This is a genomic window from Streptomyces sp. SAI-135, assembly GCF_029893805.1.
Taxonomy (GTDB): domain Bacteria; phylum Actinomycetota; class Actinomycetes; order Streptomycetales; family Streptomycetaceae; genus Streptomyces.
The window spans coordinates 7,083,987-7,141,202 of sequence record NZ_JARXYP010000002.1 but is presented as its reverse complement, the minus strand read 5'-3'; the positions used below and the strand labels follow the sequence as shown (position 1 = coordinate 7,141,202).

The 57,216-nt window shown below is 72.3% G+C and carries 51 protein-coding genes and 1 pseudogene (2 of these 52 running past the window's edge); 40 read left to right on the top strand and 12 right to left on the bottom strand.

All coding sequences use genetic code 11. The features are described 5' to 3' along the window. Positions 1-961: the 3' portion of a rhamnogalacturonan lyase B N-terminal domain-containing protein gene (locus tag M2163_RS36705; protein WP_280896130.1), read on the top strand. It extends 722 nt beyond the left edge of the window; only the last 961 of its 1,683 coding nucleotides appear in the window; the start codon falls outside the window, past its left edge; it ends in the stop codon at positions 959-961. Between the two features lie 2 nt (positions 962-963). On the opposite strand, the gene M2163_RS36700 is transcribed toward M2163_RS36705, so the two are convergent. Together M2163_RS36700 and M2163_RS36695 are read right to left on the bottom strand one after the other, a co-directional pair. Next, positions 964-2,376, bottom strand: a complete 1,413-nt coding sequence (locus tag M2163_RS36700) for an RICIN domain-containing protein (RefSeq protein WP_280896129.1) — start codon at positions 2,374-2,376, stop codon at positions 964-966. Further along, a complete protein-coding gene (locus M2163_RS36695; protein WP_280896128.1) occupies positions 2,373-3,449 on the bottom strand; it encodes a glycoside hydrolase family 43 protein in 1,077 nt (358 codons plus the stop codon). Before M2163_RS36695 ends, M2163_RS36700 begins: the two co-directional genes overlap by 4 nt. Before the next feature lie 407 nt (positions 3,450-3,856). On the opposite strand from M2163_RS36695, the gene mmuM reads away from it, so the two are divergent. After that, on the top strand, positions 3,857-4,798 hold the full coding sequence (gene mmuM / locus M2163_RS36690) for a homocysteine S-methyltransferase (RefSeq protein ID WP_280848614.1): 942 nt from the start codon (positions 3,857-3,859) through the stop codon (positions 4,796-4,798). 579 nt (positions 4,799-5,377) lie between these two features. On the opposite strand, the gene M2163_RS36685 is transcribed toward mmuM, so the two are convergent. After that, entirely contained in the window at positions 5,378-6,964 is a 1,587-nt protein-coding gene (locus M2163_RS36685; RefSeq protein ID WP_280896127.1) for a carboxylesterase family protein, read from the bottom strand. Between the two features lie 515 nt (positions 6,965-7,479). Here M2163_RS36685 and M2163_RS36680 point away from each other — a divergent pair. Beyond that, complete coding sequence (locus tag M2163_RS36680) at positions 7,480-8,523, top strand: substrate-binding domain-containing protein (RefSeq protein ID WP_280896126.1); 1,044 nt, start codon at positions 7,480-7,482, stop codon at positions 8,521-8,523. 158 nt (positions 8,524-8,681) lie between these two features. Beyond that, positions 8,682-9,107, top strand: coding sequence for a helix-turn-helix transcriptional regulator (locus tag M2163_RS36675; protein WP_280848617.1), 426 nt, complete (start codon positions 8,682-8,684; stop codon positions 9,105-9,107). 33 nt (positions 9,108-9,140) lie between these two features. Here the strand turns inward: M2163_RS36675 and M2163_RS36670 are convergent, their stop codons facing one another. Together M2163_RS36670 and M2163_RS36665 are read right to left on the bottom strand one after the other, a co-directional pair. Next, positions 9,141-9,680 carry a peptidoglycan-binding domain-containing protein gene (locus M2163_RS36670; protein WP_280848618.1) on the bottom strand — a complete coding sequence of 180 codons (540 nt, stop codon included), beginning with the start codon at positions 9,678-9,680 and terminating at the stop codon, positions 9,141-9,143. Between the two features lie 215 nt (positions 9,681-9,895). Further along, complete coding sequence (locus M2163_RS36665; protein WP_280896125.1) at positions 9,896-10,555, bottom strand: ThuA domain-containing protein; 660 nt, start codon at positions 10,553-10,555, stop codon at positions 9,896-9,898. Between the two features lie 72 nt (positions 10,556-10,627). Here M2163_RS36665 and M2163_RS36660 point away from each other — a divergent pair, with 72 nt between their 5' ends. Together M2163_RS36660 and M2163_RS36655 are read left to right on the top strand one after the other, a co-directional pair. Further along, the gene (locus M2163_RS36660; protein ID WP_280896124.1) at positions 10,628-11,260 is read left to right on the top strand and encodes a VOC family protein; all 633 of its coding nucleotides are present in this window, start codon (positions 10,628-10,630) and stop codon (positions 11,258-11,260) included. Between the two features lie 52 nt (positions 11,261-11,312). Then, positions 11,313-11,714, top strand: coding sequence for a VOC family protein (locus tag M2163_RS36655; protein ID WP_280848621.1), 402 nt, complete (start codon positions 11,313-11,315; stop codon positions 11,712-11,714). Here the strand turns inward: M2163_RS36655 and M2163_RS36650 are convergent. Together M2163_RS36650 and M2163_RS36645 are read right to left on the bottom strand one after the other, a co-directional pair. After that, on the bottom strand, positions 11,697-12,362 hold the full coding sequence (locus M2163_RS36650; RefSeq protein ID WP_280848622.1) for a helix-turn-helix domain-containing protein: 666 nt from the start codon (positions 12,360-12,362) through the stop codon (positions 11,697-11,699). The two genes, M2163_RS36655 and M2163_RS36650, sit on opposite strands and share 18 nt — an antisense overlap. 9 nt (positions 12,363-12,371) lie before the next feature. Continuing rightward, on the bottom strand, positions 12,372-13,313 hold the full coding sequence (locus M2163_RS36645; RefSeq protein ID WP_280896123.1) for an AraC family transcriptional regulator: 942 nt from the start codon (positions 13,311-13,313) through the stop codon (positions 12,372-12,374). Positions 13,314-13,394: 81 nt separating this feature from the next. Here M2163_RS36645 and M2163_RS36640 point away from each other — a divergent pair, with 81 nt between their 5' ends. Further along, complete coding sequence (locus tag M2163_RS36640; protein ID WP_280848624.1) at positions 13,395-14,231, top strand: NAD(P)H-binding protein; 837 nt, start codon at positions 13,395-13,397, stop codon at positions 14,229-14,231. Positions 14,232-14,327: 96 nt separating this feature from the next. On the opposite strand, the gene M2163_RS36635 is transcribed toward M2163_RS36640, so the two are convergent. Beyond that, on the bottom strand, positions 14,328-15,470 hold the full coding sequence (locus M2163_RS36635; RefSeq protein WP_280848625.1) for a YihY/virulence factor BrkB family protein: 1,143 nt from the start codon (positions 15,468-15,470) through the stop codon (positions 14,328-14,330). A 585-nt stretch (positions 15,471-16,055) separates the two neighbouring features. Between M2163_RS36635 and M2163_RS36630 the strand changes: the two genes are divergently transcribed. The 21 genes and pseudogenes from M2163_RS36630 (at position 16,056) to M2163_RS36530 (ending at position 41,130) form a co-directional block, all read left to right on the top strand. Further along, a complete protein-coding gene (locus M2163_RS36630) occupies positions 16,056-17,264 on the top strand; it encodes a heparan-alpha-glucosaminide N-acetyltransferase domain-containing protein (protein ID WP_280848626.1) in 1,209 nt (402 codons plus the stop codon). A 35-nt stretch (positions 17,265-17,299) separates the two neighbouring features. Continuing rightward, positions 17,300-19,762, top strand: a complete 2,463-nt coding sequence (locus M2163_RS36625; protein WP_280896122.1) for a Pls/PosA family non-ribosomal peptide synthetase — start codon at positions 17,300-17,302, stop codon at positions 19,760-19,762. A 56-nt stretch (positions 19,763-19,818) separates the two neighbouring features. Continuing rightward, a complete protein-coding gene (locus M2163_RS36620) occupies positions 19,819-21,906 on the top strand; it encodes a non-ribosomal peptide synthetase (RefSeq protein WP_280896121.1) in 2,088 nt (695 codons plus the stop codon). Positions 21,907-21,919: 13 nt separating this feature from the next. Continuing rightward, complete coding sequence (locus M2163_RS36615) at positions 21,920-22,906, top strand: TauD/TfdA family dioxygenase (RefSeq protein ID WP_280896120.1); 987 nt, start codon at positions 21,920-21,922, stop codon at positions 22,904-22,906. Then, the gene (sbnB, locus tag M2163_RS36610) at positions 22,903-23,934 is read left to right on the top strand and encodes a 2,3-diaminopropionate biosynthesis protein SbnB (RefSeq protein ID WP_280896119.1); all 1,032 of its coding nucleotides are present in this window, start codon (positions 22,903-22,905) and stop codon (positions 23,932-23,934) included. The genes M2163_RS36615 and sbnB overlap by 4 nt, the downstream gene beginning before the upstream one ends. 29 nt (positions 23,935-23,963) lie before the next feature. After that, positions 23,964-24,947, top strand: a complete 984-nt coding sequence (gene sbnA / locus M2163_RS36605) for a 2,3-diaminopropionate biosynthesis protein SbnA (RefSeq protein ID WP_280848631.1) — start codon at positions 23,964-23,966, stop codon at positions 24,945-24,947. 766 nt (positions 24,948-25,713) lie between these two features. Further along, positions 25,714-27,348 (top strand): acyl-CoA dehydrogenase family protein, encoded by a 1,635-nt coding sequence (locus M2163_RS36600; RefSeq protein ID WP_280896118.1) that lies wholly within the window; start codon positions 25,714-25,716, stop codon positions 27,346-27,348. A 285-nt stretch (positions 27,349-27,633) separates the two neighbouring features. Next, entirely contained in the window at positions 27,634-28,884 is a 1,251-nt protein-coding gene (locus M2163_RS36595; RefSeq protein ID WP_280896117.1) for a GAF domain-containing protein, read from the top strand. 154 nt (positions 28,885-29,038) lie between these two features. Beyond that, on the top strand, positions 29,039-30,334 hold the full coding sequence (locus M2163_RS36590; protein ID WP_280848634.1) for a hypothetical protein: 1,296 nt from the start codon (positions 29,039-29,041) through the stop codon (positions 30,332-30,334). Positions 30,335-30,351: 17 nt separating this feature from the next. Then, the gene (locus tag M2163_RS36585; RefSeq protein ID WP_280848635.1) at positions 30,352-30,924 is read left to right on the top strand and encodes a GNAT family N-acetyltransferase; all 573 of its coding nucleotides are present in this window, start codon (positions 30,352-30,354) and stop codon (positions 30,922-30,924) included. Between the two features lie 336 nt (positions 30,925-31,260). Further along, positions 31,261-32,958, top strand: a complete 1,698-nt coding sequence (locus M2163_RS36580) for a nitrite/sulfite reductase (protein WP_280848636.1) — start codon at positions 31,261-31,263, stop codon at positions 32,956-32,958. Further along, the gene (locus M2163_RS36575) at positions 32,955-33,134 is read left to right on the top strand and encodes a hypothetical protein (RefSeq protein WP_053853126.1); all 180 of its coding nucleotides are present in this window, start codon (positions 32,955-32,957) and stop codon (positions 33,132-33,134) included. Before M2163_RS36580 ends, M2163_RS36575 begins: the two co-directional genes overlap by 4 nt. Beyond that, positions 33,131-33,841 (top strand): phosphoadenylyl-sulfate reductase, encoded by a 711-nt coding sequence (locus M2163_RS36570; protein ID WP_280896116.1) that lies wholly within the window; start codon positions 33,131-33,133, stop codon positions 33,839-33,841. The genes M2163_RS36575 and M2163_RS36570 overlap by 4 nt, the downstream gene beginning before the upstream one ends. Further along, positions 33,838-34,359, top strand: a pseudogene (gene cysC / locus M2163_RS36565) (adenylyl-sulfate kinase); the annotation flags it as partial. The gene M2163_RS36570 and the pseudogene cysC, both read left to right, overlap by 4 nt. A 39-nt stretch (positions 34,360-34,398) precedes the next feature. Further along, positions 34,399-35,337 carry a sulfate adenylyltransferase subunit CysD gene (gene cysD, locus M2163_RS36560; RefSeq protein ID WP_280897370.1) on the top strand — a complete coding sequence of 313 codons (939 nt, stop codon included), beginning with the start codon at positions 34,399-34,401 and terminating at the stop codon, positions 35,335-35,337. 2 nt (positions 35,338-35,339) lie between these two features. Continuing rightward, on the top strand, positions 35,340-36,668 hold the full coding sequence (locus M2163_RS36555; protein ID WP_280896115.1) for a GTP-binding protein: 1,329 nt from the start codon (positions 35,340-35,342) through the stop codon (positions 36,666-36,668). A gap of 222 nt (positions 36,669-36,890) precedes the next feature. Next, entirely contained in the window at positions 36,891-37,994 is a 1,104-nt protein-coding gene (locus M2163_RS36550; protein WP_280896114.1) for an aliphatic sulfonate ABC transporter substrate-binding protein, read from the top strand. Positions 37,995-38,027: 33 nt separating this feature from the next. Next, the gene (locus M2163_RS36545; protein ID WP_280896113.1) at positions 38,028-38,813 is read left to right on the top strand and encodes an ABC transporter ATP-binding protein; all 786 of its coding nucleotides are present in this window, start codon (positions 38,028-38,030) and stop codon (positions 38,811-38,813) included. Beyond that, a complete protein-coding gene (locus M2163_RS36540; RefSeq protein WP_280848642.1) occupies positions 38,800-39,678 on the top strand; it encodes an ABC transporter permease in 879 nt (292 codons plus the stop codon). The genes M2163_RS36545 and M2163_RS36540 overlap by 14 nt, the downstream gene beginning before the upstream one ends. A 5-nt stretch (positions 39,679-39,683) precedes the next feature. After that, on the top strand, positions 39,684-40,418 hold the full coding sequence (locus tag M2163_RS36535; RefSeq protein ID WP_280848643.1) for a sirohydrochlorin chelatase: 735 nt from the start codon (positions 39,684-39,686) through the stop codon (positions 40,416-40,418). Between the two features lie 226 nt (positions 40,419-40,644). Then, complete coding sequence (locus M2163_RS36530; RefSeq protein ID WP_280848644.1) at positions 40,645-41,130, top strand: hypothetical protein; 486 nt, start codon at positions 40,645-40,647, stop codon at positions 41,128-41,130. Positions 41,131-41,157: 27 nt separating this feature from the next. On the opposite strand, the gene M2163_RS36525 is transcribed toward M2163_RS36530, so the two are convergent. Both M2163_RS36525 and M2163_RS36520 read right to left on the bottom strand, forming a co-directional pair. Continuing rightward, positions 41,158-42,069, bottom strand: a complete 912-nt coding sequence (locus tag M2163_RS36525; RefSeq protein WP_280896112.1) for an NADP-dependent oxidoreductase — start codon at positions 42,067-42,069, stop codon at positions 41,158-41,160. Continuing rightward, entirely contained in the window at positions 42,066-42,530 is a 465-nt protein-coding gene (locus tag M2163_RS36520) for a hypothetical protein (RefSeq protein WP_280848646.1), read from the bottom strand. Before M2163_RS36520 ends, M2163_RS36525 begins: the two co-directional genes overlap by 4 nt. 241 nt (positions 42,531-42,771) lie before the next feature. On the opposite strand from M2163_RS36520, the gene M2163_RS36515 reads away from it, so the two are divergent. The 12 genes from M2163_RS36515 to M2163_RS36460 all read left to right on the top strand — a co-directional run bounded on the left by M2163_RS36515 (position 42,772) and on the right by M2163_RS36460 (position 55,384). Next, complete coding sequence (locus M2163_RS36515; protein WP_280848647.1) at positions 42,772-44,007, top strand: sedoheptulose 7-phosphate cyclase; 1,236 nt, start codon at positions 42,772-42,774, stop codon at positions 44,005-44,007. Beyond that, positions 44,004-44,771 (top strand): SDR family oxidoreductase, encoded by a 768-nt coding sequence (locus M2163_RS36510; RefSeq protein ID WP_280848648.1) that lies wholly within the window; start codon positions 44,004-44,006, stop codon positions 44,769-44,771. Before M2163_RS36515 ends, M2163_RS36510 begins: the two co-directional genes overlap by 4 nt. A gap of 31 nt (positions 44,772-44,802) precedes the next feature. Next, positions 44,803-45,486 (top strand): HAD-IA family hydrolase, encoded by a 684-nt coding sequence (locus M2163_RS36505; RefSeq protein ID WP_280848649.1) that lies wholly within the window; start codon positions 44,803-44,805, stop codon positions 45,484-45,486. After that, the gene (locus M2163_RS36500; protein WP_280896111.1) at positions 45,483-46,544 is read left to right on the top strand and encodes an ROK family protein; all 1,062 of its coding nucleotides are present in this window, start codon (positions 45,483-45,485) and stop codon (positions 46,542-46,544) included. Before M2163_RS36505 ends, M2163_RS36500 begins: the two co-directional genes overlap by 4 nt. Continuing rightward, positions 46,541-47,629, top strand: coding sequence for an alcohol dehydrogenase catalytic domain-containing protein (locus tag M2163_RS36495; RefSeq protein WP_280896110.1), 1,089 nt, complete (start codon positions 46,541-46,543; stop codon positions 47,627-47,629). Before M2163_RS36500 ends, M2163_RS36495 begins: the two co-directional genes overlap by 4 nt. Beyond that, on the top strand, positions 47,626-48,477 hold the full coding sequence (locus M2163_RS36490; RefSeq protein WP_280896109.1) for a TIM barrel protein: 852 nt from the start codon (positions 47,626-47,628) through the stop codon (positions 48,475-48,477). Before M2163_RS36495 ends, M2163_RS36490 begins: the two co-directional genes overlap by 4 nt. Next, on the top strand, positions 48,474-49,511 hold the full coding sequence (locus M2163_RS36485) for an alcohol dehydrogenase catalytic domain-containing protein (RefSeq protein ID WP_280896108.1): 1,038 nt from the start codon (positions 48,474-48,476) through the stop codon (positions 49,509-49,511). The genes M2163_RS36490 and M2163_RS36485 overlap by 4 nt, the downstream gene beginning before the upstream one ends. Further along, on the top strand, positions 49,508-50,788 hold the full coding sequence (locus M2163_RS36480) for an MFS transporter (protein WP_280896107.1): 1,281 nt from the start codon (positions 49,508-49,510) through the stop codon (positions 50,786-50,788). Before M2163_RS36485 ends, M2163_RS36480 begins: the two co-directional genes overlap by 4 nt. A gap of 88 nt (positions 50,789-50,876) precedes the next feature. Further along, entirely contained in the window at positions 50,877-51,653 is a 777-nt protein-coding gene (locus M2163_RS36475; RefSeq protein WP_280896106.1) for an alpha/beta hydrolase, read from the top strand. Positions 51,654-51,688: 35 nt separating this feature from the next. After that, complete coding sequence (locus tag M2163_RS36470) at positions 51,689-52,933, top strand: acyltransferase (RefSeq protein ID WP_280896105.1); 1,245 nt, start codon at positions 51,689-51,691, stop codon at positions 52,931-52,933. 57 nt (positions 52,934-52,990) lie between these two features. Then, entirely contained in the window at positions 52,991-54,172 is a 1,182-nt protein-coding gene (locus M2163_RS36465) for an MFS transporter (RefSeq protein WP_280896104.1), read from the top strand. 3 nt (positions 54,173-54,175) lie between these two features. Next, entirely contained in the window at positions 54,176-55,384 is a 1,209-nt protein-coding gene (locus tag M2163_RS36460) for an acyltransferase (RefSeq protein WP_280896103.1), read from the top strand. On the opposite strand, the gene M2163_RS36455 is transcribed toward M2163_RS36460, so the two are convergent. Together M2163_RS36455 and M2163_RS36450 are read right to left on the bottom strand one after the other, a co-directional pair. Further along, positions 55,296-56,585 carry an MAB_1171c family putative transporter gene (locus tag M2163_RS36455; RefSeq protein WP_280896102.1) on the bottom strand — a complete coding sequence of 430 codons (1,290 nt, stop codon included), beginning with the start codon at positions 56,583-56,585 and terminating at the stop codon, positions 55,296-55,298. The two genes, M2163_RS36460 and M2163_RS36455, sit on opposite strands and share 89 nt — an antisense overlap. 167 nt (positions 56,586-56,752) lie before the next feature. Then, positions 56,753-57,216: the 3' portion of a DUF1697 domain-containing protein gene (locus M2163_RS36450; protein ID WP_280896101.1), read on the bottom strand. The gene runs 91 nt beyond the window's last position; the window shows 464 of its 555 coding nt (coding positions 92-555); its start codon lies beyond the right edge, outside the window; the stop codon is at positions 56,753-56,755.

Genomic DNA, 57,216 nt, shown 5'->3' with positions numbered 1-57,216 from the left:
GCACTACGCCCAGAACCAGACCGAGGACGAGCGCTTCGGCCTCCAGGGCCCGTACGTCATCGCCCTCACGGACGGCGGCGCGCCCTCCTCCTCGCTGTTCCCGGGCACCCTCACCACCTCCTGGGCGGACTCGCTCGGCATCTCCGGCTACGTCGCCCCGGGCGGCCGGGGCCGCGTCGCGGGCGTGGGCATCACGGGCCGGAACACGGCGTACCCGTACACCGTCGGACTCGCCAACCCGGCCGCCCAGTACTGGGGTCCGGCCCGCTCCTCGGACGGTTACTTCTCCATCGGCGGGGTCCTGCCGGGGACGTACACCCTGACCGTCTACAAGAGCGAACTCGCCGTGTACACCACCTCCGTGACGGTGACCGCCGGCGGGACGACCACCCTGAACTCCCTCGCGATCCCGTCCACCAACGACCCGAGCAACGCGGGCGCTATCTGGCGGATCAACGACTGGACGGGCACCCCGAGCGGCTTCAAGAACGCCGACCTGATGACGTACGCCCATCCCTCGGACGTCCGGGCCGCCTCCTGGACCGGCAATGTCGTCGTCGGCAGCGGTACCGAGACCTCCGCCTTCCCCTGCTACCTCTGGAAGGACGTCAACAGCGGTCTGCTGGTGTACTTCAAGCTGACCGCCGCTCAGGCCGCCGCCGCGCACACCCTGCGGATCGGGGTGACGACGGCCTACGCCAACGGGCGGCCGCAGGTCGTCGTCAACGACACCTGGACGTCGGCGATCCCCTCCCCGCCCACACAGCCGAGCACCCGGTCCCTGACGAACGGGTCCTACCGGGGCAACAACCACACGTTCACCTACAGCGTTCCGGCCAGTGCCTGGCGCACGGACACCGGCCAGTACAACACGCTGAAGATCAACATCGTGAGCGGTTCGGGGTCGACGGCCTATCTCAGCGCGGGCACGTCGATCGACGCGATCGACCTGCTGACCTGACGTCAGGTACCGCGCGTCCACTGCTGGTTGGTCGCTCCGTTGCACGTGTACGTGATGATCGGGGCGGAGTTGGCGGTGGACGCGCCGTTCACGTCGAGGCACTCACCGCTGGTGCGGGCCTTGATGTTGACGTAGGAGCCCGAGGTGACGACCGACCACTGCTGGGTGGTGGCGCTCGACGAGCAGTTCTCCTGGGTCACGTCGGTGGCGTTCTCCTGGAGGCACAGCGAGCTGCCGCGGCCGACGAGCTGGTAGTAGCCGGTGCCGAGGTTCTTGAACCACCACTTCTGGTTGCCGCCGCCGTTGCAGGTGTACTGGCTGATCGCGACGCCCTGCCACAGCGACTGGTCGGGCACGTCCGCGCACTTGCCGCTGTTGCGCGCGACCAGCGTGTTGTACGTGGCAGCGGTGCCGGAGACGGTCCCGGCCGCCGCGTCGATCGTGACCTCGGGGTACCAGGACATGGACATTGTGGTGGAGCTCGGGAAGGTCAACGGCAGCCAGACGTACCGCGAGTCGTTGACGGTCCCGCCGAAGGAGTTGCCCCAGCGGTCGCCCATGTAGAGGTACGAGGTGCCCGAGGTGCCCTGCACCGGAAGGACGTAGGCGGTCTGCGAGTTGTAGGTCGTGGAGTCCCCGACGTTCGCCATCGAGGTCCACGGGCCGGCGAGGGAGGTCGCGGTGGCGTACTGCTGCTGATTGGCGCTCCAGCCGGTCGCGCCCGAGGTCAGCATGAAGTAGACGCCGCCCCGCTTGAACAGGGCCGGGGCCTCGCGGTGGCCGCCCGGCCAGGGGTTGGCGACGAGACCGGCGATGCCGGTGTAGTCGGCGGTGAGCCGGTAGATGTGCAGGTCGTAGTTCTCGTTGGCGGCCGAGACCATGTAGCCGGTGCCGTCGGTGTCGACGAACGTGGTGATGTCACGGGACATGTACTGGCCGAGCGGGCGGAAGCTGCCCTGGTAGGCGTAGTTCCCGTCGACGGTGTCGGACACGGCGACGGCCGCGCGGGCCTCGCTGTAGTCGGTGCCGTTCTCCTTGTGCATCCACATCACGAACTTGCCGGTGGTCGCGTTGTAGACGACCTTGGGCCGCTCTATGTATGCCTTGGACAGCTCGGAGGCGGAGGACTGGGTCAGGACGTGGTTCCTGAACTCCCAGTTCTTCAGGTCGGTGGAGCGGTAGGCGTCCACGTACCGGAAGGTGTTGTCGGCGTTGCGGTCCTCGCCGAACCAGTAGTAGTAGGAGCCGACCTTGACGACCCCGCCGCCGTGGGCGTGCAGGGCGCCTCCCGAAGTGTCCGTGAACCGGACGCCGTTCGGGACGGTCAGCGGGGCGGCCTGGGCCGGTCCGGCGGTCACCAGGGCGCCGGCCAGGGCCAGGCAGAGGGCGATCAGTACCGCGTACACACGTCTCAAGACGCGACCTCCGTGTCCATGGCGGTGTCCGCCACCGGTACGCCGAAGTCAGGCGTGCCGTCCGCGTGCCAGCCGAGCTTCTGCACGCGGGTGTGGCGGTTGGGGTCGTTCAGCGGGTCGCCGACGATCTCCTTGTACGGGCGGGCGTGGTAGACGAGGACGTCACTGCGGCCGTCCTCGGCGACGGTGAAGCAGTTGTGGCCGGGGCCGTACTGCCTGGTGGTGTCGTTGCTGGTGAACACGGGGGTGGGTGACTTGGACCAGCTCGCCGGGTTCATGAGGTCGGCGTCCGCGTCGGCCGTGAGCAGGCCCATGCAGTAGTGCCGGTCGGTGGCGCTGGCCGAGTAGGACATGAACAGGCGGCCGTTGCGGGCGATGACCGAGGGCCCCTCGTTGACCTTGTAGCCGACGCACTCCCAGTCGTACTGCGGTGTGGAGAGCCTGATCTGAGGCCCCGTCAGCGTCCAGGGATTCGCCATCCTCGACAGGAAGAGACCGGTGTTGTTGTCCAGGCCGGGCTCGTGCTGGGCCCAGGCGAGGTAGCGGGTGCCGCGGTGGGTGAAGGTGGTGGCGTCCAGGGAGAAGGTCTCCCAGGCAGTCCGGATCTGGCCCCTCTCCACCCAAGTGCCCTTGAAGGGGTTGGGGTTGGCGTTCTCCAGGACCCAGATGCGGATGTCCCACACGCTCTCGGCGGGCGCGGAGGCGAAGTAGATGTACCACTTGCCGCCGATGCGATGGAGCTCCGGTGCCCAGATGTGGGCGCCCATGACACCGGTCGGATGCTTGGTCCAGACGACGGACTCGTCCGCGGTCGCGAGGCCGTTGATGGTGCGGGAGCGGCGCAGGACGATGCGGTCGTACTCGGGGGCGGTGGCGGTGAAGTAGTAGTGGCCGTCGGTGTGACGGTGGATGTGAGGGTCGGCGCGGTTGCGGACGAGCGGGTTCACGAAGGGTGCGGCCTTCTTCGGGCGCGGGGCGGCTTCGGCGGCGGTGGGGGTCGCGGCCAGGGCGCCCGCGGCCAGGGCACCTTTCAGCAGCAGTCGCCGGTGGGGGACGTCGGGGGCGCGGCTCATACGGACTGCCTCTCGGGTGGGGGTGTCCTGAGAGCGATGTTCGATATTGAGAACATCTGTTGTGATTGCGAACAGCCGAAAGGTACGGCTGGGGAACCAGGAGGTCAACGGGTCGGACGCGATCGGGAGAACGCGCTTTCTGCCGACGGTTGATTCCGCGGCGCCCCGCGCCACGGGTGAGGTGGCCGGAGGGCTGGACTGGTGGCCGTACGTCCTCGTGCTGGGCCTGCCGGGCGGCCTGGTGGACGCGCCGACGGTCAGGGGACGGGGCGGGCAGCGCCGAGCCGGCCGCCACGCGACACACTGAACGACCGGGCCCCGAGGGCCTGGGTGCCCACATACCGGTCCCGGTGTTCGCGGACCGGACAGGCGGGGCCGGCCGACGTGCCTTCGGTTAGCGTCGGGGCATGACCCGCGACACCCCGGAAGTCCCCGCCGCCCTCGCCCGCCCCTTCGCCGAAGCCCTCGCGGCCGGCCCGGTCGTGCTCGACGGCGGAATGTCCAACCAGCTGGAGTCCGCCGGACACGACCTGAGCGACGAGCTGTGGTCGGCGCGGCTGCTCGCGGAGCGGCCCGAGGCGATCACCGAAGCGCATCTCGCGTACTACGAGGCGGGCGCCGACGTGGCGATCACCTCCAGCTACCAGGCCACCTTCGAGGGGTTCGGCAAGCGCGGGATCGGGCGCGAGCGGGCGGCCGAGCTGCTCGCCCTGAGCGTCGGGCTGGCGCGGGAGGCGACCCGCCGGGCGAAGGCGAACGGAGTACGGCGGCCGCTGTACGTGGCCGCCTCGGTCGGACCGTACGGCGCGATGCTCGCGGACGGCTCGGAGTACCGGGGCCGCTACGGGCTGAGCGTGGCCGAGCTGGAGGCGTTCCACCGGCCCCGGCTCGAGGTGCTGGCGGCGGCCGTGCCCGACGTCCTGGCGCTGGAGACGATCCCGGACGCCGACGAGGCCGAGGCGCTGCTCCGGGCGGTCCGCGGTCTCGGTGTCCCGGCCTGGCTCTCCTACTCCGTCGCGGGCGGCCGCACCCGTGCGGGGCAGCCGCTGGAGGAGGCGTTCGCCCTGGCCGCCGACGCGGACGAGGTCGTCGCGGTCGGCGTCAACTGCTGTGTCCCCGGGGACGTGGACAGCGCGATCGGGATCGCCGCGCGGGTCACCGGCAAGCCGGTCGTCGTCTATCCCAACAGCGGGGAGACCTGGGACGCGGGGGCGCGGCGCTGGGAGGGCAGCTCCACGTTCACCCCGGAGGAGGTCTCGGGGTGGCGGCAGGCGGGAGCGCGGCTGATCGGGGGGTGCTGCCGGGTGGGGCCCGAGGCGATCTCCGGTATCGCGGGGGCGGTGCGGTAGCGGGGGCCGGTACGCCCGCTCGCCGAGGGGATCCGGTCGTCCTGCGGCTGCGGCCGTCGCCGTGGCCGCTCGCTCGCACAGTCCCCCGCGCCTCCGTCCCAGGGGCCGACCGCGGTCGCCGTCAGTGACGCCGGGCCAGGCCCGAGCGCCTCAGCCGTCGTACGACCGACCGCAGCTCCGCGGTCCGCGCGGGCCAGCCCTCAGCCGGTTCCGACACGGGCGCCGTCCGCCCGGTGGTCGGGTCCGCCGTCCACACCACGAAGCGGCTACGGCCGTCGTCATGGCCGCCCGCACACTTCCCCGCGCCCCCGAAGGGACGCCACCGTCCCGGGGGCCGAGCGCGGTCGCCGTCAGTGACGCCGGGCCAGGCCCGAGCGCCTCAGCCGTCGCACGACCGACCGCAGCTCCGCGGTCCGCGCGGGCCAGCCCTCAGCCGGTTCCGACACGGGCGCCGTCCGCCCGGTGGTCGGGTCCGCCGTCCACACCGCGAAGCGGCTACAGCCGTCGTCATGGCCGCCCGCACACTTCCCCGCGCCCCCGAAGGGACGCCACCGTCCCAGGGGCCGACCGCGGTCGCCGTCAGTGACGCCGGGCCAGGCCCGAGCGCCTCAGCCGTCGTACGACCGACCGCAGCTCCGCGGTCCGCGCGGGCCAGCCCTCAGCCGGTTCCGACACGGGCGCCGTCCGCTCGGTGGTCGGGTCCGCCGTCCACACCGCGAAATCGCCGTCCCGAGGGCCGGACGCGAGGTGGGGGTCGCCCTTGCCGAAGATCTGCACGGGGTGGGTGGCGTCCCAGGGCTGCCAGCCGGGGTCGCCGTCGGCGACGAAGCGCACCCAGGCCCCGTGCATGGCGTCGGCGAGCTCGGTCGGGGCGCCCTCGCCCGCGAGCTTGGCCGACTCGGGGGTGTTCCCGGTGTCGAAGACGAAGCCCAGCTCGAGGGCGTGGCAGGCGCCGAGTTGCGGCAGGTTCGAGGGCCAGGCGAACTCGTAGAGGTAAGACGAGCCGGGGCGGGCCTCGGCGAGGCGGTGCAGGGGGATGCGGAGCAGGTGGTCGGTGACCATCTGGCCGACGATCTCGGCGGTACCGGCTCCGGGGTGCAGGGCGCGGTAGCCGCGGACCACCTCGGAGCCGCAGTGGCAGCGGGCCATGGCACCGGCGAGGGCGACCGGGCCGAGCCGGTCGACCCGCTCCAGCAGACCTCCCGGGACGAGCCAGAGGCGGTACTCCTCGCTGGTCCAGCCCAGCATGAGGTCGACGTCCTTCGCGAGGCCGGCGCCGGGCTCGGTGAGCGCCTCCAGGGGGTCGCGCGGCACGAGGTCGCCGTCGACCACGATCCCGAACGCCGGTCCGCCGAGGACCGGGCTGCTGAGCCGGCCCACCTCGGCCTGGGTGCGCAGCAGCAGGTCACGGTCGACCTCGGCGAAGGCCGCGGCGGTGGCGGGGACCTTCAGCCGGGTGGCCATGCGGCGCACCATCCGCCGTACCTTGTCGCGGTCGCCCGCCTCGGGCGGCCCGCTCTGCAGGACCGCCCGCCGGAACAGTCCCTGGGCCTGCGGGGAGGCCAGCAGGGCGCCGGCGCTGATGGCGCCGGCCGACTGCCCGGCCAGCGTGACGCGCGCCGGGTCGCCGCCGAAGGCCCCGATCGCCTCGTGGACCCACTGCAGCGCGGCGAGCTGGTCGCGCAGACCCGGGTTGGCGGGGGTGTCCGGGAAGAGGCCGTAGCCCTCGACGCCGAGCCGGTAGTTCACCGAGACGAACACGATGCCGTCCCGGGCGAAGGCGTGCCCGTCGTACACCGGCACCGCGGAGGACCCCCTGGTCAGTGCGCCGCCGTGCAGCCACACCAGGACCGGCAGCCGGGCCCCCGGTCCGGGCTCGGGCGTCCACACGTTGAGGTTGAGGCAGTCGTCGCCGGGCACGAAGGGGTCGGAGAGGTACTGCGCGAAGGCCTCGGAGTACGGCGGTTTCGGCGCCGTCGGCCCGAAGGCGACCGTGTCGCGCACCCCGTCCCAGCGCTCGGGCGGCTCCGGCGGCCGGAACCGGCGGGGGCCGAAGGGCGGGGCCGCGTAGGGGATGCCCCGGAACACCGCGACCTGGTTCTCGTACCGGCCGCGTACCCGCCCGTACGGCGTGCCGACCACGGGGTCCGCCTGGACTGCTGTCATCCGCCGGCCTCCTCACGCGCTACTGCACCGTGAACAACAGAGCACCACATGTCGGCTCCGTATTCCGGTGCAGAGCGTGGTGCGGGGGCTGCTTGGCGTACGGCGTGGGACGAGGCGGACGCAGAAAGCGCCTTCACGCCGGGAGCCCCAGCGAGGGGCGGGTGGCTCGTTTCCGACACCCGGGCGCGGACGGCACATGGACGCCCGTCGGCCCGGAGCTGGACTCACCCGCCTCTCCGACGACGACGGGTTCAGGCTCCGGTTCGCGGGAGCGATGGCCGGAATCCACGCCGTGGATCTGGTCGACGCGACCTTCACAGCCACCTTCACCGGGTCCCGTCCGAGCCGCGGGCGGCGTTCAGCGTTCGACGTTTCGAAAGTCCGGGGACCCGCGGACCCGCCAAGCCCGACCTCTTCCCGACTCCAGCGGGCGAACCTAGGGTAGGAAGCGCTTACTGTTTCCACGCTGGTCGAAACTTTCATGGCCCTCGGGCGGGCCGGAGAGGTGGTTCCCGATGGTCCGCACGGGGAGTGCGAGCGTGGCGGCCGGTCCCACGCTGGCGGTCGTGGCCCGGGAGGCGGGCGTGTCCGTGCCGACCGCCTCCAAGGTGGTCAACGGCCGCGAGGACGTGGCCCCCGAGACCCGCCGCCGGGTCACCGAGGCACTGGACCGGCTGGGCTATGTGCGCAGACCGAGGTTCGACGCGGCGAAGTCGTCCGGGCTCGTCGACCTGGTCGTGCACTCGCTGGAGACCTCCTGGTCGGGAGCGGTGCTGCACGGCGTCGAGGCGGCCGCCCACGACGCGGGCCTGGAGGTGGTGGTCTCGGCCGGGCTGCCCCGGATCCGGGCGGGACGCCCGGACCGCGGCTGGATGGACAAGCTCACCGCACGCGGCTCCTCCGGAGTGCTGTTCAACCTGGCCGAACTGTCGCCCCCGCAGTACGGCTGGCTGGACCAGCACCGCATCCCCTACGTCCTCATCGACCCGCTCCTGGAGCCGCCGGCGGGCGTGGTCTCGGTGGGGGCGGCGAACTGGCAGGGCGGGGTGACGGCGACCGAGCACCTGCTCGCCCTGGGCCACGAGCGCATCGCGGTCGTGGCCGGTCACCAGCGCAGGATGTGCAGCAGCGCGCGCGTGGCGGGCTACCGTTCCGCGCTCGCCTCGGCGGGCATACGGCAGCGTCCCGAGTACGTCCGGCACGCCGGCCCCGACGAGAGCGCGGCCCGCCGCCGCACGCTGGAGCTCCTCGATCTGCCCGAACCGCCCACCGCCGTCTTCGTCTGCTCCGACCACATGGCGCTCGGCGTCTACGAGGCCGTGGCCGAACGGGGTCTGCGGGTGCCCGAGGACATCAGCGTCGTGGGCTTCGACGACCTCCCCGAGGCCCGCTGGACCACTCCGGCCCTCACCACGGTCCGGCAGCCCCTGTCGGAGATGGCGGCGACGGCCCTGCGTCTGCTGGTCCGCATGATGGACGGCGACCGACCGGAGAGCACCCGTACCGAGCTGTCGACGCGGCTGGTGGAGCGGGCGAGCACGGCCCCGCCGCGCGACTGACCGGCGACCGCTGCACGGGCCACCCACCGCCGGATTCGATCAGCTTCGGTCATCCGTGGGCGAGGGGAACTGGCCGGGGCGGGCGGGCGTCGAACGTTGCGGCGGGGAGGGGGGCCGCCGTCCCGGTCAGGGCGGCGGCGAGCACTTGGGGGACGACCATGACGCGCTGGCGACCGCTGCCGGACTCGCTTCCGAGGGAGGCACGGCACCTCGTCGAGCAACTGCGGCACCTCAAGGACCGCACCGATCTGAGCCTCGCCGAGCTGGCCCGGCGCACCGCCTACAGCAAGTCGTCCTGGCAGCGGTATCTCAGCGGGGCCAAGCAGCCGCCCCGGGGAGCGGTGCAGGCACTGTGCCGGGTGGCGGGCGCGGACCAGGCGCGGCTGCTGGCGCTGTGGGACCTGGCCGACCCGGTCTGGCCGTACGGCCCGAAGGTGTCCGAGGTGGCGGTGCCTCAGGTGGCGGTGCCGGTCCCGGCTCCTGTCGAGTACCGGCGGTGGCGTACGGCGGCGCTCGTCGCGTTCGCGGTCATCGTGCTGCTGGTGGCGGGGGTGCTGTGGGCGTGGCCGTCGGGGAGCGGGTGACCGTGCGGCCGCCCGCTGCCCCGTCGGCGAGGGTCAGCCGCGCTGGTCGTAGTAGGCGATCCGCCAGGGGCCGGTGCCCTTGAGCTTCACCCGGTACTTGCCGCTGACCCGCTTGAAGTCGACGTCCCGCCGGTCGCCGTCGTAGCGCACGCCGCCGCCCGAACCGGGGCCGTGCAGCCACTGCTGGGCGAACTCCCAGCTCTGGTCGGTGACCACGCCGTCGTTCTCCTGAAGGCCGTAGCGCTCCTGCCACCACTGGGTGGCCGACTCGGTCTGCGGGCCGAACGAGCCGTCGATCTGGCTCTTGCCGAAGTTGTGCCAGTCGCCGTCCTCGTCCTGCCACTTGGCGCCGTCCGCGTACAGGACGGACTGCCACAGGGCCGTGGCGTTGCTGTCGGCGTAGTCGTCGACGCTCAGGTTCTCCTCGTCCTGCCAGTCGTCGCTGACGACGCCGTTGCCGTCGATGCCGTGGTACGAGGCCGCGTCCGCCGCCGGCGCCACGGCGAGGCCGAGCGTCCCGGCCCCCAGCAACGCGGCCGTCGTCATCGCGACGGCCCGCTTGCGCATGCTCATGGATGTCTCCCTTTCCGAACCGCCGTGGTTCCCCCCGTGGTTCCCCCTGGGGCGGCTCGCTTGGCTTGGCAGGGCACAGCCTCACAGGGCTGAGGTGCGCACGGCGAGAGCTGCTCGCGTCCCCGGGCCGGCCGGGGACGGTCCGGTCCGCGTACGGCGGTGTGGTCCGGGAGCGCGGGCCGTGCGGGGACCTGCCGGGACGGAACGGGACGGGGTCAGCCGGTGCCCGCCTCCAGCCGTGCCGCCCAGGTGATCCCGCCCAGCAGATGGGCCCGGAAGCCGGGGTCCGCCCAGGCCTCGGCCGCGTGCCCGAGCGCGGTGTAGAAGACGCGGCCCGCGCCCTGCTCCCGGCACCACACCAGCGGGTGGTCGGCGCCCATGCCGCCGCCTTCGTACGACGACTCGTCGGCACACGCCAACACCCTGACGGAGCCTCGGGGGTTGGTCCGGAAGTCGTACCACTCGTCGGTGAACTCCCATACGGCGGGCAGATGTCGGGTGGCCGGGTGGTCGCGGTCCTCGACGCGGATCCTGCCCGGCTGGTACGCGGGGTGCCTGTCGAAGCGGGCGCCCAGCATTTCGCCGTAGTGGGGCCAGGTGTACTCGGTGCAGGCGGCCGCGTGCACCCCGACGAACCCGCCGCCCGACTCCACGTGGGCGGCCAGCCGCTCGCGCCCGGCCGGGGTGAGGATCTCACCGCTGGTGGAGAGGAAGACGACGGCGGCGTACCGGTCGAGGGGCCGCTCCAGGGCCGCCGGGTCCTCGCTCGCGTCCACCTCGAAGTCGCCGAGGGCGCGGACGGCGTCGACGGCGGCCGGGATGGAGTCGTGGCGGTAGGCGGTGGTGCGGGTGTGGACGAGGAGTCGGGGAGCCATGACCCGAGCCTAGGAGGTGTGTCGCCGTACAGGTGTTCCACCGTGCGGTGCGCGGGCCGTAGCCTCGGCGCGGTGACCGCGATTCCCGCACGCCTTGACCATCTCGTCCTCGCGACCCCCGACCTGGCGGCGACGGTCGACGACTTCACCCGGCGCACCGGGGTGGCCCCCGTCCCGGGCGGGGTGCACGTCGGTCTGGGCACCCGCAACCATCTCGTGTCGCTGGGCGGCACCTCCTATCTGGAGATCATCGGGCCCGACCCGGAACAGCCGGAGCCGTCGGGCGCGCGCCCCTTCGACGTCGACTCGCTCGGCGCCGCCCGCACGGTCGCCTGGGCGATCAGCCCGCCCGACCTGGACGCGGCGGTGGCCACGGCCCGGTCCCGCGGGTACGACCCCGGGGAGATCCGCCCGATGAGCCGCCGCCGTCCCGACGGCACCCTGCTGGAGTGGCGTCTGACGGACGGCGACACCCAGCACCCCTCCGGTCTGGTCCCCTTCCTCATCGACTGGGGCGCCGCCCCGCACCCCACCGCCTCGGGCCTGCCCACCACGCCCCTGCTGTCCCTGACCGCGACCGCCCCGGCCCCCGAGGAGATCAGGCCCCTCCTCGCCGCCCTCGACACCCGTCTCCCCCTCGCCGAGGGCCCGCTGGGGCTCTCCTTCACGGTGGACACCCCGCGGGGGCCGGTGGCCTTCGGCTGACACGTCCGATTCCTTCAAGACCGGGTGCCGGGACGCTGTCTACGGTGGCGGCATGACTCCACGATTCGACGCCATCGCTCTGGTGGCCTCCGACATGGCCGCCTCCGTCGCCTTCTACCGGCGGCTCGGGTTCCCGTTCCCCGAGGGCGCCGAGTCGCAGCCGCACGCGGAGGCCGGACTCCCGGGCGGCGTGCGGCTGATGCTGGACACCGAGGACACGGTCCGCTCCTTCCACCCCGGGTGGCGGGCGCCGTCCGGGGGCAGCCGCACGGCGCTCGCGCTGCGGTGCGAAAGCCCGGCCGAGGTCGACGCGGTGTACGAGGAGCTGGTGGGCGAGGGTTTCCACGGTGAGCTCAAGCCGTGGAACGCCGACTGGGGCCAGCGGTACGCGTCCCTGCACGACCCCGACGGCAACGGCGTCGACCTCTACGCCCCGCTAGCCGGCGGCGAGTAGGCGCCCGAGCGGTACGCCCGCCAACTCCCGTACGTCCCGTGCGAGGTGGGCCTGGTCGGCGAAGCCGCACCGCGCCGCCGTCTGGGCGAACGGCACCCCGGCCCCGGCCAGTGCGAGGGCCCGGCGCAGCCGCAGGATCCGGGCCAGGGTCTTCGGCCCGTACCCGAACGCCACCAGCGATCTGCGGTGCAACTGCCGTGCTCCGAGGCCGATCTCGTCGGCGGTGGCGGCGACGGGACGGCCCGCGTCGAGTGCGGCGACCAGGGCCCGAAGAACGGGGTCGTCAGGGGCTCCGCGCTCCAGGGCGATGTCCTCGAGCGCGGTCGCGGGGTCGGCCGCCCCCGCGACCCGGCTGCGCAGCCGCCGTACCTCCGGCAGCGGCCACAGATCGGTCAACTCCACGCGCCGGTCCCGTAGTTCATGGGCGGGTACACCGAGGAAGGCGGGCGCGGAGCCGGGCGGGAAGCGCAGCCCTGACCAGGTACCGGAGGTGCCCGTGGGGACGTAGGCACGAGTGTCGGGCCCGGCGACGAGCAGCCGCTCCTCGTTCCAGAGCAGGTCCATGCACCCGTCGGGCAGGACGCGTCCGGAACCGTCCCCGGTCCAGACGAAGGCGCCGGGGAGCCGGGACGGCCGCTGCGTGTACACGCCCCCAGGCTACGGCGGGCCGGCCCGCAGCCGGAACTCCTGCGGACTGACCCCGTACCCCCTCTTGAACGCGCTGGACAGCGCGAACGCGCTCCCGTACCCCACCTGGCGGGCGATCGCGTCCAGCGTGGCGGACCCCTCCCGCAGCCGGTCCGCCGCCAACGCCAGCCGCCACCCGGTCAGATACGTCATCACCGGCTCCCCCACCAGCTCGGTGAACCGCCGGGCGAGTGCCGCGCGGGACACGCCCGCCTTGGCGGCCAGGGCGGACACCGTCCAGGCGTGCGCGGGATCGTCCTGCATGAGCCGCAGCACCCGCCCCACCACGGGGTCCGCCAGCGCCGCGTACCAGGCCGGCGCCTCCGCCTCGGGCCGGGAGAACCAGGCCCGCAGCGCCGCGATGACCAGCAGGTCCAGCATCCGGTCCAGGACGACCTCCTGGCCCGGCTCGTCGCGCACGATCTCCTCCATGAGCAGGGGCGTCAGCGGGCACTCCCACACGTCGGTGGTCAGCGACAGCAGCGGCGGGAGGGCGTCCAGGAGCCGGTTGCTGATCTCGCCGTCCATGAGGTACGTCCCGATGAGGACCACCGTCTCGCCGTCGAGCCGGTCGCCCCAGGTGCGGACCCCGAGGTCCATCGAGCCGTTCAGGGACCGTCCGTCGGGGTAGCTGCACTCGCCGCCGGGCAGGATCAGCGCCTGGGGGGCCGTGCCGGGGTCGTCGGCACAGGTGTAGGCGTCGGGGCCGCGGGCGACGGCGAGGTCGCCGGGGCGCAGGCGGACCGGCTCGCCCGCATCGGGCAGGATCACCGCTTCCCCGCGGACCATCACCATGACCGTCAGCGGCGCCCGGTCCTCCACCCGCACCGCCCAGGGCGGGTCGAAACACGCACGGATCATGAAGGCGCCGCGCGCCCGCGGTCCTTCCAGCAGACCTGCGAGAGCGTCCATGCGGCCAGCGTAGACGCGCACGCATGGGAACGAGCCGTTCGGCCATGGTCCCTTGCGGAGGCCGAGAGTTGACTCGACGGCATGACACAGAACACGGGGAAGACGACGGTGGTGGTGACCGGTGCCTCGGGCCGGACGGGCAGCCGGGTGGCGCGGTCCGCTCGGGCCGCGGGGCTGACGGTCCGGGCGGCCTCGCGGGCGCAGGGGTTCGACTGGGCGGACCGGTCGACGTGGGCGGACGTCCTGCGGGGCGCGGACGCGGCGTACGTCGTGTACCCCTCGGACATCGGCGCCCCGGGGGCCGCGGAGGCGGTCGGGGCGCTCTCCCGGCAGGCGGTGGCGGCCGGCGTACGACGGCTTGTGCTGCTGTCGTCGCGGGGGCAGGACCGGGCGCGGGACGCGGAGGAGGCGCTGCACGCGTCGGGGGCGGACTGGACGGTCGTACGGGCCGCGTGGTTCGCGCAGAACTTCAGTGAGGGGCCGCTGGTGGAGGAGCTGCGGCTGAGCGGGGAGCTGGTGTTCCCGGCGGGCGAGGTGCGGGAGCCGTTCGTGGATGTGCGGGACATCGGGGACGTGGTGGCGGCCGTGCTGGCGCCGGGCGACCGGTACGTGGGACAGACGGTCACGGTGTCGGGGCCCCGCCTGCTGACCTTCGGCGAGGCGGTGGCGGAGATCGCGCGGGCGACGGGGCGGGAGCTGACGTACCGGGCGGTGTCGGCGAAGGAGTACGGCGAGCGGCTTGCGGGGTTCGGGGTGCCGGAGGCGGAGGTCGGAGCGCTGGTCGAGGCGTTCGAGCAGCTGCTGGACGGGCGCAACGCGTATCTGTCGGACGGCGTCCGGCAGGTGCTCGGCCGTGCGCCGCGGGACTTCACGGAGTTCGCGAGAAAGGCGGCGGCCGCGGGAACGTGGAAGTCCTGACTCCGGCGGGTGCTCCACCCCAGGGGCGCGGGGAACCAGGGGCGCGGGGAACTGCGCGAGAGGTCCCACCGGCCCGCCGCCGACATCACACCCCTCTCAGGACCCCTCCGGCTTGTGCGGAGGGTGCGCCGACTTCGCGTGCGTCCGCAGCCGTGACGTCACGTCCTCCGGCGGCAGGAAGCGCGACCACCTCTCCGGGAACTCCGAGGGCATGTCGGGGTCGTCGGGATCGACCGCGGTGTCGTGGAGCGCGGCCGCGCGGGCCACGTACTCCGCGACCTGCGCCTCCCGCACCCGCTCGTTCGCCGCGCGCGCCGCCGCCGTGGCCGCGGCCGGCCAGACCCGGTCGATCGCCGCGTTGACCGCCGCGCCCACCAGGACCGCGAAGGCCGAGACGCCGATCCACAGGAGCACGGCGACCGCGGCGGCGAGCGAGCCGTAGATCGTGGCGCCCTCGATGGTGCTCTGGAGGTAGATCCGGAGCAGGAAGCTCCCCAGCACCCACATCGCCAGGGCCACCAGTGCGCCCGGGACGTCCTCGATCCACGGTGAGCGCACCGGTACCGACACGTGGTACAGCGTCGTCAGGAAGGCGATGGACAGGATGATCACCACGGGCCAGTACAGGACCTGGACGACCGTCGTCGACCACGGCACGATCCGCACCACCGCGTCCGGCCCCGCCACCATCAGCGGCAGCGCCACCGAGCCGATCAGCAGGGCCGCGATGAACAGGGCGAACGCCACGAGCCGGGTCTTGACGATGCCGCGCACGCCGTCGAGGCCGTACATGACGGTGATGGTGTCGATGAAGACGTTCACCGCGCGCGAGCCGGACCACAGGGCGAACAGGAAGCCGACGGAGATGACGTCGGGACGGCCGCCCTTCATCACGTCGTCGAGGATCGGCTGCGCGATCTGCCGTACCCCCTTGTCGGACAGGACCGTGCGCGCGGCGTCCAGGAGGTTGGCCTCCAGGCTGCTGATGCTGTCGGTGCCGGTCCAGTCGTCGACGTAGCCGAGCAGGCCGATGAGGCTGAGCAGCAGGGGCGGGACGGACAGCAGCGAGAAGAAGGCGGCCTCGGCGGCGAGCCCCAGGATGCGGTACTCGATGCACGAGTTGACGGTGTCCTTGAGCAGCAGCCAGGCGGTCCTGCGCTTCGACACGTTCCGGTAGAGGGCACGGGCCCGGTGGAGCCGGCCGGCGGGTTGTTGAGGGGATTCGCTTGCTGCCTGCACGTCCTAAAGGTATCCGCCAGGGGAGCGTGCACTCATCCCCCGGTCCCGGTCCTGGGCACGCCCGTGCGGGGAACGCCCGCTCGTGTTCGGTTCCGTCATGGCGCGGAAAACGCCGGGCAACCCCGCGGAAATCGCGAGGGAAATCGAACCACTTTTCTGTCATGAACCCGCTGGCCAGTTTTCGCGGACCCGGGAACCGGAATGCAGGACGACATGTGCACCGTCCATAAAGTGAGTTCCCCGGTGGCGCCGCCTTGCGACCTGAATGATTCCCGGCACCGACACATGGCCGACCAGCAAGAAAGCGCCATTGACTGAAACGTGCTTGACCCGTTCATGAGCCCCTCGAAACAATTCGGATTGCATTCTCAGGGCCCTGACCAAGGCCCGAGCCGGCCACCCCGTCCCCGTCTCGTGGTCACTCAAGGCGCACACCGAACCGCTCCTTCTCTTATCCCATTCCGTGTCCCAAGACACTTCTTTTCCTTCCGGAACACCGGAAACACGGGGGTACTTCTCCATGATTTTCCGCTGCGCGCTGAACAGCGGTCACTATTCCGCCGTATCCCAGTCTGGAGAATTCGCATGCCTGTTCCGCACGCTCCGAAGCACGCCGGGCCGCGCATCGTGGGGGTCGATGTGGCTCGGGGCCTCGCGCTGCTCGGAATGTTCTCCGTTCACGTGTTCGGCGCGTTCGACGAGGCCGGATCGACCACGCCCGCCTGGATGTTCGCGGGCGGCCGTTCCTCGGCGACGTTCGCCGTGACGGCCGGGATCGGACTGGCCTTCACGACCGGCGGTCGCCGGCCGGCGACCGGCCGCCCCGCGGCCGTCGCGGTGGCGGCGCGGGCCGGTGTCATCGCGCTGATCGGACTGCTGCTCGGTTATGCCTCGCGCGCGGCCGACCTGGACGTGGACGTGATCCTGGCGTTCTACGCCCTGCTGTTCCTGATCGCGATCCCCCTGCTGGGCCTCGGCCCGCGCGTCCTGGCGGCCCTGGCACTGACGCTGGCCGTGGGGGCGCCCTTCGCCGTGCACGCGCTGCGGGGTGTCCTGCCCGAGCCGACCTTCGACGGCGATCCCACTCTCCAGGACGTGGTCACCGATCCGCTCGGTCTGGTCTCGGACCTGCTCGTGCACGGCGACTACCCGGTGCTCGCCTGGACCGCCTATCTGTGCGCCGGACTCGCCCTCGGCCGGCTCGACCTGACGTCACGCGGGCTCGCGCCCCGGCTCCTCGGGGCCGGCCTCGCCCTCGTGGCGGGCGTCTGGCTGGTGTCGTCCCTGGTCCTGTTCCGGTACGACGGACTGCGCCACCTGTGGCGCGCGGAGTTCCCCGGCGCCTCCCGCGCCGAGGCCCTGTGGGACAGCCCGGACGGCGCGACCTGGTGGGCGCTGCTCTCCCGGGCGCCGCACTCCACCACACCCTTCGACATGCTGCTCACCCTGGGCTCGGCGGCGGCGATCCTCGGCGGCGCCCTGCTGCTGACCAGGAGCGCCCTGCTCACCCGGGCGCTCACGCCGCTCGCGGCGGCGGGCAGCATGCCGCTGACCCTGTACGCCGCCCATGTGCTCCTTCTCGCCACCGGTGCACTCTCCGGCTCCCCCGAGCTCCTCTACGCCGTCATGACCACCGGAGCGCTCCTGTTCGCCCTCTCGTGGCGGCGCGTGGGGCGTGGCCCGCTGGAAACGGTCGTCGCGGACACGGCCCGGCGGTGTCGCGAGGCCGTAACACCACCGCGGCCCCCGGAACCGGTGGAGGACCCGGCCCGACTTAGCAGGCACACCGAATAGTCCATAAGGCCACATGTAATGATCTAGGAGCTCAAGTGGTGGTAAATCCTGGCGAGGTCACGACAGTCGCCCCGGTGGACGGCACCGCCCAGGTCCTCGCCGAGGTGCTGGCCGGGGTCGTGAAGACGGATCAAGTCCCTCTCGACAGCCACTTCTTCGCCGACCTGGGTGCCAATTCCCTGGTCATGGCGCAGTTCTGCGCCCGGGTGCGCAAACGGGACGACCTGCCGCAGGTGTCGATGAGGGACGTCTACGGCCACCCGACGATCCGCTCGCTGGCGACCGCCCTCGCCGCGGCCCCGGCCACCGGACCGGCCCCCGCGCGGCCGGCCGAGCCACCTCCGCCGGCGGGCAGCACCGCCCGCTATGTGCTGTGCGGGGTGCTGCAGTTCCTCGTCTTCGCCGTGTACTGCTGCGCTGCCGGTGTCGCCACCGCCGAGGGGTACGCCTGGCTGTCCGGCGGCGAGGGACTGCTCTCCGTCTATCTGCGCTCGCTGGTCTTCGGGGGCGCCCTGTTCCTCGCCCTGTGCACGCTGCCCGTCGTGGCGAAGTGGGTGCTGGTGGGCCGGTGGAAGGAGACGGAGTTCCCGGTGTGGGGTCTCGCCTACGTCCGCTTCTGGCTGGTCAAGGCGCTGCTGCACGCCAACCCGATGGTCCTGTTCGCGGGCAACCCGCTGTACGTCCTCTACCTGCGGGCCCTCGGCGCCCGGATCGGCCCGGGCGTCACGATCCTGTCCCACTCGGTGCCGGTCTGCACGGACCTGCTGACCGTGGGCGCCGGCACGGTCATCCGCAAGGACGCCCTGTTCCCCGGCTACCGGGCGCACGCGGGCCGGATCCGCACCGGCCCGGTCACCCTCGGCCGGGACGTCTTCGTGGGCGAGAAGACCGTCCTCGACATCGGCACGTCCATCGGCGACGGCGGCCAGCTGGGCCACTCCTCCGCGCTGTACGACGGCGCCGCGATACCGGCCGGTGAGCGCTGGCACGGTTCCCCGGCCCGCCCCACCGACGTCGACCACATCCGCGTCCCGGCGGCCCGCTGCACCACCGCCCGCCGGGCCGGCTACGGCCTCGCGGCGCTGCTCCAGACGCTGCTGGTCCACGTCCCGCTCGGCATCGGCGGCACCTTCCTGGTGCTGGACCTGGTCCCGGCATTGGACCCGCTGCTGGAACCGGAGGCGAAGGAACTGGCGACGGCCGTCTTCTACGCCCAGGCGCTGGTCCTGTCCCTCGCGCTGTTCGCCGGTTCGATCGTCGCGGGCCTCGTCGTCGTCACCCTGCTGCCCCGGCTGCTCAACCTGGCCCTGCGCCCGGACCGGGTGTATCCGCTGTACGGCTTCCACTACTCGGTGCAGCGCGCGATCGCCCGGACGACCAACATCAAGTTCTTCAAGTGGCTGTGCGGGGACAGCTCGTACATCGTCCCCTACCTGCGGTCCATCGGCTACGACCTCTCCCGGGTCGAGCAGACCGGCTCGAACTTCGGCACCGAGGTGTCGCACGAGACGCCGTACCTGGCCACCGTCGGCAGCGGCACGATGGTCGCCGACGGGCTGTCGATCCTCAACGCCGAGTTCTCCAGCACGTCGTTCCGCGTCTCACGGGTCGCGATCGGCGGGCACAACTTCCTCGGCAACCACATCGCCTACCCGGTCGGCGGCCGTACCGGCGACAACTGCCTGCTCGCCACCAAGGTGCTGGTCCCGCTCGACGGCGAACTCCGCGAGGACGTGGGCCTGCTGGGATCCCCGCCCTTCGAGATCCCGCGCACCGTGGAGCGCGACACCCGCTTCGACCACCTGCGCGAGGGCGACGAGCTGCGCCGCCGCCTGCACGCCAAGAACCGCTTCAACGCCCGCTCGATGGCCCTGTTCCTGTTCCTGCGGTGGCTGCACCTGTTCGGGCTGACGCTCCTCGGTTTCGCGGTGGTCGACCTCTTCGGCGGCCGGGGCGCCCTCGGCGGGCTGCTGGTCGGCGGCTACCTGATGGCCTCTCTCGCGCTCACCGTCGGCTACTACGTGCTGGTGGAGCGGCTGATCACCCGGTTCCGGCCGTTGCGGCCGCGGTTGTGCTCCATCTACGAGCCGTACTTCTGGTGGCACGAGCGCCTGTGGAAGGTGCCCGACGGGCAGCTCAAGGTGTTCAACGGCACGCCGTTCAAGAACGTCGTCTGGCGGCTCATGGGCGTCCGGATCGGCCGCCGGGTCTTCGACGACGGGGTCGCCATCACCGAGCGGACGCTGACCGCCATCGGCGACGACTGCACGCTCGGCGCCCACTCCAAGGTGCAGGCGCACTCCCAGGAGGACGGCACCTTCAAGTCCGACCACATCGTCATCGGCGACGGCTGCACCGTGGGAGCGGGCGCGCTGGTCCACTACGGCGTCTCGATGGGCCCCGGTGCCGTGCTCGCCACCGACGCCTTCCTGATGAAGGGCGAGGAGATGCCGGCGGGGGCGCACTGGGGCGGGAATCCGGCGGTGGCGCGGGCCTGAGACGCCCGAGGCCGCCCGCACTGCCCGACCGAAGCACACACAGGGGGAAGAACGTCATGGAAACAGTTCCGCACCAGCCGCCCGGGCCGATACCGGAGGTCACCGAGTACACGGTCCCGCTGCCCGACGGCACACCGACCGATCCCGCCGCGCTGCTCGCGGCCCGCGCCAGGGTCCTCGCCGCCCTCTCGGGCGGGACGGAGGACGCCGTGGGCGACGATCTGCGGGTCGCGCTCACCGACGGCGCCCTGCGACTGCGGTACCGCACCGGCACGCTCGGCGCCGGAGCGGCCGCCAGGATCGCCGGCTACCACCTCACCGCTCTCGCCCACCCCGACCGCCGCAGTCTGCTGTCCGAGGACGAACTCCGCTTCCAGCTCGAGGAGTTGGCGGGCCCGGTCCGTGAACTGCCTGACCGGCGGGTGCACGAGCTGGTCGAGGAGCGGGCCGCCAAGCACCCGGACGCCGTGGCCGCCGTGCAGGACGGGCGGCGGTGGACGTACGCCGAGCTCAACTCCCGCGCCAACCAGGTCGGTCGGGCGCTGCTGGCCCGCGGTCTCACGGCCGAGGACGTGGTCGCCGTGGTCATGGAACGGAACCTGGACTGGATGGCGGCCGTGCTCGGCGTCCTCAAGGCGGGCGGGGTGTATCTGCCGGTCGAGCCGCACTTCCCGGCCGAGCGGGTCGCGAGGACCCTGTTCCGGGCGGGCTGCGCGTTCGTCGTCACCGAGGAGGGCAGCACCGGCTCACTGTCCGGTACGGCCGCCGAGACGCTGTTCGTGGACGCCGTGTACGCCGAGGGTCACGCCGGCGACGACCTCGGGATCCCGGTCGCGGCGGATCAACTGGCCTACATCTACTTCACGTCCGGCTCCACCGGGGAGCCCAAGGGCGCGATGTGCGAGCACGCCGGTTTCCTCAACCACGTGCTCGCCAAGATCGAGGACCTGGGCATCGGCGAGGACGACGTGGTCGCGCAGACCGCCCCGCAGTGCTTCGACATCTCGCTGTGGCAGCTCCTCGCCGGGCCGGTCGCCGGCGGGCGGACGCTGATCGTCGGGCAGGACACCGTCCTGGACGTGCCGCGGTTCGTGGACACGGTGGTGCGGGGGCGGGTCACTGTGCTCCAGGTCGTGCCGTCGTACCTGGAGGCCGTGCTCGCCGAACTGGGGCAGCGGCCGCGCGAACTGGCCGGCCTGCGCTGTGTGTCGGTGACCGGCGAGGCGGTGAAGCGGGAGCTGGTGCAGCGCTGGTTCGCCACCGCGCCCGGGATCCGGCTGGCCAACGCCTACGGCCTGACCGAGACCTCGGACGACACCAACCACGAGGTCATGGACCGGGCACCGGACGGCGACCGGGTCCCGCTCGGACGGCCGGTGCGCAATGTCCGGGTCTACGTCGTCGACGAGGACCTGGTCCCGGTGCCGCTGGGCGCGCCCGGCGAGATCGTGTTCTCGGGGGTGTGCGTGGGCCGCGGGTACGTCAACGACCCCGAGCGCACCGCGGCCGCGTTCACCGAGGACCCGTACCGGCCCGGCGAGCGGCTGTACCGCAGCGGTGACGTGGGGCGCTGGCGGGCCGACGGCAAACTGGAGTTCCTCGGGCGCCGGGACACCCAGGTCAAGATCCGCGGGTTCCGCGTGGAGATCGGCGAGATCGAGAACGCGCTGCTGCGGGTGGACGGGGTGCGCGACGGGGCCGTGGTGGTGGTCCGGGGCACCCAGCTCGCCGCGTTCTGCGCCGGACCGGAGCCGGTGGCCGCGGACACGGTACGGGAGCGGCTGGCGGCCTCGCTGCCGTCGTACATGGTCCCCGCCGTCGTGCACTGGCGTCGGCGGCTGCCGCTGACCGCCAACGGCAAGACCGACCGCCGGACCCTCACCGCGCTCGCCGAGGACCTCGACTCCGGTGCGGCGGGCGGGCTGCTGACGGCGAGCGAGCGGCGGCTGGCGGACGCCTGGGCCGAGGTGCTCGGTGTGCCCGCCGACCGGATCGGCCGCCTCGACCACTTCTTCGACCGCGGCGGCAGCTCACTGTCCGCCGTGCGACTCGCGATCGCCCTGGACCGGGCGGTCACCCTCCAGGACGTCGTCCGTCACCCGGTCCTCGCGGACCTGGCGGACCTGCTCGACCGGCAAGGCTGAAAGGAACCACGAGATGTCATCCACGAGTCTGCTCCCGTACCTGGACCCGGCCCCGGGCGCCCCTCCGGTCCTGCACGCCAAGTCCGATGGTGATGCGGCGAGTTGGGCCGCGGAGCACCGCGAGCCGCTGCGCGCCCTCGTCCACGACCACGGCTGCGTCCTGGTGCGCGGCCTCGGCCTCGCCGAGCCCGGGGAGAGCGAGGCGGTCTTCCGGCGGCTGACCGACGGCCTGATGCCCGACCGTGAGCCCTTCGCGCCCCGGCGCCGCTACGCGGACGGCGTCTACTCGTCCACCAAGTGGCCGCCGAACCAGCAGATGTGCATGCACCACGAGGTCAGCTACGGCCTTCGGTTCCCGGGCCTGCTGCTGTTCGCCTGTCTGGAGGCGCCCGGCACCGGGGGCGCGACCGCGCTCGCCGACGCCTCGGCGGTGCTGCGGGCCCTGCCCGGCGACCTGGTCGCCCGCTTCGAACGGGAGGGCTGGCTGCTGACCCGGGCGTACCACGACGAGATCGGCGCGTCCGTCGAGGAGGCCTTCGGCACGGACGACCGCACGGCCGTCGAACGCTACTGCCGCCGGCACGCCATCGAGTTCGCCTGGCAGGACGACGGCTCCCTGCACACCCGGCAGCGGCGCGGCGCGGTCCTGCGGCACCCGTCCTCCGGGCTGCCCTGCTGGTTCAACCAGATCGCGTTCCTCAACGAGTGGACCATGGAGCCCGAGGTGCACGAGTACCTGGTGGACATGTACGGCGCCGACGGGCTGCCCTTCAACACCCGCTTCGGCGACGGCGATCCGATCGGCGCGGACGTCGTGCGCACCATCAACGAGGTGTACGACGCCCACACCGTGCGCGAGCCGTGGCAGGACGGCGACCTCCTGCTCGTCGACAACATCCGTACCGCGCACAGCCGTGAGCCCTTCGAGGGGCCGCGCGAGGTGCTGGCCGCGCTCGGCGACCCGGTGCTGCGCGCCGACGGCGAGGTGAGCGGCGCATGAGCAGCGTCGACGCCCCGTCCTTCGCGCTGGTCACCGGCGCACAGGTGCAACGGGCCCTGCACGGGAGGGAACGGGAGATCGCGGACCTCGTCGAGGCCGTGTACCGGCTGCACGGCGCGGGTGACTCGGTGAACCCGCCGTCGTACTTCCTGAGGTTCCCGGACCGTCCGTCGTCCCGGATCATCGCGCTGCCCGCCTCACTGGGCGGACCGCTGCGGGTGGACGGCCTGAAGTGGATCTCCAGCTTCCCGGAGAACACCAGGTCCGGGCTGCCGCGCGCTTCGGCGGTGCTGATCCTCAACGACCCGGACACCGGCTATCCGTTCGCGTGCCTGGAGAGTTCCGTCATCAGCGCCACACGCACCGCGTCGTCGGCGGCGCTGGCGGCCGGGAGGCTCAGCGCGGGCCGGACCCGCCCGGCCCGGGTGGGCTTCATCGGCACCGGTCTGATCGCCCGCTACATCCACACCCATCTCACGGCCACCGGCTGGGAGTTCGAGGAGACCGGCGTGCACGATCTGTCCGCCGAGAGCGCCGCCGGGTTCCGCGGCTATCTGGAGCGGTCCGGGGCGTCCGGGAAGGTGGCCGTGCACGACTCGGCCGAATCCCTGATCCGCTCCAGCGACCTGGTCGTCTTCGCCACGGTCGCCGGCACACCGCACGTCCACGATCCGTCGTGGTTCGGCCATCACCCCCTGGTCCTGCATGTGTCCCTGCGCGATCTCGCCCCGGAGATCCTGCTCGCGTCGGCCAACTTCGTCGACGACGTCGAGCACTGCCTCAAGGCCGAGACCTCCCCGCACCTGGCCGAACGGCTCACGGGGAGCCGGGACTTCATCGACGGCACGCTCGACGACGTGCTGACCGGACGGGTGACCGTCCCGACGGACCGGACGGTGGTGTTCTCCCCCTTCGGCCTGGGGGTGCTCGACCTCGCCGTCGGCCGGTACGTCCACGACGAACTGGCCCGGCGCGGCGAACTGCACGTCGTCGACGGGTTCTTCAACGAGCTGCGCCGGTACGGCTGACGATCTGTGCGCATGAGGAGGGGGGCGTCATGCCCGTCATATCCGATCCTTCGGAGTTCAACGAGTCAGACCTCTACGTCGACCTGCGGGCGGCGCTGGAGCTTCCGCTGTTCCTGAAGTGCGAGGGCTTCAACTTCGCCGGGTCCATCAAGCTGAAGGCCGCCCGGGAGATGGTGGACGCCGCCGAGCGCGACGGCACCCTGCGGCCCGGGTCGGTCCTGGTCGAGTCGTCGTCGGGGAACCTCGGGGTGGCCCTGAGCATGATCGCCGCGAGCCGGGGCTACCGGTTCCTGTGCGTGACCGACTCACGGTGCAACCTGGCGACGATCCGCCTGATGGAGTCGCTCGGCACCCGGGTGCACGTGGTCAGGGAGCCGGACCTGCACGACGGCTACCTGGGCGCCCGGCTCGCGTACGTGCGGGCGCTGTGCGCCTCGGACGAGCGGTACGTGTGGCTCAACCAGTACAGCAACCAGGGCAACTGGCGGGCGCACTACCGCACCACGGCGCCGGAGATCGCGCGGCGCTTCCCGGACCTGGACGTGCTGTTCGTCGGGGCCGGCACCACCGGCACGCTGATGGGCTGCGCCCGCTGGTTCTGGCAGTGGCGGCGGCCGGTGCGGATCGTCGCCGTCGACAGCGTCGGCTCGGTCACCTTCGGCGGCCCGCCCGGAGTCCGTCTGATCCCGGGTCTCGGCACGAGCGTGCCGCCGCAGCTGCTCGACAGGTCGTACATCGACGACGTGGTCCTCGTCGAGGAACCGGACACCCTCCAGGTCTGCCGCCGGCTGGCGGCCCGGGGCTTCCTGTTCGGCGGCTCCACCGGCACGGTCGTCGGCGGCGCCCACCAGTGGCTGTCCGCCCACGCTCGCCGCGGCCTCACCGCGGTCGCGATCGCCCCGGACCTCGGCGAGCGCTACCTCGACACGGTGTACCGCCCCGGCTGGCCGCACGCCCTGCCCGAGCCGGACCCGGCCCACCGCACGCCGGAGGCGATGGCCCACCTGGCCTGAGCCCACACCCTGCGCCCCCCGACGGGCGCAGGGAGACCGCGGGAGCCCGCCCCCCCCACACACGGGAGCCCCCCACTCCACCGACCGAGACGGGCGACGGCCCAACTGACCCGAACCCACACCCCCTGCGCCCACCGACAGGCGCAGGAAGGCCGCGGGAGCCCGCCCCCCACTCCACCGACCGAGACGGGCAACGGTCCAACTGGCCCGAACCCACCAACCCGGCGGACACCGAGCCCCTGCGGCACCACGGTCGCACTCACCCCGCCCCCCGAACCCACCCACTCCACCAGCCCACGCAGACGATGCCTACCTGCCCTGAGCCCACCCACCCCGCAGTCGCCATGCCCCAGCGGCGCCACAGCCTCACCGCCGCTGCACTCGCTCCCGACAACGGCAAGCACTGCCTCGACACCGTGTACCGACCGGGCCGCCCTCACAGCCGCCCCGCAAACGCAGGCGACGGCCCACCGGCCCGAGCCCGCGCCCCGCGCACGGAGGCAGGAGCCCCCGTCCGTGCAGAACCGGCCCGCACGCCCGGGGCAACCGGCGCCCGGGGCGACCGGCGACCAGGGCGACCGTGGGCCGGGCCGATGCGCCCCCGAGCCCGCCCGTCCGCAAGCGTCCGACGCGGTGGTCCGCGGATGCCGGTCGGCCCCGCCCCGCACCAGGTCACCGCGCCCACGAGCCGCCGGTACCCGCCCCCGGTGACCCGCCCCGTGTCCGTGAGGTGACCGGCCCCCCGCCCCGGGGTACTTTCGCAGGCATGGCAGGCACCACGCACACCGTGACCAACCAGCCCCCACCTCTGATCGGCTACGACGTCTACGGCGCCGACCGCGCCCTGAAGGAGGCCGTCGAGCGGCACCTCGACCCGGATCTGCTCGACGAGGTCCACGGCGAGCTGGGCGCGCTCGGCCGGGCCTGTGGCTCGGCGCAGGTGCAGGAGTGGGGCCTCCAGGCCAACGAGAACCCGCCCCGGCTGCGCACCCACGACCGATACGGCCACCGTGTCGACGAGGTCGAGTTCCATCCGGCCTGGCACCGGGTGCTCGGCAAGGGCGTCTCCGCGGGACTGAGCGCCGCCTGGGCCCGCCCCGGCGGACACGTCCGGCGAGCGGCGGCCTTCCTGCTGTGGACGCAGGTCGACGCGGGCAACTGCTGCCCCCTGTCGATGACCCACGCCGCCGTCCCCGTACTGCGCACCGACCCGGACCTGGCCGGCGAGTGGGAGCCGCGGCTGACGTCCATGGTCTACGACCGCGAGCTGCGGCCCGCCCACCTGAAGGCGGGGGCGCTGTTCGGGATGGGGATGACGGAGAAGCAGGGCGGCAGCGACGTCCGGGCGAACACGACGTCCGCCCGGGCCCTGCCCGACGGGGAGACCTTCGAGCTCACCGGTCACAAGTGGTTCTGCTCGGCCCCCATGTCGGACGGCTTCCTCGTCCTCGCCCAGGCCCCGGGCGGGCTCACCTGCTTCCTCGTGCCGCGCGTCCTGGAGGACGGCACCCGCAACACGTTCCTCCTCCAGCGCCTCAAGGACAAGCTCGGCAACCGCTCCAACGCCTCGGCCGAGGTCGAGTTCGACCGCACCTGGGCCCGCCGCGTCGGCGACGAGGGCCGTGGGGTCAGCACCATCATCGAGATGGTCGCGGCGACCCGGCTGGACTGCGTCCTCGGCTCGGCGGGCCTGATGCGCCAGGCCGTCGCCCAGGCCGTCCACCACTGCACGCACCGCGAGGCCTTCGGCGGCAGGCTCGTCGACAAGCCGCTGATGCGCAACGTCCTCGCCGACCTCGCCGTCGAGTCCGAGGCCGCGACCACCCTCGCCCTGCGCCTGGCGGCCGCCTACGACTCCGGTGACGAGCAGGAGCGGGCCCTGCTCAGGATCGCGGTGCCGGCGGCCAAGTACTGGGTCACCAAGCGCTGCACCCCCCTCACCGTGGAGGCCGCCGAGTGCCTGGGCGGCAACGGCTACGTGGAGGAGTCGGGCCTGCCCCGCCTGGTCCGCGAGTCGCCGCTCAACTCGGTCTGGGAGGGCGCGGGCAACATCCAGGCACTGGACGTCCTGCGGGTTCTCCGGCGGGAGCCCCAGGCCCTGAACGCCTACCTCCTGGAGATCGGCGAGACCCGGGGCGCCGACCACCGCCTGGACGCCGCGACCAAGGACCTCCTGACCGAACTGGCCGATCTGGAGGGCATCGAGGGCCGGGCCCGCCGCCTGACGGAACGACTCGCGCTCGTCCTGCAGGGCTCCCTGCTCGTCCGGTACGCCCCCGCGGAGGTCGCCGACGCGTTCTGCGCGTCCCGCCTGGGCGGCGACGGCGGTGCGGCCTTCGGCACGCTGCCCACGACCCTGGACCTGGCCTCGGTGGTGGAGCGGGCCCGTCCCGTGGAGTGAGCCCGGGGAGATGAGAACGGGGGTGGTGCTGCGCCGACACGGCACCACCCCCGTTACGGCCCTCAGAGGCCGGAACACGCCGCTGCGAGACGGCGTTCGCCCAAGTTTCAAACAAGCGGGGACCGCACCACCAGGGTTGCAGGGGGTTGCAACTTCCTGGCGTCTGTGGCTGGACTGTGTGCCGCCCCGAGCCGCGACCGGCACTATGAGACGGTCAGTCAACGGACCCGGGACCGGGGAGGACCAGTGCCGCTCTCGCCGACGCATGCGACCCACCTAGCCACCATGGACACGGCACGTGCGGCCCGGGTTCTGAACGACATCCGCTCCGCCACCCTGTCCGGCCGGCGCGCACCGCTCGCCCCGCGTCCGGTGATCAAGGAGTCGTGGAGCCGGATGCTGCGCGGCGGCGTCGACCCCGACCACGACTTCCGGTCGGGTCTGCTGCCCGTGGAGGAGGTGCAGCGGCGCCGGGAGAGCACTCAGCTCAGGCACGTACTGCCGGTGCTCAGGGAGGGGCTGCTGTCGGTCGCGGACACCGCCCACCACATCATGGTGGTGGCCGACGAGGACGGCCGCGTGCTGTGGCGGGAGGGCAGCCCGGCCGTGCTGCGCAAGGCCGACGGCACCGGCTTCGAACTCGGCGCCGACTGGCGGGAGAACGTCGTCGGCACGAACGGCATCGGCACCCCGGTGGTGGTGCGCCGTCCCGTCCAGGTCTTCGCCTCCGAGCACTTCGTGCGCTCCCAGACCTCCTGGACCTGCACCGGCGCCCCCGTCAAGGACCCGCGCGACGGCCGGCTGATCGGCGTGGTCGACGTCAGCGGCCCCCTGGACACGATGCACCCGGCGACGCTCGCCTGGGTCGACTCGGTGGCCAAGCTCGCCGAGTCACGGCTGCGTGAGCTGCACCACGCCTCCCTGGAGCAGCTGCGGGCGGTGGCCGCGCCGGTGCTGGCCCGGCTCGCCGGCCGGGCCGTGGTGGTGGACCGGGACGGCTGGACGGCGGCGGTGACCGGAATGCCGTACCTGAACCGGATCGCGCTGCCCAAGTCGCCCTCGCCGGGCCGCCGGTGGCTGCCGGCGCTCGGCCTGTGCACCCTGGAACCGCTGGCGGGCGGCTGGTTGGTCCGCGCCACGGAGGAGCCGGAGCCGCGGGGCGCCACCCGGATCCTGCTGGACCTCGGCCACCCGCGCCGCTGGACGGTGACGGTGTCCGGCGGGGCGGGCACGTGGAGTCACGAACTCAGTCCCCGGCACGCGGAGTTGCTGTACCTGCTGGCACTGCACCGCGCGGGCCGCAGTGCGGCGGGGCTGGCCGAGGACATGTTCGGCGATCCGGGCCGCACGGTGACCGTGCGGGCGGAGATGTCCCGGGTCCGGCGGTATCTCGGGGCGTTCCTGGAACACCGGCCGTATCGTTTCTGCGAGGACGCCGAAGTGGAGGTGCTGCTGCCGGGCGACCCCGTCGACCTGCTGCCGCACTCGACGGCCCCGGCCGTGCTCGCGGCCCGCACCGCCACCGAGACCGGGTGAAAACCCTCGCTCATGGTGCATCTTCCGCATAATTGCAGCATCTTCGTCCCCAGCCGCGCCGTACTGCCGTAGCATCCCTCTACGGGCCACCCCACCTGCTCCTCGGTCAACGTACGGATCATCAGGCGCAGTTGGCCCGCCTCGGGAGGACGGTATGAAGCAACGTGGCAGACACCGCAGGCGCAAGCGGGGCCAAGCGCTGCGCGCCTTCCTGGCCGGGACCGCCCTCGCGCTGACCGCCGCCGCCACCATGATCAGCGCCTCACAGGCCACGGTCGCCGCCAATCCCGGGACACTGAAGCCGCTCACCTCGAAAGCCGAGACCGCGCCGCTGCGCCTGAAGGAATCCCTGGTCCCGCAGCGCGCCCTCGACCGGCTCTCCGCCGCGATGGGGCGTCCGGTCGGGGTCTCCGCCGTCCTCGACACCGCCGACCGGCCGCTGCGCGACGCGATCGACTGCACGGCCGGCGAGCGCGCGGCCCTGCCCGTGGAGCCGTCGGCCACCGCCGCCTACTGCTGGGACGCCGCCGACACCCGCGACTGGCGGGCCGGGGCGGTCACCACCTCCGGGGACGCCGACGACGACGGCCTGTGGGGCGCCAACCGCGTGATCCTCTCCGCGTGGAGCCGCACCGGCACCCCGGCGGACGGCGGGGGCCTGGCCCGGGTCGCCTTCGTCGACGCCAACGACCTGAACCGGCTCACCTACTCCTGGGTCCTCCTCGCCGTCCCGGTCGACGACGGACGCGACTTCCGCGGACTCGTCTCCCAGGTCTCGGGGATGGTCTGGTACCAGAACAAGCTGCTGGTCACCGCGAGCGGCGAGGACGGCGACGCGCTCTACGTCTACGACATGAACCGCGTGCAGCGGGCCACCGTCGACAGCGGCGCGGTGGGCAGGGTCCGCGGCGGCTGGTCGGCGCACGGCGCCCAGTGGGTCCTGCCGGCCGTCGGCTCGTACCGCCTGGCCGACGATCGGGGCACCACCCGCCCCGACTACCTCTCCCTGGACCGCAGCACCGCACCGGACAGCCTGGTGGCGAGCGAGTGGATCTCCGGCGAGGACGACACGGGCGCCCGCCTGTGGCGCTACGACTTCAGCGGCGCCCCCGGCCGCTCCGGTCTCCTGGCCACCGACAGCGGCGGCCACGCGCGCGTGGCCGAGGCCTATGCCACGAAGGCCGCCGGGTCCGGCCCCGTCCTGTCGTACGACTCCCAGTGGTACCTGGGCCGGGCGGCCGGCACGGACGGCGACCACGGCACCCTGTGGCGCCAGAACACCTCCGGCCCCGCGAAGGCCACCCGGTGCGGCACCGACGAGACCCGCAGCTGCTGGAGCGGGGAGTCGGAGTCCCTGTCGTACTGGGAGCAGACGGGTCAGGTGTGGTCCCAGTCGGGCCGGGCGCTGTTCGCGCTGCCGCTGGCCTCGATCGACAGATCTCTGGGATAGATGATTCCCTGACCGGCATGCCGAACATCCCCGTGACCACCTGGTCCCTGGAACAGACCGCCCCCACCGACCTCCTCCCGGCCGAACCCCCGGAGGGTGACGTCCGCATCCACCGGGCGGAGATCCCCTCCCCCGAGTTCAGCCGTTTCCTCTACGCGTCCGTGGGCGGCGACATCCGCTGGACCGACCGGCTCTCCTGGACGTACGCACGGTGGCGGGAGCACCTGGAGCGGCCGGGCGTGGAGACCTGGGTGGCCTACGACCACGGCACGCCCGCCGGTTACGTCGAGCTGGAGCCCCAGGACGACGGGGTCGTGGAGATCGTCTACTTCGGTCTGATCCCGGCCTTCCGCGGCCGGCGGATCGGCGGCCACCTCCTCTCCTACGGCACCGCCCGCGCCTGGGACCTCGCCGACCGCTGGCCGGGGCTGACGGACACCAAGCGGGTCTGGCTGCACACCTGCTCCAAGGACGGCGAGCACGCGATGGCCAACTACCAGCGGCGCGGCTTCCAGCTCTTCGACACCAAGGTCGAGGAGGAGGCGGAGGTGCCCGCGCCGGGCCCCTGGCCCGGGGCGTACCCGGCCTGACCTGCGGGAACAAGAGGTCCCGCGATCTTTGTGACCAACGACACCCTCGTCTCGCCTGCCGAGACAAGGGTGTCCACATGGCGGATAAAGCTGGACTGTGTCCAGATCGCCGTGACACGCTTCCGTCATGTCTGGAACTGGAATTGCCTTGGTGAGTCGGCGGCACGTCGACCTCGGCCGCATGTCCAGCGCCATCTGTCCGGTGCGCTGACGAGCCGCAGCGTCACCCGACAACTTCTCACTCTCTCCTTTCCGCGCAATGACGCGCAGGTACTCCCGTGCGCCCGTACGCGCAGGTAAGAGCCGCTTTCCGCCTGTCCCGAAGGACGTAGAACCATGGCCGCCACCCCGCAGAACCCTGCTGCCGCAGCGCCCCGCCGCAAGGTGAGCCGTCACCGCGGTGAGGGTCAGTGGGCCGCGGGGCACCACACCCCGCTGAACGGCAACGAGCAGTTCAAGAAGGACGACGACGGTCTCAACGTGCGGACACGCATTGAGACGATCTACTCGAAGCGCGGCTTCGACTCGATCGACCCCAACGACCTGCGCGGCCGCATGCGCTGGTGGGGCCTGTACACCCAGCGCAAGCCCGGGATCGACGGCGGCAAGACCGCGATCCTGGAGCCGGAGGAGCTGGACGACAAGTACTTCATGCTGCGGGTGCGGATCGACGGCGGACGCCTCACCACCCAGCAGCTCCGCGTCATCGGCGAGATCTCCGAGGAGTTCGCGCGCGGCAGCGCCGACGTCACCGACCGGCAGAACATCCAGCTGCACTGGATCCGCATCGAGGACGTCCCGGAGATCTGGAACCGCCTGGAGGCGGTCGGTCTCTCCACCACCGAGGCCTGCGGCGACTGCCCGCGTGTCGTCATCGGCTCGCCGGTCGCCGGCATCGCCGAGGACGAGATCATCGACGGTTCCTGGGCGATCGACGAGATCCACGAGCGGTACATCGGCAGCAAGGAGTTCTCCAACCTGCCCCGCAAGTTCAAGACGGCGATCTCCGGCTCCCCGCTCCTCGACGTGGTCCACGAGATCAACGACGTCGCGTTCGTCGGTGTCGAGCATCCCGAGCACGGGCCCGGCTTCGACCTGTGGGTCGGCGGCGGCCTGTCCACCAACCCGAAGCTCGGCGTGCGGCTCGGTGCCTGGGTGCCGCTGGCCGAGGTGCCCGAGGTGTGGGCCGGCGTGGTCGGCATCTTCCGCGACTGGGGCTACCGCCGGCTGCGCAACCGCGCCCGTCTGAAGTTCCTCGTCGCCGACTGGGGCCCGGAGAAGTTCCGCCAGGTCCTGGAGGACGACTACCTCAAGCGCAAGCTGGTCGACGGCCCCGCGCCCGCCGAGCCCACGGGCCGCTGGCGCGACCACGTCGGCGTGCACCGCCAGAACGACGGCCTCTTCTACGTCGGTTTCGCCCCGCGCGTCGGCCGCGTCGACGGCACCACGCTGACGAAGATCGCCGAGGTCGCGGAGGCCCACGGCTCGGGCCGGATCCGGACCACCGTCGAACAGAAGATGATCATCCTCGATGTCGAGGAGGCGCAGGTCCAGCCGCTCGTCGAGGCCCTGGAGGCGCTGGACCTGACGGCCAGGCCCTCGTCCTTCCGGCGCGGCACCATGGCCTGCACCGGCATCGAGTACTGCAAGCTCGCCATCGTCGAGACCAAGGCGCGCGGCTCGCAGCTGATCGACGAACTCGAGCGCCGCATCCCCGACTTCGACGAGCCGCTCACCATCAACCTCAACGGCTGCCCCAACGCCTGCGCCCGTATCCAGGTGGCGGACATCGGTCTCAAGGGCCAGCTCGTCCTCAACGACCGGGGCGAGCAGGTCGAGGGCTACCAGGTGCACCTGGGCGGCGCGCTCGGACTGGAGGCCGGGTTCGGCCGCAAGGTGCGCGGTCTGAAGGTCACCTCCGAGGAACTGCCCGACTACGTCGAGCGGGTCCTGAAGCGGTACCAGGCCGAGCGCGAGGACGGCGAGCGCTTCGCCGCCTGGGCCTCCCGCGCCTCCGAGGAGGCTCTGTCATGAGCGAGCGGGCCGCCCCGTTCTACTGCCCCTACTGCGGCGACGAGGACCTGCGTCCCAGCGAGCAGAGCCACGGCTCCTGGGAATGCGCGGCGTGCAACCGCGCATTCCAGTTGAAGTTCCTCGGGCTGCTCGCCCGTGGCCTTCAGCCCACCGACGCAGGGGGAGACCGGATATGACCGCGATTCAGGAAGAGCGCACGACCGACGATCTCAAGGCGCTCGCCGAGCAGGCGGGCCGCGACCTGGAGGACGCCTCCGCGCTGGAGATCCTCCAGTGGGCGGTCGACACCTTCGGCAGGCGTTTCTGCGTGACCTCGTCGATGGAGGACGCGGTGGTCGCCCATCTCGCGTCCCGCGCGATGAAGGGCGTGGACGTCGTCTTCCTCGACACCGGCTACCACTTCGAGGAGACCATCGGCACCCGGGACGCCGTCGAGGCCGTGATGGACGTCAACGTCATCACGCTGACCCCGCGTCAGACGGTCGCCGAGCAGGATGCCGAGTACGGCCCCAGGCTGCACGACCGCGACCCCGACCTGTGCTGCAGGCTCCGTAAGGTCGAGCCGCTGGAGCGGGGCCTGAAGGACTACGTGGCCTGGGCGACCGGGCTGCGCCGCGACGAGTCCCCGACCCGGGCGAACACCCCGGTCGTCGGCTGGGACGAGAAGCGGCAGAAGGTCAAGGTCTCCCCGATCGCCCGCTGGACCCAGGACGACGTGGACGCGTACGTCCAGGAGCACGGCGTGCTCACCAACCCCCTGCTGATGGACGGCTACGCGTCCGTCGGCTGCGCCCCCTGCACCCGCCGTGTCCTGGAGGGCGAGGACGCGCGCGCCGGCCGCTGGGCCGGACGCGCCAAGACCGAGTGCGGGCTGCACGGATGACGACATCTACCGAGGAGTTGCACGTGACGACCGGAGCCACCGTCTGGCTCACGGGTCTGCCGAGTGCCGGCAAGACCACCATCGCGTACGAGCTGGCCGGCCGGCTGCGCGAGGAGGGCCACCTCGTCGAGGTGCTCGACGGCGACGAGATCCGCGAGTTCATCTCCGCGGGCCTCGGCTTCAGCCGCGAGGACCGGCACACCAACGTGCAGCGCATCGGCTTCCTCGCCGAACTGCTCGCCCGCAACGGCGTCAAGGCGCTGGTCCCGGTCATCGCGCCCTACGCCGACAGCCGTGAGGCGGTGCGCAAGCGCCACCAGGACAGTGGCGCCGCGTACCTGGAGATCCATGTGGCGACCCCGGTCGAGGTGTGCTCCGTACGCGATGTGAAGGGCCTGTACGCCAAGCAGGCGGCGGGTGAACTCTCCGGGCTGACCGGGGTCGACGACCCGTACGAGGAGCCCGAGACGCCCGATCTGCGGATCGAGTCGCAGAACCAGACCGTGACCGAGTCCGCGGCGGCGGTCCACGCGCTGCTCACCGAGAGGGGACCTGGCATGACGACGACCGTTGCCAAGGTGGCGGAGGGCACGGAGGCTCCGTACGCCCTGTCCCACCTGGACGCCCTCGAGTCCGAGGCCGTGCACATCTTCCGTGAGGTGGCGGGTGAGTTCGAGCGGCCGGTGATCCTGTTCTCCGGCGGCAAGGACTCCATCGTCATGCTGCATCTGGCGCTCAAGGCGTTCGCGCCCGCGGCGATCCCGTTCTCGCTGCTGCATGTGGACACCGGACACAATTTCCCCGAGGTCCTTGAGTACCGGGACCGTGTGGTCGCCGCCCATGGGCTGCGCCTGCATGTGGCCTCCGTACAGGACTACATCGACCGCGGTGTGCTCAAGGAGCGTCCGGACGGGACCCGCAACCCGCTCCAGACGCTGCCGCTGACGGAGAAGATCCAGGCCGAGAGGTTCGACGCGGTCTTCGGCGGTGGCCGCCGGGACGAGGAGAAGGCCCGCGCCAAGGAGCGGGTGTTCTCGCTGCGCGACGAGTTCTCCCAGTGGGACCCGCGCCGCCAGCGCCCCGAGCTGTGGAACCTGTACAACGGCCGCCACGCCCCCGGTGAGCACGTCCGGGTCTTCCCGCTGTCCAACTGGACCGAGCTGGACGTCTGGCAGTACATCGCCCGTGAGGGGATCGAGCTGCCGGAGATCTACTTCGCGCACGAGCGTGAGGTGTTCTCGCGCAACGGCATGTGGCTGACGGCCGGCGAGTGGGGCGGCCCGAAGGACGGTGAGAGCGTCGAGAAGCGCCTGGTGCGCTACCGGACCGTCGGTGACATGTCCTGCACGGGCGCGGTCGACTCGGACGCGGTGACGCTGGAGCAGGTCATCGCCGAGATCGCCGCCTCCCGGCTGACCGAGCGGGGCGCCACCCGCGCCGACGACAAGATGTCCGAGGCCGCGATGGAAGACCGTAAGCGCGAGGGGTACTTCTAAGCATGAGCACGACCACGGAACTCACCGAGACGACCCTGCTGCGGTTCGCGACCGCCGGTTCGGTCGACGACGGCAAGTCCACGCTCGTGGGCCGGCTGCTGCACGACTCCAAGTCGATCCTGACCGATCAGCTGGAGGCCGTGGAGCGGGCGTCGGCGAGCCGGGGCGCCGAGGGCCCGGACCTGGCGCTGCTGACGGACGGCCTGCGGGCCGAGCGGGAGCAGGGCATCACCATCGACGTGGCCTACCGCTACTTCGCCACCCCGCGCCGCCGGTTCATCCTCGCCGACACCCCCGGCCATGTGCAGTACACCCGCAACATGGTGACGGGTGCCTCCACGGCCGAGCTGACGGTGATCCTGATCGACGCCCGCAACGGTGTCGTGGAGCAGACCCGCCGGCACGCGGCCCTCGCGGCGCTGCTGCGGGTGCCGCACGTGGTGCTCGCGGTCAACAAGATGGACCTCGTCGACTACCAGGAGTCCGTGTTCGCCGCGATCGCCGAGGAGTTCACGGCGTACGCGACCGAGCTGGGCGTGCCCGAGGTCACCGCGATCCCGATCTCGGCGCTCGCCGGGGACAACGTGGTGGAGCCGTCGGCCAACATGGACTGGTACGGCGGTCCGACCGTCCTGGAGCACCTGGAGACGGTCCCGGTCACCCACGACCTGTCCCACTGCCACGCCCGGCTTCCCGTCCAGTACGTGATCCGGCCGCAGACCGCGGAGCACCCCGACTACCGGGGTTACGCCGGTCAGATCGCCGCCGGTTCCTTCCGGGTCGGCGAGCAGGTCACGGTGCTGCCCTCGGGCCGGTCCACGAAGATCGCCGGGATCGACCTGCTCGGTGAGCCGGTCGACGTGGCCTGGACGACCCAGTCGGTGACGGTCCTCCTGGAGGACGACATCGACATCTCGCGCGGCGACCTGCTGGTGCCCAGCAAGGACGCCCCGCCGACCACCCAGGACATCGAGGCGACCGTCTGCCACGTGGCCGACGCCCCGCTGACCGTGGGCCACCGTGTGCTGCTCAAGCACGGCACCCGCACGGTCAAGGCGATCGTCAAGGACATCCCGTCCCGGCTCACGCTCGCCGACCTGTCCCTGCACCCGCACCCGGGACAGCTCGTCGCCAACGACATCGGCCGGGTGAAGATCCGTACCGCCGAGCCGCTGCCCGTCGACTCCTACTCGGACTCCCGGCGCACCGGCTCGTTCATCCTGATCGACCCGAACGACGGCACCACGCTCACCGCGGGCATGGTCGGCGAGTCGTTCGCTTCCCCGGAGCCCGTCAAGGACGAGTCCGAGGACGACGGGTGGGACTTCTGACATGAACTCCACCGACTACTTCTCCACGTTCGCGAAGGAGGGCGGCCGCGTAGGCAGCGGCGCGCTCGGCAGCGGGCAGGGCGGAGTGGCGCGATGTGTGCGCTGACGTACGCGCACCGCTTGCGCGCCCTCACCCCCCACCGCCGTAGACGCAGACCTGCCGACCTCCCGGCCACGACCTGAGAGACCGTGACCGCCGGGCCTCCGAGAGGAACACCTCCCGTGCCTGCTACATCAGTTCTTCGCCGCTCCCTCGCGGTCATGGCCGCGCTCCCGCTTCTCACGCTCGCCGCCTGCGGTTACGGCTCCGAGGCGAAGGACGACGACACCGCCAAGGTCGCCGCCGGCGCCAAGAAGATCGACGGACTCGACTCCGTCAAGATCGGCTACTTCGGCAACCTCACCCACGGCACCGCGCTCGTCGGGGTGGACAAGGGCTTCTTCCAGAAGGAACTCGGGGCCACCAAGGCCTCGTACGCGACCTTCAACGCCGGCCCGTCCGAGATCGAGGCGCTCAACTCCAAGTCGATCGACATCGGCTGGATCGGCCCCTCCCCCGCGATCAACGGCTACGTCAAGTCGGGCGGCAAGAGCCTGAAGATCATCGGCGGTTCGGCCTCGGGCGGTGTGAAGCTGGTCGTCAACCCGGACAAGATCAAGTCCCTGAAGGACGTCAAGGGCAAGAAGATCGCGACGCCGCAGCTGGGCAACACCCAGGACGTGGCGTTCCTCAACTGGATCTCCGAGCAGGGCTGGAAGGTCGACGCGCAGAGCGGCAAGGGTGACGTCACCGTCGTCCGCACCGACAACAAGATCACGCCGGACGCCTACAAGTCCGGGTCCATCGACGGCGCCTGGGTGCCGGAGCCGACCGCCTCCAAGCTGGTCGCCGAGGGCGCGAAGGTGCTGCTCGACGAGTCGTCGCTGTGGCCGGACAAGAAGTTCGTGATCACGAACATCATCGTGCGGCAGGACTTCCTCAAGGAGCACCCGAAGGCGGTCGAGGCCGTCCTGAGGGCGTCGGTGGAAGCCAACAAGTGGATCAACGCCAACCCGGACGAGGCGAAGGCGGCGGCCAACAAGCAGCTGGAGGCGGACTCCGGCAAGGCGCTCAAGCCCGCGGTCCTGGACCCGGCGTGGAAGTCGATCCAGTTCACCAACGACCCGCTGGCCGCCACCCTCGACACCGAGGCGGAGCACGCGGTCAAGGCCGGTCTGCTGGAGAAGCCCGACCTGAACGGGATCTACGACCTCACGATCCTCAACAAGGTCCTCAAGGCCGAGGGCGAGTCCACGGTCGACGCCGCCGGTCTCGGCACCAGCTGACCCCGTCCCGATGATTCCCAGGAGGTGACGACCATGGCCACGACCACGACGCTCGCCAAGGCCGACGAGACGGTCGAGTACGCCGCGCGTCTCGACCACGTCTCGAAGTCCTTCGCGGGACCGGGCGGACAGCAGCTCGTCCTGGACGACGTCAGCATCGATGTCGCGCCGGGCGAGTTCGTCACCCTCCTGGGGGCCTCGGGCTGCGGCAAGTCCACGCTGCTGAACCTGGTGGCGGGGCTTGACCAGCCCAGCGCGGGTGGCATCACCACCGACGGCCACCCCGCCCTGATGTTCCAGGAACACGCCCTCTTCCCGTGGCTGACCGCGGGCAAGAACATCGAACTCGCCCTGAAGCTCAGGGGAGTTCCCAAGCCCGACCGGCGCGGCAAGGCCGAGGAGCTGCTCGAACTGGTCCGGCTGAAGGGCGCGTACGGCAAGCGCGTGCACGAGCTGTCGGGCGGTATGCGCCAGCGCGTGGCACTGGCCCGCGCGCTCGCGCAGGAGAGCAACCTGCTGCTGATGGACGAGCCGTTCGCGGCCCTCGACGCCATCACACGGGACGTGCTGCACGACGAGATCACCCGGATCTGGGCGGAGACCGGCCTGTCCGTCCTGTTCGTCACGCACAACGTGCGGGAGGCGGTACGGCTCGCGCAGCGCGTGATCCTGCTGTCCTCGCGTCCCGGCCGGATCGCGCGCGAGTGGACGGTCGACATTCCGCAGCCGCGCCGCATCGAGGACGCGCCCGTGGCCGAACTGGCCCGTGAGATCACCGAAGAACTGCGTGGGGAGATCCGCCGTCATGGCCAGCACTGACACGACACCGGCCCAGGACGCCGGGAGCGTAGAGGCCGGCCTCGACGCGCTGGAGACCCAGGCCACCGGCCGCCCGTCCCTCCGGGAGACCCTGGTCAACAAGATCCTGCCGCCGGTCATCGCGCTCGCGGTGGTCCTCGTGGTCTGGACCCTGCTCTACCCGGTCGTGGACGACCCGTCCAAGCTGCCCTCGCCGTCGGCGGTGGGTGCCACCTTCAAGGACGCCTGGCTGGCGGGCGATCTGCTCGGCTACATCTGGACCAGCGTCTCGCGCGGTCTGCTGGGCTTCTTCTTCGCCCTGCTCATCGGTACCCCGCTGGGTCTGATCGTGGCCCGGGTGAAGTTCGTCCGGGCGGCCATCGGCCCCATCCTGTCCGGGCTCCAGTCGCTGCCGTCGGTGGCGTGGGTGCCGCCGGCCGTGATCTGGCTGGGCCTGAACAACTCGATGATGTACGCGGTGATCCTGCTCGGCGCGGTGCCCTCCATCGCCAACGGTCTGGTGTCCGGTGTCGACCAGGTGCCGCCGCTGTTCCTGCGGGCCGGGCGCACCATGGGGGCGACGGGCGTCAAGGGCATCTGGCACGTCACCCTGCCAGCCGCGCTGCCGGGCTATGTGGCGGGCCTGAAGCAGGGCTGGGCGTTCTCCTGGCGCTCGCTGATGGCCGCGGAGATCATCGCCCAGTTCCCCGATCTCGGCGTGGGACTCGGCCAGTTGCTGGAGAACGGCCGCACCAACAGCGACATGGCCATGGTGTTCGAGGCGATCCTGCTCATCCTGTTCGTCGGCATCGCGATCGACCTGCTGATCTTCAGCCCGCTGGAGCGGTGGGTGCTGCGCAGCCGCGGTCTGCTGGTGAAGGGCTGAGTCCCATGAAGCCCGTCCTCCTCGTCATCGCCCACGGCAGCCGCGACCCGCGGCACGCCGCGACGGTGCACGCCCTGGTACGCCGGGTGCGCGCGCTGCGTCCCGACGTGCGGGTGGAGACGGGCTTCCTGGACTTCAACATCCCTTCCGTGCAAGGGGTGCTGGAGTCCCTGGCGGCTGAAGGTGTCCGTGACGTCGTGGCGCTGCCGCTGCTGCTGACCCGCGCGTTCCACGCGAAGGCGGACATCCCCGCGGTGCTGCGGGACGCGCCGCCGCAGCTGCGGATCCGGCAGGCGGAGGTGCTGGGCCCGTCCCCGCTGCTCCTGTCGGCCCTCGAACGACGACTGTACGAGGCGGGGTTGACGCCCGCCGACAAGTCCTCGACCGGGGTCGTGCTGGCCTCGGCGGGGTCCACCGACCCGGAGGCGATCGCAGTGATCGCTGACATCGCGCGGGAGTGGCGGCACACCGGTTGGTGCGCCGTGCGGCCTGCGTTCGCCTCCGCGGCCCTGCCCCGCACCGAGGACGTGGTCCGCGAACTGCGGGCCCTGGGCTGCGCGAGGGTGGCCGTGGCGCCGTACGTCCTCGCCCCCGGTTTCCTGCCCGACCGCATCGCGCGCGGCGCGGCCGAGGCGGACGTCCTGGCCGACGTGCTGGGCCCCGCGCCGGAGGTGGCGCGGGTGCTGCTGCGGCGGTACGCCAGCGCCTCCGCACGGGTGCTGCTCCCGGTCAGCGCGTGAGACGACGCTCTTTTCCTACGGCCGCCACGGCCTCGTCGGCCAGCCGTACCGGCTCGCCGTGCGCGTGGCGGGTGTGCTTCGGGAAATGTAGATTTGAGGGCTGGTCGACTCCGGCTCGATGACGCGTCCTGTGAGTAACGGCCTGTCAGGTGCTGTGGGTCTACCCGGGGGGACACGACAGGTGTTGAGAGAGACGTTGCGGCGTCGTGGAGGGCGTTGGGCGAGCGTGAGCGGCGACCGGCGACGGGACGCCGAGCTGCGGGCGCACAGCCGTCGGCTGCTGCACCGGCTCGCGCCCGCGCTGCCGCTCGGCATCGCCGAGCTGTGCGAGCTGCTGGCCGAGCAGCGCGGAACACCGATCACGCTGCTGGAGTGGGAGCTGCCGGCCGACGGCCCCTTCGGCGTGCTGCTGTCCCGGCCGGACGAGGACGTCATCGTCTACCAGGCGAACACCACCAAGGCGCACCAGGCGCACATCGTGCTGCACGAGATCGGCCACATCATCGCCTACGACCTGGCGGGAGAGCGGCCGGAGCTGCCGTTGCTGCGCACCTGCTACTCCGACCGGGACGAACGGGACGCCGAGGTCGTCGCGTCCACGCTGATGCACCAGGCGATGTCGATGCACCGGCAGGTGCAGCGCTACGGCCTCGACGAGCCGTGGCGGCCCTCGGTCTTCGGCAGCCTCGTCTTCGAGGACGGGCTCAGGTGAGAGATGTGCGCTCCGGGGCCGCGGGCCTCAGGGCACCAGGAGGAGCTTGCCGCGGAAGCCGCCGCGCTCCAGGCGGCGGTGGGCCTCGGCCGCGTCCTCGAACGGGAGCACGGTGAGTTCCTGACGCGGTGCGATGCCGCGGGCCGCGGCCTCGGCGACACTCACCAGGTCGTCCCGGTCCAGCTCCACTCCGATCAGCGTGCAGGCGACCTCGGGGCGGGCGGCCGGATCAGGGGCGCTGAACGGGGTGATGGTGAGGAAGGCGCCCTGGGGCCGCACGGCGTCGAACAGAGCGGGCACGCCGCCGGCGTCGATCACGATGTCGTAGGCCCCGGTCTCCACTTGCGCGGGATCCGTGAGCACCGCGCCCTCGCCCGGCCGCCCGGCCCGCCGCTCCTGCCACGCGGGCAGGTCGGCGGGGCGGACGAGCAGGTCCGTGCGCGTGGACGGCTCGTCGAGGAGACGGGCCGCGAGGTGCGCGCCGACGCCGCCCTGGGCGCCGATCAGCAGGATCCGCTGTCCGGCGCGGCCCGGGGTGCGGCGCAGCAGCTGGGTCGCGGTCACGCCCGCCAGCGGCAGCGCCGCGGCCTCTTCGAGCTTCATGCCGTCCGGCACGGGCGCCACGAACCCCGGGTCGAAGGCGACGTACTCGGCCATGCTGCCCACGCCCGTGCCCAGTTGTGCCGTCATCGCGAGGACACGGTCGCCGGTGCGGAAGCCGCAGCCGGCGGGTGCGTGCGCGACGGTGCCCGCGAGGTCCCAGCCGAGCACGGCGGGCAGGGAGGTGGGGATCAGGCCGGAACGGGTCGCCAGGTCCACCGGATTGACGGCGGCAGCGGCGGTCTCGATCACCAGGGCGTCGGCGGCTTCCGGCTCCGGAAGGTCGAGGACTTCCAGGACCTCCGGTCCCCCCGTCCTGGTCAGGCCGACGGCCCTCATGCGTCCTCCTCCTCGGAGGCCGGCTTCGGGGCCTGTCGTGACGCGTCCAGTACATCCATGATCGACAGGAGCTGCTCGCGCAGCTCCGGACTGAGCTTGCCGGCGCGCATGGCGATCGAGCGGACCTGCCGGTCGGCGAGTGTCTCGGTCCGCTCCTCCTTCTTCTCCGGGGCGCCCGGAGGGGCCGGCTCGGAGATGAGCGCGCTCACCGAAACCGGCAGGGACATGTCCCGGGACTGGAAGTAGCGCACGATCGCGGAGAGCACGTTCATCGTCGGGTTGGTCTGCGAGCCGTTGCGCAACGACGTCAGATAGCTCCGGGAGATCGTCACGTCGTGACTGGGGTCCTCCGAGATCGCCTTGGCGACCTCGGCCGTCGTCGGCTCGCGAAGGCGTCCCACGGCGTCAGGTGTTGCGGCATCCGCGAACCAGGCATTCAGGCGTTCTGCCAACGTGGCCATGCGGTCGACCTTCCCAGGGTTCCAGCGACTCAAGGGGGCGGTGACCAGGCGCTGAGCGGCTCAGCCCGGGGACGGGCGCGCCGGGCGCATCGCTGCGGGCCGACGATGTCGCCGCCTCTCCTGTTGTCGGGAACTTTAGCACGCACGTTACACAGCGAGCCGTGCTGCTACTATATTGAACACGGCGCCTATAAATCTATCTCCTGTACGCCAACATGGCGCCTGCAGATTCGGAGGGGACATGCACAGCGGTACCCAGCTCGCCCAGGGGCTCCGTCTGGCCATGGGTGACAGTCCGGCCTGGACGGTCGAGGCCGTACGTCAGGCGCGCTACCACGTCGTGAGCTCCGACCACCTCTTCGCGCGGGACAACACCACGCTGCTGACCGGCTGCCCGGACGCACCGCTGCGCTCCGGAGAGCGCCGCCTCCTCGTCGTCGACGAGAACGTGGACGCGCTCTACGGCGCTCAGATCAGGGAGTTCTTCGACTTCCACGGCATCAGGGCCACGGTCCTGACCCTGCGCGCCGACGAGACCGTGAAGCAGTGGGACGCGGTGTGCCAGGTCGTCGACGCGATGAACGACTTCGGGATCGACCGCCGCCGCGAGCCGGTCATGGCGATCGGCGGCGGGGTCCTCACCGACATCGTCGGCTTCGCGGCCAGCATCTACCGGCGCGGGACCCCGTACATCCGCATCCCCACGACGCTGATCGGCCTCGTCGACGCGGGCGTGGGCGTGAAGACCGGAGTCAACTACTCCACCGGCAAGAACCGCCTGGGCACCTACGCGCCCGCCACGGTCACGTTCCTGGACCGCTCGTTCCTGCGCAGCCTGGACCTGAGGCACATCAGCAACGGCCTGGCCGAGATCCTGAAGATGGCTCTCATCCGGTCCGAGAAGCTCTTCGACCTCCTGGAGTCGCACGGTCCCGCGGTGCGCGCCGACCGCTTCCAGGGCACCACCGGCGACCTCGCCGGTGCCGCCGACGCGATCATCGCCGAGTCCATCCACCTCATGCTGGAGGAACTGCAGCCCAACCTCTGGGAGTCGTCCCTGGAGCGCTGCGTGGACTACGGCCACACCTTCAGCCCGACCGTCGAGATGCACGCCCTGCCCGAGCTGCTGCACGGCGAGGCCGTCGTGATCGACATGGCCCTCACCACCGCGCTGTCCACGCTGCGCGGCGACGTCAGCGAGGCACAGGCCGACCGGATCTTCGCGGTGATCCGGGCGCTCGGACTGCCGCTCTGGAACGACGTGCTGGGCGACACCTCGCTGCTCGAACACGCGCTGCAGGACACCGTGCGCCACCGCGACGGGCAGCAGCGGCTGCCTTTGCCGCTGGGCATCGGACGGCACCGCTTCGTCAACGACGTCACCCCGGCCGAACTGCGCGAGGCCGCGCGGCTGCTGCACGGCCGCGCGGCGGAGCTGTCGCCCGCCGCCTCGGACGAGGAACTGGTGAGCGCATGAGCGCGCCGGACCGCACGCCCGCCACAGCCGTCGTGGTCGGCGGATCGACCGGGATCGGGCGCGGCATCGCCGACGCCTGGGCCGCGCAAGGGATCGAGACGCACGTCTTCAGCCGCAGCCGTCCGGCCGGCCCCGACGGCGACCGGCTGGTGTGGCACCGCACCGACCTGCGCGACACCGAGCAGGCTGCGGAGAGCCTGCGCTCCGGCCTGCCGGACCGCGTCGATCTGGTCTGCTACTCCGCCGTCTACTTCACCTCCCGGCGCGATCCGTTCACCCGGACGACCGAGGCCGACTGGCTCGACCAGTTCGCCGTCAACGTGCACGGCCTGGCCCGGACCCTGCGGGCCACGCTCCCGGCGCTGCGCGAGGCGGCACCGGGACTGTTCCTGCACGTGTCGTCCGAGGTCGTGTACAACGCGGGCCCGCACCGCTCCGGTTACGCCGCCACCAAGGCCGCCGCCGACTCCCTGATCCGGTCGGTCGCGCAGGAGATCGACCCCGCCGAGGTGACGTTCGTCCAGACACTGCCCGCGGGCATGGTCGACACCCCGGGCATCCGTGCCCGGCGGCCCGCCGACTTCGACTACCGCGGCTACATGGCACCGGCCGCCTTCGCGCCGCTGGCCGTGGAGCTCGCCCGCACCCGGGGCGTCCCGTACGCGGGCGAGGCGCTCGTCGTGCACGAGGACGCCACCTGGTCGTCCGTCGCCGAGGATCTGCCCGTTTCCCAGTCGCGTCCCCTCGCGGACGTCCGCGCGTAGCCGCGGCCGCCCCCTCTGCCTGGAGTACCCCTTGCCTCAACTGCACGCCACAGCCCTGCTGTTCGACATGGACGGCACCCTCGTGGACTCCACCGCCCTGGTCGAGTCCACCTGGGCCGGATTCTGCGAACGGCACCGCCTCGATCTCGCGGAGGTGCTGGACTTCGCCCACGGCCGCCCCACCCGGGAGACCGTCGGCCACTTCCTCCCCGACCCGGACCTGGCGGCGGCGGAGACCCGGCGCCTCGTCGCCCACGAGGAGTCCGAGACCACGGGCATCACCGAGGTCCCGGGCGCGCGGGCGCTGCTCACCGCCCTGCCGCCGCACACCTGGGCCGTCGTCACCTCCGCCGGTCGCCGGCTCGCGGAGGTCCGGATGGCCGCGGCCGGGCTCCCACTGCCCGGGATCCTGGTCAGCGCCGACGAGGTGACCCGCGGCAAGCCGGACCCCGAGGGCTATCTGAGCGCCGCGGCCCAGCTCGGCTGCCCCCCGCAGGACGCGGTGGTCGTCGAGGACTCGGGCGCGGGGGTGCGGGCCGGACTCGCCGCCTGCGGACGCACGGTGGTCATCGGCGCCCTGGACACGTACGACGACGTGGCACCGCGCTGGACCGACTTCCGCGGCTTCGTGGTCGAACCGTCGCGGGCCGGCGTCCCCGGCGTCCTGCTGGACGTACCCGAGCCGGTCGCCGCGGGCCAGGTGGTCGCGAGGTGACGAACACCGTCACGCCCGCCGTAGCGCCCCTGGCGTCCGCGAGCCGCCCGGCCGCACCCACCCCCGACCGGGCCCCCGCGCCCCCCGTCTTCGCCGCGGACGTCGGCGGTACGTGGGTGCGCATGCGCACCGGTGGGCCGGAGGAGCCGGTGGAGCGGGTGCCGTCACCGAGTCGGCTGCGTCACCCGGAGCGTTCCGTCCCCCGGTTGCGGGCGGAGCTCGTCGGCCTGCTGTGCGACCGGGTGCCGGCCGGGGCCCGAGCCGCGCTGTCCTTCGGCGCGGCCGTCGACCACCTGACCGGCACGGTGTACGGGTCGGCGCCGCTGTGGGGCGAGGAGAGGGCCCCGTACGACGTGGCCGCCGAGCTGGGACGCCGTAGGCCCGACGTCACCTGGCACCTCGTCAACGACGTCACCGCCGCGCTGCTGGACTTCGCCGCCGTGCACGCCCCGCCGGGCGTCCGGCGCGTGGCCTATCTGACCGTCAGCAGCGGCATCGCGCTGCGCACGGCGGATCTGGAACAGCGCCGGATACCGGTCGACGACAGGGGCCTGCAGGGCGAGGTGGGCCACCTCCCGGGCGCGTTCACCGCCCCCGGCTCGGACGTCCTCACGGGCCTGCCCTGCGAGTGCGGCGCGCGGGACCACCTCGCCTCGGTCGCCTCCGGCCCGGGGCTCGCGCGGACGGCGGAGCGGCTCGGGCTGGCCCGGCCCGCGCAGGTGGCCGACTGGCTCCCCGGCGCGCTCGCCGCCGACGACCCCGGCGCGCGGCGGCTGCTGGAGCTGTGCGCCGCCCCGGTCGCCGGACTGCTGCGCACCATGTGGTGCCTCGATCCGCACCTCGACCTGATCGGGATCGGCGGCGGGGTCGCCGAGGGGCTCGCCGGGCCCTACGCGGCCGAGATCCGCCGCCTGCTCGCCGCCCCCACGTCCTACGCCGACCGGGGCCGCGACGACGCCTGGCTCGACGAGCGGCTCGTGTTCTGCGCGCCCGGACAGGTCGACCCGCTGCGCGGCGCACAGCGCGTCGCGGACTGGCGCCCCGGGATCACGCGGTGAGCGCCGCGACCCACCGTGCCCTCGTACGCCGGCCGCCCGACGGATCCGGCCGCACCCTGGTCGAGGTGGCCGAGGTGCCCCTGCCCCGGCTCGAACCGGGCGACGCCCTGCTCGCACCGGCGACCGTCGGCATCTGCGGCACCGACTGGCAGATCCTGCGCGGCCTGCGCGACGACCCCACCCCGGTCCTCGGCCACGAAGGTGTCGCGTACGTGGTCGAACCCGGGGATTCGGGTCTGGCGGAGGGCACGGCGGTCACCGTGAACCCCACGCACCCGCACGACCCGTCCTTCCTCCTCGGCCACAACCTCCCCGGCCTGTGGGCGGAACGCACCCGCATCCCGGCCACGGCCGTTCGCGCCGGCCTGGTCGTCCCGGTGCCCGAGGACGCCGCGCGGCCGCGGGTGGCCGCCCTCGCGGAACCGCTCGCCTCGGCCCTGTACGGGATGCGGATCGCGCGTCACGCGGTGCGGCCCGCCGCCCTGGTCGTCTGGGGCGACGGCATCGTGGGACGGCTCGCGCGCGATCTGTGGCGGAGCGAACTCCCGGGGCTGCACTGCCTCCTCGTGGGGCACGGCCCCGACGCCACCGACCCGGCCGACCCGGAGCTGCCGGGGCTGCTGGCCGCTCTGCCCTCCCCGGTCGTGGCGGTGATCACCACACCGCGCACCGGCACCCGGGAGGCGCTCACGGCGCTGGACCGGCAGGTGCCGGGCACACTCCTGGTCGACGTCCACGCCGGCCTCGAACCGGGGCCGCTCCCGCTGACCGCCGGTGACATCGACGTCGCCGCGATCCGCGCGGCCAACTGCGGTGGCACCCCCTGGCCACCGCGCGTCGAGGAGTTCCAGCGGCCGCACGGCAGGCTCCTGCTCTGCGGTCACCGCGGAGTCGGCGACGGCCATCTGCGGCACGCCGTCGACCTGCTGCGCACCACCCCGGCCCTCGGTGCGCGGGTGCTGACCCACCGGGTCGGACCGGAGGAGGCCGCCGACCTCGTCAACACCGTTCTCGTCTCGGGCACACGCGAGGCCACCGGGCACCGCGTCCTGAAGACGGCGATCGACATGGGGGGCCGCCCATGACCGGAGCACCCGCGGCCACGGCGTCGAGCACAGCCGCCCGCACACCCATGGGTCCCGCCCCGGCCGTCGCCGCCCCGCAGTGGCGGATCGACACCGACCGCCGGGCGGCAGCGCGCACCGCGCTCGCGGCGGGAGCCGACCAACTGCACCTGGACTACGGCGGCGCCCACCGCGGCCCCCCGCTGAGCGACCCCGTCGCACTGCGGGCGGCCGAGGCCGTCACCCGACGACTCCCGGTGCCCGTGCTCGCCGTGAACCACCTCAACGACATCGGGCTCGCACACGAGAAGGGCGTACCCAACCCCGCGGCGGTGGAGCTCCTGCGGCACGCCGCGGACTGCGCCCTGCGCCTCGGAGTCGCCGTGCTCCATGTGCCCGGATTCCGGCGCAGCCTGCCGCACGGCGCGGGCATCCGGGCCGGCACGGTGGAGGCGCTGCGCGGTGTGTGCGCCCAGCTCGCCGGGACGGACCTGCTGGTCGCCTACGAGTCCCCGCTGGACGCGCGGGAGTCGCTGGCGCTGGCCCGTGCGGTGGACCATCCGGCCCTGCGCCTGGTCCTGGACACCGGCAACCTGTGCGACGCGGGTCTGCGGCCGCTCGATTTCGCCGAGGCGGTCGCGGCGGCCGGACTGCTGCTGCCGTTCGTCCACGTCAAGGACGGTTCCGGTACGACGGCGCCCTCGGCCGGTGACCTCCCGGCCCTGCTCAGGGCGTCCGGCGCCCGCTCGGTGCTCGTCGAGAACGACTACCGGCACACCCCCGCCCGGCTGCGCGAGGACATCGCCCTGTGCCGCCGTGCGGCGGACCCCCGCCCTCCCGAGGAAGCCCCCTTCAAGGACGCGCCATGAAAGTCATCCAGCTCACCGCCCCCCGCACGCTGTCGGTCACCGAGACCGCACCGCCCGAGCCAGGCCCCGGCGAAGTCCTCGTCCGGGTGGGCCTGCTCGGCCTGTGCGGCACCGACCTCGGCTTCTACGACGGCAGCAGCAACTACCTGCGCGACGGGCTGAAGAGCTACCCGTTCGTCCTCGGCCACGAATGGACCGGCACCGTCGTCGGGGCCGGCCCCGGGACCGGCCCGGACCTCCTCGGCCGGCGGGTGTCGGGGCACAACTTCCGTGTCTGCGGCCGGTGCGCGCACTGCCGGGCCGGACGTATCCGGTCCTGCCCCGACCGCAGCGAGATCGGCGTGCTGGGCCCCCGGCCGGGCGCCGGGGCGCAGCTGATCACCGCCCCGGTGGACACCCTCACCCGGATCCCCGACGGCCTGTCCGACGCGGCGGGCGCCCTGCTGGAGCCGACGGCCGCCGCGGCGCACGCCGTGGACCGGCTCACCGTGACCGCGTCCGACCGGGTGGCGGTGCTGGGCGCCGGCACCCTCGGGCTCGCCGCGGCACAGATCACCCGGGCGATCGGGGCGGACACCCTCGTCCTCGACCCGCAGCCCGCGGCCCGTGCGCTCGCCGCCGAGCTGGGCCTGCGCGCCCAGGACGCCCCGGGCGGGTCCGATGCGGAGGCGTACGACGCGGTGATCGAGGCGTCCGGCAGCGCGGCGGGCGTCCGCGCCGCCGTCCGGCTGGTCGCGTCGGGCGGGCGCATCGCCCAGCTGGGCACGCCCCACCGCACCGTCGACGGCTTCGACGCGGCTGCGCTGGTGATCCGGGACGTGACCCTGCACGGCGTGCTGTCCGGCATCGGCTACTGGGACCGGCTCGTCGGCCTCGTCGAGTCCGGGGCGGTGGACCTCGACGCCCTCGTCGACCGGGTCTTTCCGCTGGAGGAGCTGGACGCCGCCTTCGCCCACCTCGCGGACGGCGGCCGGGACCGCCCCAAGGTCCTCGTCCGGATCGACCCGGCGCTCGCCGCCGCCGACCGGGCATGAGCGGCGGGGCAGGGGCCCGCGACCGTGTCGACGCGTCGGCCGCCGTGCGGCTGGCCGTCCTGGCGAGCGCCACGTTCGTCTATGTGACCTTCGAGGTCTTCCCGGTCGGGCTCCTCCAGGACATCGCCCGCGATCTCGACGTCCCGGCCGGCCGGGTGGGGCTGCTGATCAGCGGTTACGCCCTGGTCGCCGCCGTCGTCACGGTACCGACGGTCGCGCTGGCCTCCCGGGTCTCGCGCGGAACCGCCCTGGTGGTCTCCCTCCTCGTCCTCGTGGTCGCCGAGGTGCTCGCCGGGTTCGCCACGAGCTTCGCGATGATGGTGGTCAGCCGGGTGGCCGCGGCCCTGACGCACGGTGTGCTCTGGTCGCTGATCGCCCCGGCCGCGGCGACGCTGGTACCGCGGCACCGCGTGGGCACCGCGACCGCGGCCGTGTTCGGCGGTTCCACCCTCGCCGCGATCGTCGGCAGTCCCGGGACGACCCTCATCGGCGAGCTGATCGGCTGGCGCGCCACGGCCCTGGTGCTGGCGGCGGCCACCGTGGCCGTGACCGTCGGCCTGGTGTGGGCCCTCGGGCTGTACGGCCGCACCCGGCCGGCGGCGGCCGGTGCGCCGGGGACGGAGGCGGGGACCGGGGATCCGGACGGCACGGCCGGCGCCGGGCAGCAGGGAGCGCACTGGCCCCGCGTCCTGACGCTGTGTGCCGTGGCCGTCGTACTGATCAGCGCGCACTTCCTGAGCTACACCTACTTCGCCGTCCTCGTCACCGAGGTCACCGGCACGTCCGCCGCGACGGTCGGGCTGCTGGCGGTCTTCGGCTGCGCGGGGGCCGTGGGCACCTGGCTGGTGGGCCGGTACAACGACACGGTCCCCCGGCGGACGGCGTCCGTGACCATCGCGGTGTTCGCCGTGGGGGTCGGGCTGCTGGCGGTCGCGTCGGTGCTGGGCGGCGGTGTCCTGGCGCGGGGCACGGCGGCCGCTGTCGCCGTCGCCCTGTGGGGCGGTGCGTTCGCCGCGGCCGGACCGGTCTTCCAGACGGGCGTGATGCGCCTGGCGGGCCCGGAGGCCGACCGTGCCTCCTCCGTCTACGTCACCGGCTTCCAGGTCGGGATCGCGAGCGGCTCGGCCCTGGGTGCCGTGCTGCTCGGCCGGTCGGCGCTGTGGCTGCCGGTCGGCTCGACGGTGCTGGTGGCGCTCGTGCTGCTGGTCGTCCTGGTGCGGCGCCCGGTGCCGACGGCCGACGTGCCCGACAACCAGCACGTCACAGTGCGCCTTTAGAAGGCGTTGTGCGAATTTAAAACCCGAGATGCTTATATAGTGGCACCAACGCTCCTGGCGACATCCCTTCCCTCTGAAAGGCAATGAGATGCCCCGTACCACCGTCGACAGCGCGACCGTGCACTACCGCACCGAGGGGCAGGGCCCCGGACTGCTCCTGGTGCACGGCACCGGCGCCACCGGTGACGCCAATTACGGTCATCTGCTGGAGGAGTTCACGGACCACCGCACGGTGATCCTCCCCGACTACGCCGGCAGCGGCGGCACCACCGACGACGGCGGCCCGCTCACGCTGGAGCAGCTCGCGGACCAGGTCCTCGGTGCCGCCGACGCGGCCACCGACGAGTCCGTCGACATCGTCGGGTTCTCACTCGGCGCGCTCGTCGCCGTCATGGCCGCGGCCCGGCGTCCCGAGCGGGTGCGCCGACTGGTGCTGGTGGCCGGCTGGGCCCGCAACGACGATCTGCGCAAGCGCCTCGGGTTCACCCTCTGGCGGCGGCTGGCCGACGTCGATCCGGAGCTGTACTCGCACTACATCAGCCTGCTGCTCTTCACGCCGGGCTTCCTGGCGAACCTGGACGAGGCCACGTTCCACGAGGCCGTGGGCGGCGCCGCGGTCGACGAGGGCACGCTGCGCCAGATCGAACTCGGCCTGGAGGCGGACATCCGCGAGCTCCTGCCGAAGATCGGCGTCCCCACGCTGGTCGTCGGTTGCCTGCACGACCAGCTGGTCCCGGTCGAGCACTCCCGGGAACTGCACGAGGCGATCCCCGGAAGCACCTACCTGGAGATCGAGAGCGGCCACCTGGTGCCGGCCGAGGCGCCGGACAAGCTGGTGGACGCCATCCGGACCTTCCTGAACTGACCTCTCTCCGGCACGCAGAGGAACGAAGCCTGCCCATGGCCATGCAAGAGACCCCACCGTCCGAGCTCATACGCCCGTCGGCCCCCACGGCCGACTCCCCCACGTCCGGCGGCACCACATCCGGCTCCGCCACCCACAGCGGCGCGGCGCCGCGACCCGGCTCCAAGGTCGTCCGGCTGCCCTCCCTGACGGGGATGCGGTTCCCGGCGGCGCTCCTGGTCTTCCTGTTCCACGTCTCGCTGCCCGCCGGCTGGCTCATGCCCGGCGACGCCAACTCCACCCTCTTCGCCCGACTGGTCGAACAGGCCGGCGGTGTCGGCGTCACCTTCTTCTTCGTCCTCAGCGGCTTCGTCCTCACCTGGTCCGCCCGCGAGGGGGACCCGACCACGTCGTTCTGGCGCCGCCGGTACGTCAAGATCGTGCCGAACTACCTTGTCGCCTGGGCGCTCGCGATGGTCCTGATCGCGGCCGGTACCGCCGCCTGGCGCTCGGGCGTCACCTTCTTCATGCTGCAGTCCTGGGTGCCGGACTACGACACCAACTTCAGCGTGAACGCGCCCGGTTGGTCCCTGTCCACCGAGGTCTTCTTCTACCTGTGCTTCCCGCTGCTGTTCGCCGGGGTCCGGCGGATCGCGCCGCGGCGGCTGAAGTTCTGGATCGCGGGCGTGATCGCCGGGGTCGCCGTCACGCCCTGGCTGGCCACCACCTTCGTCCCCGCGGGCGACGTCTACATGTCGAACGAGCCCACCGTCTCCGGCCTCCACCTCTGGTTCGCCTACGTCTTCCCGCCCGCCCGGCTCCTCGACTTCCTGCTCGGCATCCTGGTCGCCCGCGCCGTCATGCTGGGCCGGTGGCGTGACATCGGCCTCGTCCCGGCCGGCCTGCTGCTCGTGGCGAGCTATGTGATCGCCGAACTCCCGGGCGTGCCCTACCTGTTCGTGCAGCGGGCGGTCTGCCTCGTGCCGTGCGCCCTGCTGATCGCGGCCGGAGCGCTGGCGGACGCGTCGGGCCGGCCGACCCTCTTCCGCAACCGCGCGATGGTCTGGCTCGGCGAAGTCTCCTTCGCCTTCTACCTGCTGCACTTCATCGTGCTCTTCAAGACGCGCGAGCTGCTCGGCGCCCGCTTCGACTCCGTCCCCGCGGTGATCGCGCTGACCGTCGCGGAGTGCGCGCTGGCGGTCCTGGCCTCCTGGGCGATGTACGCCTGGATCGAGAAGCCGCTGGTACGGCGCTGGTCCCGCACCCGGTCCAAGGCCCCCACGGCCGCCACCGTCGCCTGAGTCCCCGCCACCACCTGATACCCCGCCACCGCCCCGCACGACCGAAGGTGCACACCCATGCCGTTCCGACTCGCCGCGCTGATCCTCGCGATCTTCTGCGTCGGCACCGCGGAGCTGTCCCCCAGCGGCATGCTGGACGACCTCTCCGCCGACCTCGCCGTGAGCATCGCCACGGCGGGACTGCTGGTGACCGCGTACGCGTTGACGATGGTGGTCGGGGGTCCCGCGGTCACCGCGCTCACCACCCGGGTGCGCCGCAAGACCCTGCTCGTGGCCCTCCTCGCGGTCTTCGTCCTGGGCAACGTGGTCTGCGCCCTGGCGCCCGGCTTCGGCGTGCTGATGGCCGGCCGGGTGGTGACCGCGGCGGTGCACGGCACCTTCATGGCGGTCTGTGTCGTGACCGCGGGCAACATGGTCGGGCCGGGCAAGGGCGGCGGTGCCGTGGCCGCGACCCAGCTCGGGATCAACCTCGCCACCGTCCTCGGCGTGCCCATGGGCTCCTTCCTCGCCCAGCACTACGACTGGCGTGCCCCGTTCGGCGTCGTCGCGGCCCTGGCCACGGTGGCGATCGGCCTGGTCCTCGTCTGGGTGCCCGACACCCCCGCCCCGACCGTCACCGCGGCCCATGAGGCCCGGGTGTTCCGCCGCCCGAGCGTCTGGGGCACGGTGGGGGCCACCGTGCTCTGCTCCGCCGGCATGTTCACGCTGATCACCTACATGGTGCCGCTGCTGACCGGCGTGGGCGGTCTCCCCCGGCGGTGGGTGCCCGTCGTGCTGCTCGCCTACGGGCTGGGCTCCATCGTGGGGAACCTGCTCGGCGGGCGGTTCGCGGACCGCGGCATCGACCGGGCCGTCGGACAGTTGTCCTGGGCCCTGACGGCCGTATGCCTGCTGGTGTGGCTGCTCGCCCCGTACGGGCCCGCCGGGGCGCTCGCCCTGGTGCTGTTCTCACTGGCGACGTTCGCCCTGATTCCCGGTCTCCAGGCCAAGGTGCTGACCGAGGCCGCCGACGCGCCGACGCTCTCCCTGACCGCGAACATGTCCGCCTTCGGCCTGGGCGCGGCGCTCGGTTCGTGGCTCGGGGGTCTGCTCACCGAGTCCGCGGCCGGCACCCGTGCCGTCCCGGTCGGGGCCGCCGCACTCACCGCGTCGGGCGCGCTGCTCGTGCTCGTCCTGCGCCGCGCGGCCCGTCGTACCCCGCGGGCCCTTCCCCTCGCCGTATCCACCCCCGAGAGGTGAACCGTGGTCACCGCGCCACTTCCCGTCCAGACCGGCGGAACCGCCGGTGAAGCCCCCGCCGGACGTCCGGCACCACTGCCCTCCCTCACCGGCCTGCGGTTCGTCGCGGCGGCCCTGGTCTTCTTCTTCCACTCCTCGTTCTTCGAACCGTTGACCAACCCCTTCGCCGACCGCGGTCAGGCCGAGGGCTTCCAGTGGCTGTTCAGCAAGGCGGGCTGGATGGGGGTGTCCTTCTTCTTCGTGCTGAGCGGCTTCGTCCTGACGTGGTCCAGCAGACGCGACGACACCGTCACCGGGTTCTGGCGGCGCCGCCTGCTCAAGATCTTCCCCAACCACGTCGCCATGTGGGCGCTGGCCATGCTGCTCTTCGCCGGGGCGACGACCCCGCTCACCTCGTGGCTGCCGAACCTGTTCCTGCTGCACTCGTGGTTCCCGCAGCACGACATCTACATCAGCGTCAACGCGCCCAGCTGGTCGCTCTGCAGCGAGCTGCTCTTCTACCTGCTCTTCCCGTTCCTCATCGGGCCCGTCCGGCGGATCAGGACCGAGCGGCTGTGGGCCTGGGCCGGCGCCGCCGTGGTCGGCATGCTCGCTCTCGAGACGGCCGTCGACCTGCTGGTGCCGGACCAGCCGCGCACGCCCGAGGGGTTCCCCCTCTCGTCCCTCCAGTTCTGGCTCGGCTACAACTTCCCTCCTGGCCGGCTCTTCGAGTTCGTCCTCGGCATGCTCCTGGCCCGGCTGGTCCTGGCGGGCCGGTTCCCCCGCGTCCCCCTGACCGCCGCGCTCGCGCTGGTGGTGGCGGGCTACGCGCTGGCGCTGAACGTGCCGTTCCTGTACGGGTTCACCGTCGCCACCATCGTTCCGGTCGCCGTGCTGGTCTGCGCGGTGGCCGTGGCCGACGTGGACGGCCGCCGCACCCTGCTGGGCGGCCGGGCGATGCGGTGGCTGGGCGAGGTGTCCTTCGGTTTCTACCTGGCCCAGTTCGTGGTCCTCTACTACGGCCGGATCCACGTCCTGGACAACAGGACCTACGGTCTGCTCGGCGGCGTGCTCGAACTGCTCGCCCTGTTCCTGGTCACGCTGGCCCTGGGCTGGCTGCTGATGGTCTGCGTGGAACGCCCTGTCATGCGCCGTTGGGCCCGTCCCCGCGACCGGACACCGCGGACGGCTCCGGGACCGGTCGCGGTCCCGGTCGCGCGGAGCTCCGGCTGAGGGTGCCGGCGGGGTGCCGTCCGGACGCGACGACGCGGGAGCGTGACCGTGGGGCAGCCGTGCGCAGTTCCTCCAGCCCGCGGGAGAGTTCGATCAGTCCCGCGAGATCGCTCTCGTAGTCGGCGTCGTGGCCCCCGCCCGGGGCCACGACGATCGACGGCGCCGAAGCCGCGCCGTCCGCGAGGTCCGTGTCGCCGTGCAGGCGCAGCGCCCGGTCGACCAGGCGGGCGAGATCCGGCCCGGCCGAGGTGCCGGCCGCCGACGGCGTTTCCTGTGCCGCACGGCGCAGATAGGGGCTGAGCCGGGTGAGCCCGTCCCGGCACTCCACGTACCGGCGGTAGACGACCGAGCTGTAGTCCAGGGGTGGCCGCCGCCGGTACCGGGGGGCGCGGTCGAGCACCAGCTCCGGATAGAGGTCCGCGAGCCGCCGCCACAGCTCCTCCAGGCCGCGGAACCGGGCCCGGTGGCAGGACCTCTCGCGCAGGAACTGGACCGTGCTGGCCAGGCACGGCAGGCTCAGCCCCGCGCACACCGCGATGGCGGCCACCTGTCCGAAGACAAAGGCGTTCGCGTACGTGACGTGGTGCCCGAAGTCGCGGAACGCACGGCAGTTGACCCACAGGATGCGGAAGGCGCAGCTGAGGGAGAGCCCCAGCAGCCCGACGGAGACGGTGCCCAGGGAGACGCGGCGCAGCGGCTGGCCGCGCCGGGCGAGACGGGCGGCGATCAGGGCGCACGTGGCGTATCCGAAGACCAGATAGAGGCCGCCGATGTCGTAGAACGCGCGCACGCGCCAGTCGTCCAGGTAGGGCGCCGCCAGGGAGTGGTTGCGCAGATACGGCGGCAGCGACGCGGTCAGGGCGGCCATCGCCGTCAGGCAGCTCAGGCAGAGCACCACTTCGCCCCTGGTGCCCAGGGACCGGCGTTGCAGCGGGTGCTCACGCAGGAAGCCGATCATGAGGCAGAGTCCGGTCAGTATCGCCGCGTTGTACGTGAGTTTCGTGAACCCGGTGAAGGTGATGCCGTCCAGTACCGCGTGACCGGGGAGCTGGCCCAGCAGGTTTCCCATGCCGAGCAGGAACATCGACAGGCACAGATGAAGCCGCATCGGAGCGCGAAAGCGCTGCCGTACCAGCGCGGGGAGCGTCCACGCCGTGCCACCGAGGAGCGTGACGACCGTCACGAGGTTCACCCCGCTCATGCCGACCGACCCGCAAGTCCCCGCGCGCCCAGCACGTCCTGGCTCACCATGCGTCTCTCCGTCCCCCGAACCCTGCCGAGATCCACATCGAGGCGCGCCGTCGAGCCCATGCTTCGCCTGTCAACCTACGGTGCTCGCATGGACGCGGCAAGTTACTGTGGCGGATCTCAACCCGCCGTCGTCGTCAACTCCACGAGCTTGACGACCGTGTTCCAGTTGCGACTGGTGGCGATCACACCCTTGTTCAGGCGCGGCTTGGACAGGTGCTCGGCGAGCTTGGAGCGGCCGAGGCCGTCCGGGGCGTACAGGTACAGGACGCGGTCGCCGAGGCGGAACTCCTCGGGGAGGTAGGCGGCCTGGTCGATCTCCGCGAAGCGGTTCGCGTCGACGGGGGCGGAGAAGTAGGTGACGTGGAGCTGCTTGCCCTCCAACTCGGCGGCGGGGAAAGGGCAGTTGTCGGCGACGGCCTTCAGGTAGGCGTGGTCGCGGACGATCACGTCGACCGGGAAGCCGAACCGCTTCTCGATCGCGTCCGTGAGCTCGGCGGCCAGGGACTCCTCGTCGCCGTGGTCGGCGGTGAAGACGGCCTGCCCGCTCTGCAGGTAGCTGCGTACACCGCCGTGGCCGAGGT

Excerpts from the sequence above, each read along its gene's own strand:
- M2163_RS36685 (WP_280896127.1), bottom strand. The coding sequence starts at position 6,964 with ATGACAGCAGTCCAGGCGGACCCCGTGGTCGGCACGCCGTACGGGCGG.
- M2163_RS36485 (WP_280896108.1), top strand. The coding sequence starts at position 48,474 with ATGAAAGTCATCCAGCTCACCGCCCCCCGCACGCTGTCGGTCACCGAG.
- M2163_RS36620 (WP_280896121.1), top strand. The coding sequence starts at position 19,819 with ATGGAAACAGTTCCGCACCAGCCGCCCGGGCCGATACCGGAGGTCACC.
- M2163_RS36585 (WP_280848635.1), top strand. The coding sequence starts at position 30,352 with ATGCCGAACATCCCCGTGACCACCTGGTCCCTGGAACAGACCGCCCCC.
- M2163_RS36520 (WP_280848646.1), bottom strand. The coding sequence starts at position 42,530 with ATGGCCACGTTGGCAGAACGCCTGAATGCCTGGTTCGCGGATGCCGCA.
- M2163_RS36640 (WP_280848624.1), top strand. The coding sequence starts at position 13,395 with ATGACACAGAACACGGGGAAGACGACGGTGGTGGTGACCGGTGCCTCG.
- M2163_RS36600 (WP_280896118.1), top strand. The coding sequence starts at position 25,714 with ATGGCAGGCACCACGCACACCGTGACCAACCAGCCCCCACCTCTGATC.
- mmuM (WP_280848614.1), top strand. The coding sequence starts at position 3,857 with ATGACCCGCGACACCCCGGAAGTCCCCGCCGCCCTCGCCCGCCCCTTC.
- sbnB (WP_280896119.1), top strand. The coding sequence starts at position 22,903 with ATGAGCAGCGTCGACGCCCCGTCCTTCGCGCTGGTCACCGGCGCACAG.
- M2163_RS36465 (WP_280896104.1), top strand. The coding sequence starts at position 52,991 with ATGCCGTTCCGACTCGCCGCGCTGATCCTCGCGATCTTCTGCGTCGGC.
- M2163_RS36490 (WP_280896109.1), top strand. The coding sequence starts at position 47,626 with ATGACCGGAGCACCCGCGGCCACGGCGTCGAGCACAGCCGCCCGCACA.
- M2163_RS36455 (WP_280896102.1), bottom strand. The coding sequence starts at position 56,585 with ATGAGCGGGGTGAACCTCGTGACGGTCGTCACGCTCCTCGGTGGCACG.
- M2163_RS36510 (WP_280848648.1), top strand. The coding sequence starts at position 44,004 with ATGAGCGCGCCGGACCGCACGCCCGCCACAGCCGTCGTGGTCGGCGGA.
- M2163_RS36535 (WP_280848643.1), top strand. The coding sequence starts at position 39,684 with ATGAAGCCCGTCCTCCTCGTCATCGCCCACGGCAGCCGCGACCCGCGG.
- M2163_RS36475 (WP_280896106.1), top strand. The coding sequence starts at position 50,877 with ATGCCCCGTACCACCGTCGACAGCGCGACCGTGCACTACCGCACCGAG.
- cysD (WP_280897370.1), top strand. The coding sequence starts at position 34,399 with ATGACGACGACCGTTGCCAAGGTGGCGGAGGGCACGGAGGCTCCGTAC.
- M2163_RS36695 (WP_280896128.1), bottom strand. The coding sequence starts at position 3,449 with ATGAGCCGCGCCCCCGACGTCCCCCACCGGCGACTGCTGCTGAAAGGT.
- M2163_RS36645 (WP_280896123.1), bottom strand. The coding sequence starts at position 13,313 with ATGGACGCTCTCGCAGGTCTGCTGGAAGGACCGCGGGCGCGCGGCGCC.
- M2163_RS36575 (WP_053853126.1), top strand. The coding sequence starts at position 32,955 with ATGAGCGAGCGGGCCGCCCCGTTCTACTGCCCCTACTGCGGCGACGAG.
- M2163_RS36570 (WP_280896116.1), top strand. The coding sequence starts at position 33,131 with ATGACCGCGATTCAGGAAGAGCGCACGACCGACGATCTCAAGGCGCTC.
- M2163_RS36515 (WP_280848647.1), top strand. The coding sequence starts at position 42,772 with ATGCACAGCGGTACCCAGCTCGCCCAGGGGCTCCGTCTGGCCATGGGT.
- M2163_RS36675 (WP_280848617.1), top strand. The coding sequence starts at position 8,682 with ATGACGCGCTGGCGACCGCTGCCGGACTCGCTTCCGAGGGAGGCACGG.
- M2163_RS36555 (WP_280896115.1), top strand. The coding sequence starts at position 35,340 with ATGAGCACGACCACGGAACTCACCGAGACGACCCTGCTGCGGTTCGCG.
- M2163_RS36590 (WP_280848634.1), top strand. The coding sequence starts at position 29,039 with ATGAAGCAACGTGGCAGACACCGCAGGCGCAAGCGGGGCCAAGCGCTG.
- M2163_RS36630 (WP_280848626.1), top strand. The coding sequence starts at position 16,056 with ATGCCTGTTCCGCACGCTCCGAAGCACGCCGGGCCGCGCATCGTGGGG.
- M2163_RS36655 (WP_280848621.1), top strand. The coding sequence starts at position 11,313 with ATGACTCCACGATTCGACGCCATCGCTCTGGTGGCCTCCGACATGGCC.
- M2163_RS36595 (WP_280896117.1), top strand. The coding sequence starts at position 27,634 with ATGGACACGGCACGTGCGGCCCGGGTTCTGAACGACATCCGCTCCGCC.
- M2163_RS36525 (WP_280896112.1), bottom strand. The coding sequence starts at position 42,069 with ATGAGGGCCGTCGGCCTGACCAGGACGGGGGGACCGGAGGTCCTGGAA.
- M2163_RS36470 (WP_280896105.1), top strand. The coding sequence starts at position 51,689 with ATGGCCATGCAAGAGACCCCACCGTCCGAGCTCATACGCCCGTCGGCC.
- M2163_RS36480 (WP_280896107.1), top strand. The coding sequence starts at position 49,508 with ATGAGCGGCGGGGCAGGGGCCCGCGACCGTGTCGACGCGTCGGCCGCC.
- M2163_RS36615 (WP_280896120.1), top strand. The coding sequence starts at position 21,920 with ATGTCATCCACGAGTCTGCTCCCGTACCTGGACCCGGCCCCGGGCGCC.
- M2163_RS36665 (WP_280896125.1), bottom strand. The coding sequence starts at position 10,555 with ATGGCTCCCCGACTCCTCGTCCACACCCGCACCACCGCCTACCGCCAC.
- M2163_RS36580 (WP_280848636.1), top strand. The coding sequence starts at position 31,261 with ATGGCCGCCACCCCGCAGAACCCTGCTGCCGCAGCGCCCCGCCGCAAG.
- M2163_RS36670 (WP_280848618.1), bottom strand. The coding sequence starts at position 9,680 with ATGAGCATGCGCAAGCGGGCCGTCGCGATGACGACGGCCGCGTTGCTG.
- M2163_RS36545 (WP_280896113.1), top strand. The coding sequence starts at position 38,028 with ATGGCCACGACCACGACGCTCGCCAAGGCCGACGAGACGGTCGAGTAC.
- sbnA (WP_280848631.1), top strand. The coding sequence starts at position 23,964 with ATGCCCGTCATATCCGATCCTTCGGAGTTCAACGAGTCAGACCTCTAC.
- M2163_RS36680 (WP_280896126.1), top strand. The coding sequence starts at position 7,480 with ATGGTCCGCACGGGGAGTGCGAGCGTGGCGGCCGGTCCCACGCTGGCG.
- M2163_RS36540 (WP_280848642.1), top strand. The coding sequence starts at position 38,800 with ATGGCCAGCACTGACACGACACCGGCCCAGGACGCCGGGAGCGTAGAG.